Raw genomic sequence first — 57,671 nt, forward strand, 5'->3', positions numbered from 1 at the left:
GGGGGCAAAGTCAGCAGAAGTTGCCACATTTAACACACCGGCTGCTTTGATGGCTTCCAATTGGTTATCCGCCGAACCGCTGGCACTAGAACTGCCAGTACTCGATGAGCCGCCATTTCCACAAGCTCCTAAAACCAAAATCCCCGTCAATACAACAAGTGCTCCAAATAATTTTTTCATTAAAAACGCTCCTCTTCAAAACAAATATTTATGCAATATAATCTTCTTATATTCAGAATATATACATAATAGCACAGAATAATTAAATTTTAAACTAAAAACTTCGTCATTTGCACGATTTATTCAATAACACTTTTAATAAAAAAATACTAGGATACCCTCTCTCTAATCAGAGTGGATATCCTAGTTGTTAAAATCGGCGAAAACGCTGATACCTTGCCTCAAGCAATTCTTCTGTTTGCAACGTAGAAAGTTCAGCGAGTTTCGTTGAAATTGCCGCTTTCATCTGTTCCATCAATTGCTCTTTCGGTAAAAAGGCCTCTTCATGGGTTTCAGCAATCACTTTTTCAATAACGCCTAATTCAAATAGTTCTTGGGCAGTGATCTTCATTAAACCAGCAGCTTCTTTGGCCCGGCTACCATCTTTCCATAGGATCGAAGCAAAGCCTTCGGGAGATAAAATGGCATAGATCGAATGTTCCATCATCCAAACCTCATCGCCTAATGCCAGTGCTAAGGCACCGCCGCTGCCGCCTTCACCAATGATGATTGCCAAGATCGGCACCGTTAAATCGGACATTTCCATCAAGTTACGGGCAATCGCTTCACCTTCTCCCCGTTCTTCCGCGCCAATACCACAAAACGCCCCTGCTGTATTGATCAATGTGACCACAGGTCGCTGAAATTTTTCTGCTTGCTTCATTAGGCGTAACGCTTTTCGATAGCCTTCAGGATGTGGTGAGCCAAAGTTTCTGCGTAAATTTTCAGGTAGATTACGGCCTTTTTGAATACCGATCACGGTCACTGGCTTGCCATCTAAACAAGCTATCCCGCCAACAACGGCTTCATCTTCGCCAAACAGACGGTCTCCATGAAACTCTTCAAACTCAGAAAAAATGCCTTCAAAGTAATCCAGTGCCGTCAAGCGGTCTTTGCTGCGAGCGAGTTCAACGATTTCGTGGGCTGCTCTAGTCATTGCGATTCCATCCTTTCCGCGTATGCAAAGAAATCAAATGGTAGATTTTCTCCCGCAAGTTCGTCCGTGGAACGATTTGATCGACAAAGCCATGATCTAACAGGAACTCTGCCTTTTGAAAATCTTCAGGTAGTTCCTGACGAATGGTTTGTTCAATCACACGTCGTCCAGCAAAACCGATCAATGCTTGCGGTTCTGCCAGGATGATATCCCCTTCCATCGCAAAACTAGCGGTAACGCCACCGGTGGTCGGGTCCGTTAAAACCGTTAGATAAAACAAGCCAGCTTTACTGTGGCGTTTTACCGCCGCAGAGATTTTTGCCATTTGCATCAGTGACAAAATCCCTTCTTGCATCCGAGCCCCACCCGAAGCGGTAAAAAGAACAACTGGTAGCTGTTTTTCGATCGCACGTTCAAACAAACGGGTGATTTTCTCCCCCACGACCGTTCCCATACTGCCCATGATGAAATTCGCATCCATGACACCGATTGCTAACGGCAATCCTCGAACTTTGGCTTCTCCCGTTAGAACAGCCTCATGCAAACCAGTTTTTTCTTGCATTTGTGCGACTTTATCCAGGTACCCTGGGAAATCAAGGGGATCTTTTGTGGTAACATCTGTGTCCCATTCTTCAAAACTTTTTTCATCAATCGTGATAGCGATCCGTTCCCAGGCGCTGATCCGGAAATTATACCCGCAGTGGGGACAGACTTTTTCTGCCCCCATCTCCTTCGTATAAAGCGTTCGTTTGCAACTAGGACATTTCGCCCAAAGATTATCTGGGACGACTGGTTCGTTCGTTGGCAGCTGACCTCGATTAGGATTGATGCGAATGTAGTTTTTTTTCTTAAATAAAGCCACTCAACTTCCCTCCTATTGTTCAGGTGTCCAATTTGGCAAAAATTCCTCTTGTAAAAAGGCGGTTGTATAGTCTCCCGCAATCACTTTCGGGTGACTGATCAAGTCCATTTGGAATTCTGCATTCGTAATGACACCATCGGTCACTAATTCAGCTAATGCCCGCTGCATTTTCATCAATGCTTCAAAACGGTTCTCGCCGTGAACGATCACTTTAGCGATCATGGAATCATAATAAGGCGGGATCGTATAGCCGGAATACATGGCACTGTCTACCCGTACACCCAAGCCTCCACCAGGCAGAAATAAATTGTTGATCTTTCCTGGTGACGGTGCAAAATTGAAGGCTGGATTTTCTGCATTGATCCGACATTCGATTGCCGCACCTGTCATCTTGATGTCTGTTTGTGTCAAGCCTAGCGGTTCACCACTAGCAACTTCGAGTTGTTTTTTGACTAGATCAATGTTCGTCACCATTTCAGTGATGGGGTGTTCCACTTGGATTCGAGTGTTCATTTCCATGAAATAAAACGCCCCAGTGTCTGCCATTAAAAACTCGATCGTGCCGGCATTGCGATACCCTACCGCTTGTGCGGCACGTACCGCTGCTTCTCCTAGCTCTGCTCGTTTGCTTTCAGAAATCACCACAGAAGGAGATTCTTCCAACACTTTTTGGTTGTTGCGTTGCAGCGAGCAATCGCGTTCACCAAGGTGGATAATATTACCAAAAGAATCACCTAACACTTGCACTTCTATGTGTCGAGCAGGGTAAATGATTTTTTCAATGTACATTTCATCGTTGCCAAATGCCGCTTTCGCCTCTTGCTGTGCCGAAGCAAAATGATGTGGTAACGCTTCTTTATCGGCGACTTTCCGTATCCCTTTACCGCCACCGCCGGCTGCTGCTTTGAGCATGACCGGGTAACCAATCTCTTCAGCGATCGTTAAAGCTTCTTCCACATCAGAAATCGCGCCTTTGCTTCCGGGAATGACCGGTACTTCTGCTTCGATCATCAAGCGTCTTGCATTGATTTTGTTTCCCATTGCATCGATAGTCTCACTCTTTGGCCCAATAAAGACGATATTGCATTCCTCGCACATCGCAGCAAAACGGCTATTCTCTGAAAGAAAGCCAAAGCCGGGATGGATCGCCTCAGCCTTTGTGACGATCGCAGCGCTTAGGATCTGCTGTACATTCAAATAAGAGTCAGCTGCTTTGGCAGGTCCGATACAAATCGCTTCATCGGCAAGCTCTGTGTGCAACGCTTCTTTATCTGCTTCTGAATAAACGGCGACCGTTTGAATACCTAATTCGCGACAAGCGCGAATGATACGTACGGCGATTTCGCCACGGTTTGCGATCAATACTTTAGAAAACATGTCTCACCTATCCAATCATGAAAGTCAATTCTGCTTCCGCCACTTTTTTCCCATCAACATAGGCAATTCCTTTGCCGATGCCGGCTGCAGATTTTACTTTGATTATTTCTACTTCTAAGATCAAGGTATCGCCTGGTGTTACTTTTTTTCTGAATTTTGCTTTGTCTAAACCGCCAAAGTAGGCAGTTTTCCCACGAAAGTCTTCCAATGACAATAATGCCACAGCACCTGCTTGCGCCATTGCTTCCACGATCAATACTCCAGGCATCACTGGTTCATGGGGAAAATGGCCTTGGAAAAACGGCTCATTAATGGTAACGTTTTTCTTCGCAATGACCCGTTTGCCTTCTTCTAACTCCTCAACGCGATCCACTAAAAGCATCGGATAACGATGAGGGATGATTTCTTTGATTTCTTGAATCGTTAATGCGCTCATTGCTTTACCCTTCTTTCACACGGAATAATGGTTGATTGAATTCAACGATTTGTTCGCTTTCAACCAAGACTTCAACCAATTCGCCATCGACGTCGCTGACGATTTCATTCATGACTTTCATCGCTTCAACGATACAAAGAATATCGCCTTTTTTCACGTGATCGCCGATTTGCTTAAAGTTATCTTTGTCAGGACTTGGTTTCAAATAAACGACACCCACTAATGGCGAGACAACTTCTTTGCCCTCTAAGACAGGTTTTGCCGCTTCTACTGTGTCAGGTGTCGCTGAGACAGCAGGCGTTGGTACAACAGGAGTTGGCGCAGCATTCGCTGCAGGAGCAGGCGCAGGTGTAGATTGTGCATTTTGTAGCCCACTTGTCGTATTTTTATTAAAATAAAGTTCAAACGTCTCTTTTTTTAATTGAAGCTCAGTTAACGTCGATTGATCGAATTGGCTGAGCAGCTCTTTTATCTCATGTGTTTCCAATTACGCTTCCTCCCAACGTTTCAGCAAGATCACTGCATTATGACCGCCAAACCCAAGTGAATTACTCATGGCATAGGTCAATTCTGCTGGTTGGCTTTGATTGATAACAACGTTCAAGTCGATCTCAGGATCTTGTTCTGTCACGTTGATGGTTGGTGGAATAAATTGATGTTGTAATGCTAATAGTGAAGCAATGGCTTCGATTCCACCAGCCGCCCCAAGCAAATGACCAGTCATTGACTTTGTACTGCTGACATATGGTTTTTTATAGTCTTCGCCCAATCCGTATTGGATCGATGTCGCTTCTGCACTGTCATTGGCGGGCGTGCTTGTACCGTGGGCATTGATGTAACCAACTTCAGCTGGGGTAATCGCCGCTTCTTGCATCGCTAATTTCATTGCTTTTCCAGCACCTGATCCATCAGGGTTTGGCGCAGTCATATGGTAGGCATCACAGTTCGCACCGTATCCTACGACTTCACCTAAAATCGTTGCCCCACGTTTTTGTGCATGCGCCAATGATTCTAAAATGAAGACGCCAGCGCCTTCACCCATGACAAATCCACTACGATTTTTATCAAACGGAACGGAAGCTTTGTCAGGGTCTGATTCAGTGGTTAACGCCGTCAGCGAAGCAAAACCAGCAATACCGATTTCACAGATCGTCGCTTCTGAACCACCAGCGATCATGACATCTGCATAGCCATGCTTGATGTTTCGGAAAGCTTCACCGATTGAATGGGTACCAGAAGCACAGGCGGAAACAGTCGTCGTACAAATGCCTTTCGCACCTACCCGTAACGCAATGTTGCCGGCAACCATATTTACGATCGACATCGGTACGAACATTGGTGATACCCGATTTGCTCCTTTGTCATGCATTCGAATCACTTGGTCTTGAATCGTTGGCAAGCCGCCGATCCCCGAACCAACCATCACGCCAAAACGATCCACATCAATGGTTTCTGTATCTAACTTCGCCATTTCCATCGCTTCTAAGGCCGCATAAATTCCGTAAATGGAAAAAAGATCCATCCGCTTCGTATCTTTTTTAACGAAGTACTTTTCTAACGGAAAATCTTTGACTTCAGCGGCAACTGAGATCCCTGTTGCTTCTGCGTCAAATTTTGTAATCGGGCCGATGCCGTTGGTCCCGTTTTGTAAACTTGCTAAAAAAGTTTCTGGGTCATTTCCGATTGGAGAAGTGACGCCGTATCCTGTAACTACTACTCGATTCATCTTTTCTTCCTCCTACCCTTGCATTGCCATCCCGCCGTCTACACTGATCACCTGACCAGTGATGTAGGGGCTTTTTGCTAAAAAGACTGCTGTTTGCGCAACATCCTGTGTGGAACCAAAACGCTGTAATGGAATAGTTGCCAATGATTGTTCTTTGACTTTATCCGACAGCACTTCAGTCATCTCTGTTTCGATAAATCCTGGGGCGATCGCATTGCAGGTGATCCCCCGAGCGGCACCTTCACGAGCGGCAGATTTCGTAAAACCGATCACGCCAGCTTTACTTGCCGCATAGTTGGCTTGCCCGATATTTCCCGTCAAGCCGACCACACTCGTCAAATTGATGATGCGGCCTTCTCGCAACTTCATCATTTTTTTCAACGCGTGCTGGGTCATATTGAAGGTACCAGTCAAATTGATTTTGATCACTGAATCAAAATCTTCGGGTTTCATTCTCAACAATAATTTGTCATTCGTGATCCCGGCATTATTGACTAAAATGTGGATCGGTCCGACTGCCGCTTCTGCTTCCAAAAGCATGGCTGCCGCTTGATCAAAATCAGAAATGTCCCCATTGATCGCTACACATTTCACGCCGTAGCTGGTGATGCGATCGATCAGTGACTGGGGAATTTCTTTTCGTCCATTTAAAACGATATTCGCTCCTTCTTTGGCAAAGGCTTCCGCGATGGTAAAACCGATCCCTCGCGAGCTACCAGTTACAAAGACGTTTCTATTTTGCAGATCCATAAATTCCTCCTAGTTGAATCGGGCTAGTGTATCTGCCAACGTTTGGCTATCTTCTACACGCGCAGTCTGGATTTCTTTGTCTATTTTCTTCATAAAACCGCTCAATACTTTTCCTGGTCCGATCTCGATGACTTGTTGGATGCCAAGCTGCTTCAGTGTCGCAATGCTTTCGTAAAAACGCACTGGCGATTTCACTTGCAGCGTCAACAGTTCCTTGATTTGGTCTTGCTGCATTGGCTGCGCGGTCGTATTGCTGATGACAGGTACTTGCAACTCATCAAAGGTGATTTGAGCTAATTCCTGTGCTAATTGATGCGATGCGGGTTCCAACAAAGCGGTATGGAAAGGACCGCTGACATTTAAAAGAATCACCCGTTTGGTTCCAGCAGCTTGTAACAATTCCACCGCTTTATCCACTGCCGGCGCTTCACCGCCAATGACGATCTGCTGCGGCGTATTGTAATTCGCTGGTGTCACGATCCCCACTTGACTTGCTTCTTTACAGATTTCTCCAATCGTTTCAGCGGGTGTGTTCATCACAGCAACCATTTTCCCAACACCTGCTGGCGCCGCACTTGCCATATACCGACCGCGCTTTTGTACCAATGCGACTGCTGTCTGGAAATCAAGCGCACCACTAGCGACTAAGGCTGTATATTCGCCTAAACTCAAGCCAGCAACAGCATCTGCTTCGATTCCTTGCGCATCCAAAAGTCGCCAAAAAGCTGTGCTTACTGTTAAAATGGCAGGCTGTGTATATTCCGTCTGGTTTAAACGTTCGTTTTCAGTAAAGCATAACTCGGCCATATCATATCCTAGAATAGTGCTGGATTGTTCAAACGTCTCACGAACGATTGCTTCTTGGTGATAGAGCTCTTCCCCCATTTTGGGGTACTGTGCACCTTGACCGCTAAATAAAAAGGCTGTCTTCATCTTGCACTCCTTCATTACTTTGTTCGTTGTTGTTGGAGAACATGGATTCTTGCAGTTCGTCTATGAATCAGCAAAAACACGTTCTTAAAAAGGAAAGGCTAGGCTGTCTGCCTAGCCTTTGTTTTATGCTTGTTGTTTTTCTACATATTTAACTAGATCTTCAACGGTTGTGATACCATCTTCTGTTTCGATCTTCACATCGAATTCATCTTCGATCTCGTTAATGATTTGGAAAAGATCCAAGCTGTCTGCTTCTAAATCTTCTTGGATGTTCGTGTTCAATTTGATTTCTTCTTTTTCTTTTCCTAATTCTTCTGCTACGATTTCTTGAATTTTTTCGAATACCATGTGTATATTCCTCCAATGTGTTTTTCAATAGTAATTTTGTTTCGTGAACAAGTTATAAGGTGGCTAACATAGTTCCCCATGTCAATCCGCCGCCAAAACCTGAGAACACCACTTTTTGACCACTGCCAAGGGACAGTGTACCTCGTTTGATTTCTTCATCTAGCAATAACGGAATCGAGGCTGCCGAAGTATTGCCATAATCTTGCATATTTTGCAAAAATTTCTCACGGGGTTGCTTCAGCTTGCGAGCAACTTTGTCTAAAATGCGTGAATTTGCTTGGTGAAGCAAAAAATAATCAATTGCTTCATCTTGTATCAGATCATTGATCGAGGCGACCACATCACGCGTCGCAAAATCAAAGATTTCTCGTCCAATCATTTGCATACAAGCACTATACGCCGGAGCGTTTTGTGAAAAAGGATTCTCATTCGTGCGAAAACCAGATGTTAAGGACATGCCTCGCGTCCCATCTGCTTTTAAAGACTCTTTGAGCAAATGCTGCTCTGAAGATGCTTCCAACAATAGACCGCCGGCACCATCTCCGAATAAAACAGCCGTCGAACGGTCGTTCCAATCCAAGACTTTTGAAAGTACTTCTCCACCGATGACCAATCCTTTTTTAGCGCCCGTTCGAATCAGTTTTTCAGCCATAGACAATGCATACACGAAACCAGCACATGCTGCACTGATATCAAAAGCAAAGGCATTGACTGCCCCAATCGCCCCTTGGACTTGGCAAGCAACCGCCGGTGTATTGAAATCCGGTGTGATCGTCGCTACCAAGATAAAATCCAGACTTTCTGCTGAAAGCTGAGCATCTTGCAAGAGCGTTTGAGCGACGCGAATACAAAGGTCTGAAGTGTTTTCGCCGACAGCGACTCTTCTTCGTTTGATTCCCGTGCGAGAATGGATCCATTCATCTGAAGTATCCATCAAATTTGATAGATCATCATTTGTTACGATTTTTTCTGGAACATAACTTGCAGTCGCGGTAATTTTTCCAAACATATTCATCCATTATTCTCACTTATAATCTTGTAAAAAGTCATGCAGATTTTTCAGTGCTTTCAACAGTGCCTGTTCCTCTTCAGGAGACATCTGACTCAAGACACCCTTCACCATCTCACGATGAAAATGCTGATGAACACGATAAAGGAGTTTTCCTTTTTTCGTCAAACCTAGTTTGACGACTCGCCGATCATCTTCACTGCGAATCCGTTCTACATATTCTTTTTTCACCAAACGATTGATCGCGATGGTCAAAGTCCCAACAGTGATCGAAAGCTCTTTGGCAACTTCAGTCGTGGTCTTTTTTTTGTACATCCCGATGGCTTCGATGGTATGCATTTCGGTAATTGAAAGGTCTTTGAATTGAGATTTTTTCAATTCAGATTCTTCAATCACTAAGATGTCATTAAAGACGCTGACTAAGTAGTCATTAACTGTTTCTAAATTGGGTTCCATAACCTTCACCATCCGAATACTTTGATAATCAAATCATTTGATAGTCAAACTATATCGGAAGTTATTGAGAAATGCAAGAATTTTTTCGAACTTTTTTTATTTTTAAGCGCATTTTTATTTAAGAATTGATTTTCTAAGATTTTAAAAGCTGCGAGTTGACAAAATAATCCGTTTCCGTTATAGAGAAATTTCCTTTGAATGTCAAAGTTTATCATTGCGTTGCTTCCACTCTATTTCTAATTTTTTCTTGTCAATGGCCAGCAAACGTTGCTCTCTTAAGCTTCATCTGCTACTCTTTGAAGGAAGGAGAGGAAAGATCGATGAATCCGAACAAAGAGTTTCTAAAAAACAAAGCAAATGCACTGCCTGAAAGGCCTGGCGTTTATCTAATGAAAGATCAACACAACGAAGTCTTGTATGTGGGAAAAGCCAAATCATTGAAGCAGCGTGTCGTTTCCTACTTCCGAAAAAACCAGCAGCATGCCAATAAGGTACTTCGACTTGTTTATAATGTCGTTGATTTTGAAACCATCGAAACAGATACCGAATTGGATGCACTATTACTAGAATGTCGTTTGATCCAAGCTTTTCATCCTATCTACAACCGCCAAATGAACCATTCAGCGAACTATTGCTTTGTTGATTTGACGAATCATAGCTTCACGATCACTCAAACACCACAAATTGGCAGTTATGGCCCCTTTCGGCAAACAAAAAAATTGCCTGTGTTGTTTCAATTATTGTCAGACACGTTTCAATTGCCGACTGTCAACGAACTGACGCTATTAACCTTACGTAAACAACTCCCTCAAATGGAGGCGTATCCCTTGGAAGAGAAGTGGCGAGAGATCGGCTGTTTTTTTGCAGGAAAGAAGACCGACTGTTTTTCACTCCTTAAAAAACGCTTGGCATACCTGATTGATCACTTATTGTTTGAACAAGCTAGTGTACTGCAGCGAGAGATCCATTTAGCAGAAAGCTTTTACCAAGAAATCGTGAGGGTCAATCAGTTCATTCAAGAACCGGAAGTGATTTTTTCGATTCCCCTTGACTTAGAGGAGCCGGTATCACAGACGACTCAACTCAAATACTATCAAGTCAGCTTTGGTAAGTTGATCCAAACAAACATTCTTTCTCCCGAAGAAACATTCCAGCCACTTCCGCCATCAAGCGCTGCGCTGCCTTTAGCCCCGGAAGATCTCGATCCATTAGGGATCATCCTTAATCACCTGTACCGCCAAGAAAAAGCAGCAGATAAATAAAAAACAGCAAGCCCAAGTAGGCTTGCTGTATAGATATGAGTCAAAGACATCAAAACGTCCCACTCATTCTTATTGGATCAAATCATAGATTTCCATGGCTACAATATCAACATTATCAAATTGATAAGATTGACTTGATTCTGCTTCCGTTAATTCAAACGTTTCTGTCGAATTGTCATAAGTAACGGTACATTTTTCGACGCCTTCTTTTTCAAAACGACGTACTTGAACTTCATTGTCTTGCGCTTCGACCATCGCTTCTAAACGTTTGATGATAGCGACTAATTGCGAACTTTTCATTCGTAAGCCTCCTTTTTCTGTCCGTTATATTGTATCAAAACATCCTCTATCTTGCATTGATTTTTCGTATTTTTTTTGTCATTTTAAGATTTTTTTCCATCTTGCCACCAAAGTTTAATCAGCGCCTGCGTTCCGTCATTTTCATAGCCTTTTTCAGCCAACTGATCATACAATTTTTTAGCTAAAGTGGTGCTCGGCAAATCCAATCCCATCTTCTTAGCCTCATCCAAAGCGATCCCCAAATCTTTGATGAAATGTTTGACAAAAAAGCCTGGTGAATAATCCTCTTTTAGGATACGAGGACTGTAATTCGTCATGGACCAATTGGCTGCCCCACCGCCAGAAAGCGTGTCAATCACTCGTGGTAAATCAAGACCGGCTTGGTTCGCATAGACCAGCATTTCTGTCATCCCCGTCATGGTTCCGGCAATCATGATCTGATTGGCCATTTTCGTATGCTGACCCTTTCCTGCCCCTCCTTGAAGTTGAAACGTCTTTCCTAATACTTCAAAAAGTGGTTTTACTTGTTGGTAAGCTTCTTCATCGCCACCAACCATAATCGTTAGCGTGGCATTTTTGGCACCAAGGTCACCACCAGAAACTGGCGCATCGATACTCGCAGCACCTTTTTCCTTCGCTGTCTGATAGATTCGTTCTGCCAAATCAGGTGTACTGGTGGTAAAATCCACCAATGTTTTGCCCGTCACAGCCGTTTGAAAAATCCCTTGAGGCCCATAGTAAACTTCTTCAACGTCGGATGGATACCCAACCATTGTAAAGATGATTTCACTTTCTGATGCAACTTCTGTTGGGGTGTCAAACCAAATTGCTCCATTCGCAACGAGTTCATCTGTTTTTGCTTTCGTCCGATTGTAAACATTCACTGTATGTCCTGCAGCTAAGAGATGACCAACCATCGCTTGACCCATGACACCAGTACCGATAAATCCTAATTTCATGCAGATCCCTCCAAAATAAAAAAGTTCATGTCTTTAGTATACGCTAAAAACATGAACTTGCGAAAATTTTCTGTTTAATCGATCGTTCGGCGAAAGGCCTTTAATTTTACTTTGAATTTTTCTAGCGTCTGCTCGGTTTCTTTTTCGATGCGTTCTGTTTCATAATAAGCGACCATGTCATGGTAGAAAGATAGCATCGACTCACCGAAGCGCAATGCCGAGATCTCGTACATTTTTCTAGCAAGAACTTCGGGATCAGCAGGAATCTTTTGTTCATAATAATCAATAAATGCTTTTGCGAAATCCCGATCACTCTCATAGGTGACGCCTAACGATGGATCATCGATCAAGGTGTTTAAGTAATCATTGCCTTCAACGACTAATGGGGTCCCAGCAGCCATTGCTTCCGTGTATGTCAGTCCTTGTGTTTCTGAAGTGGAGGCACTGACGAAGTAATCGGCAGCGTGGTAATAGATCGCCACTTTATCATTCGCCACTTCGCCGACAAATTGAACATGGTCAGTTAGCGCCATATCCACCACTTTTTCTTCTAATTTTTCTTTATGCGGCCCTTTCCCAACGATCACTAATTGCGCATCAGGAATCTTGGTTAGAATTTCCGGCATCCCATCGATGATTGCTTGGATATTCTTTTCATAAGAAATACGACTGAGGGAAAGCAGCATGGGTTGATCCTCAGTGATGCCTAATTTCTCCCGCAATTCTTTTTTCATTTCAGATGTAATGTCCGGTCGACGAAACTTCTCGACTTCGATCCCTGTGGGGATAATCCGCATCGGTGAAACCACACCATACCCCCTCAGCGTATCGATGACTCGTTCACTTGGACAAACAACACCTGTCGAGTGGTTGGCAAATAGCCGTGAAAGATATTTCACGTGAGACGGCCGTAAGACCTTCCCATTGGCGATGTAGTGCAAGTAGTCTTCATACATCGTATGGTAGGTATGGATCACAGGAATTTGCAATTTGCGCCCCACCATTTTCCCTAACATCCCAGAGCCAAACTCGGTATGGGTATGGATCAATTCCAACTCTAACTCTTTGGCGATCAAATAGGCATACAACATGCCGCGCACTACGATTCGCCGATCTTTGAAGGACACAAACGGGACACTTGGCATGCGAATGATATCTTCTTCGTCCAGATCAGCATTGGGATCGGTCGTAGTAAAGATATACACTTTATGGCCTTTTTTCTCAAGCTCTTCTTTCAATGTCTTGATCGATGTCGCCACACCACTTACCTGGGGGAAGTAGGTGTCTGTAAAAAATCCGATTTTCAAAACGGTACCTCCAAACTTTACATTAGTTTCTTTATTCCGTATTCATCACTTTTGTATAAACTTCTTTTAGCTCATATCCGATTTCATCAATACTCTTTTGCTTGGCCGTTTCATAACCCGCTTCACTTAACTGTGGCAACGTGCCATCTACGATTCCTTTGATTTTCTCGATAAACCCTTGATTGGTTTTCTCCATGTATGCATTGTGCCCATTGCTTAGCCACCCTTTATATACTGGAATATCTCGAACAAGCACATTTTGGTGGCTGGCTAACGCCTCAAGGACCACGATCCCTTCTGTTTCTTCATAGGAAGGAAAGAAGAACAGATCAGCCGCTGAATATGCCCCTTCGATGATGTCTCCTTTGATATAGCCGGGAAACAGCACATTTTCTGGATGGTCTTCATTGACAAGGTCGCGGATCTGCTTAGGAATCGTCATCATTGGTGTATGACCAAACCAGATAAACGTATATTCAGGCAATTGTCTAGCTATCTCTACAAAATCAAGAATGCCTTTTCGTTCAAAAAACAAACCGACCGATATAATGACTTTTTGATCAGGTAAAAGCTGAAAATACTCACGAAAGGCTTTTTCTTTCTCATGATCCGGCTGATATTTGTCAAGATCGATCCCGTTTGAGATCGCTTCGATCGGCACTTGGATACCATACCCTTCCAAAAGTTCTTTCGAATAAGGGGTCGGGGTGATCAATTGATCGGCTCTGGAATAAAGATTGATCAAATATTTTTTATATAATGGCGAAAGCTGATTTGAACCGATAAATGAATTCCGAAAATCCTCTTCTGTAGAATGGGCATGGTAAATCACTTTTTTTCCTTGTCTTTTGGCTTTATTGACCATATGCATACTATTGATTCCATACGTGTTGATGTGAAGAATGTCATAATCCTCATCATTTTTATCAAGAGTAAAAGGAATCCCGACAGATGTCAGCGCTCGTTGCTGATGGGCCAATGCGCGACCGATACCTGATTTAGCTAATAATTTTTCTCCTTCAAAATAAAGAAGTACTTTCAAAGATGATTCCTCCTTGGAAATGCTTATATCTGATATTAGTATACCATAGGCGATCGCAGAGATACTCCTACCATGGTCCTAGATTTTGTTCCCCATTTAACCATGATACGGGAAAAGCTCAGGGAATCATAGCTTAATTCCAAGATATGACAAAACTGTTCGTTTTCTGAAAAAAGTAGTAAGTTGTTGCAAGTCAAATCAAACAAAATGTCTTCTTAAAACAAAAAAAGGCAACAAGCAAAAATTGCTTGTTGCCTAGAAATGATTATTTTACATACTGTTCGATTAACTCTACAACTTCTTCCATTGTATCGCAATCTTCTAAAGCACGTTTTGCTAATTCTTGCATGTCAGTGGTTGACAAACGTTTCATTAAGCTACGTGTTTTCAGAACAGATGTTGCACTCATTGAGAACTCATCTAAGCCCATACCTACAAGAAGTGGCACAGCAGTTTGATCGCCGGCCATTTCTCCACACATACCAGCCCATTTGCCTTCAGCATGCGCTGAATCGATCACGTTTTTGATCAAGCGTAAGATGGATGGGTTGTATGGTTGGTACAAGTAAGACACGCGTTCATTCATGCGGTCTGCAGCCATTGTGTATTGGATCAAGTCATTGGTACCAATACTGAAGAAGTCAACTTCCTTCGCAAACTTGTCTGCTAAGACAGCTGCTGCTGGAATTTCGATCATGATTCCGACTTGGATCTCGTTAGAAATCTCAACGCCTTCGTCAATCAATTTTTGACGCTCTTCTTCATACATTTTCTTCGCTGTACGGAACTCTTTCAATGTTGCCACCATTGGGAACATAATACGTAAGTTACCATGAGCAGAAGCACGTAACAACGCACGAAGTTGGGTACGGAACATGTCGTCCCCAAGTTCAGACAAGCTGATACGCAATGCACGATAGCCTAAGAAAGGATTCATTTCATGAGGCAATTTTAAGTAAGGAAGTTCTTTATCGCCACCGATATCCATTGTGCGGACAACCACTGGTTTTCCAGCCATTCCTTCTAGAACTGCTTTATACGCTTTATATTGGTCTTCTTCTGTTGGGAAATCAGGAGAATCCATGTACAAGAATTCAGTACGGTATAAACCGACTGCTTCTGCACCATTGTTGTGGACACCTTCTAAATCTTTTGGTGTACCAATGATCGCAGCTAATTCAAAGTGCTTACCATCAGCCGTAACTGTTTCAGCATCTTTTAATTTTTCCCACTCTGCTTTTTGATCTGCGTAGGCTTTCCCAGCTTCAACAAATTCAGCCGCTTGGTCATCTGTCGGGTTGACGATAACGTCACCGATAATGCCGTTAACAGCTAAGATGTCGCCCGCTTTCACTTTTGCAGTGATCTCCATCGTTCCAACGATTGCTGGGATTTCAAGAGAACGTGCCATGATTGCGGAATGAGAAGTACGTCCACCGATATCTGTTACAAAAGCTTTAACAAAGTTGCGGTCTAATTTTGCGGTATCACTTGGTGTCAAGTCATGCGCAACAACGACTACTTCTTCGTTGATCATTGAAGGATTAGGCAAAGTCACATTCAACAAATGCGCCAAGATACGTTTAGCAACATCTTTGATGTCAGCTGCCCGTTCTTGCATGTAAGCATTGTCATCCATTGCTTCAAACATACCAATATACATGTCAGTAACTTCTTTCAATGCAGCTTCTGCATTGACTTTGTTATCTGTCACGTTTTGTTTGATTTGACCGATCATCTCAGGATCTGAAAGAACCATTAAATGAGCATCAAATACTTGTGCTTCTGCTTCACCTAAAGTTTGCGCTGCTTTGTCGCGGATTTGTTGTAATTCCGCTGTTGACTTCGCTAACGCATCATCTAAGCGTGCTTCCTCTGCTGCAGTATCTTCAACTGATACTTTTGAAAAAGATAAATCAGGTTGTACTAACAGGTAGGCTTTCGCAACGGCTACACCATCACTAGCAGCAATTCCTTTTAGCATCTCAACCATTATTCAGACAAACCTTCTTTTTTCATTGTTTCTACGATTGCAGCGATTGCATCTGCTTCGTCAGCACCTTCAGCAGTGATAGTTACATCAGAACCTTGGCCAACACCTAATGACATTACGCCCATGATTGATTTAAGGTTTACTGATTTACCTTTGTACTCTAAGTTGATATCAGAGTTGAATTTGCTTGCTGTTTGAACCAATAATGTAGCTGGACGTGCGTGAATCCCTGTCTCAGCAACTACGTGAAAATCTTTCTTTTCCATATTGATCAATCTCCTTTATGATACGTTTTTTTGTGTGAAGGCAAAATTTCCATGCATGCAATGATACCCGAAAAAAATCGCCCTTTCAACTGTTAAGATTACCATTTTTTTCCTCGATAGACAACCGTTTTCTCTTAAATAAACGATTGAAATAAATGTCCTATTTATTTTCTTGCACGTAACGGTAGATGATCTTCCCATTTAACCCCGCTTCTCCGACAAAAGAAGACCGGTCTTCCAACTGGAGCCAGACATCTCTAAACGCCAGAAATTCCGGCTGTTGGACAATCAATTCTTGGATCTCTCCATTACGTAAACGTACTACTTCTGCAGCAAAATCTCTGTTCTCCAACGTCTATTCTCACCTCTTTCTTTCTATTATATAGGAATTACTTTTTATTTAAAAGACCGCTTCTATAAGTGAAATCGAAGGGAAAATTTTTAAAGGTAAAATTCTTGCAGTCTGACAAAAAGTTAGTATAATAGAATTATGGTCAGTAAAGGTCAATAACACATTACCTTGAAGGTGACCGTTACTTTGCCCACAGCCCCTTTTCTTTTACAAGCAATCAAATGCGCCGTAAAATAGGGTTGTTGGAACAAATATGAAAGGTCGTGAATCTATGCTTTGTCAAAATTGCGGCAAAAATGAAGCTTCAATTCATTTATATGCCAATGTCAATGGTCAAAGAAAACAACTCGATTATTGTCAAAGTTGTTACCAAAAAATAAAAGCACAATCTGGGAATGCTGCAGCTGCAATGGCGCAAGATCCTTTTGGATTTGGCAATCTTGATGATTTATTCCGTCAAATGTCTCGTCAAATGCAGCAAGGAAATCCCCCTTATGAACAAACCCCACCGACACAAACTGGCGGTAACGGTTTTGTTGGCGGGCAACCACCACGCAATAACCAAGCGCCTGCGGGTCTGCTGGGAGAATATGGCATCAATATCACTCAAATGGCTCGTGATGGTGAAGTCGATCCAGTGGTCGGTCGTGATTCAGAAATCAAACGCGTGATCGAGATCCTTAATCGCCGAACCAAGAATAATCCTGTATTGATTGGTGAACCTGGGGTTGGGAAAACTGCCGTTGTTGAAGGGTTAGCCCAAAAAATCGTTGATGGTGATGTGCCACAAAAATTGATGGAAAAAGAAGTTATTCGTTTGGACGTTGCGTCGCTTGTTCAAGGCACAGGTATTCGTGGCCAATTTGAAGAACGCATCCAAAAATTGATCGAAGAAATCAAGCAAGCGGAAAATGTGATCTTGTTTATCGATGAAGTCCATGAAATCGTTGGCGCTGGTGCAGCCGGCGACGGAAATATGGATGCTGGAAACATCTTAAAACCAGCTCTTGCCCGTGGAGAACTACAAATGGTCGGAGCAACGACGTTAAATGAATACCGCATTATCGAAAAAGACGCCGCTTTAGAACGGCGTTTGCAACCAGTACGTGTGGATGAACCTTCTGTGGAAGAAACCATTCGTATTTTAAAAGGCCTACAACCGCGTTATGAAGATTACCATCATGTGAAATATACGGATGAAGCGATCGCAGCTGCCGCTACCCTTTCTAACCGTTACATTCAAGATCGATTCTTGCCTGATAAAGCGATCGATCTGCTAGATGAAACAGGTTCGAAGAAAAACTTGACGATCCAAATCGTTGATCCAAAAACGATCGAAAAGAAATTACAAGAAGCGGAAGAACAAAAACAAGCTGCCTCTCGAGAAGAAGATTTTGAAAAAGCTGCTTACTATCGCGATCAAATCAACAAGCTTCAAAAAATGAAAGAACGTCAAATCAGCGAAGAAGAAACGCCTGTCATCACCGAAAAAGACATGGAACAAATCGTTGAAGAACGGACAAATATCCCTGTTGGGGAATTAAAAGAAAAAGAACAAACCCAGTTGAGGAATCTTGCGGATGACTTGAAAGCTAAAGTTATTGGTCAAGACGAAGCAATCGACAAAGTTGCAAAAGCGATCCGCAGAAATCGGGTCGGTTTAGGCAAACAAAACCGTCCGATCGGCTCTTTCCTATTCGTCGGTCCAACCGGTGTCGGGAAAACCGAATTAGCAAAACAATTAGCTTATGAAATGTTTGGTTCTGAAGAATCAATGATTCGTTTCGACATGTCAGAATACATGGAGAAACACAGTGTATCCAAATTGATTGGTTCTCCTCCAGGCTATGTTGGCTATGAAGAAGCAGGTCAATTGACTGAAAAAGTTCGTCGGAATCCTTACAGCTTGATTCTATTAGATGAAGTAGAAAAAGCCCATCCTGATGTATTGCATATGTTCTTGCAAATTCTCGATGATGGTCGCTTGACCGATGCTCAAGGACGTACCGTCAGCTTTAAGGACACCTTGATCATCATGACAAGTAATGCCGGAACCGGCAAAGTTGAAGCTAACGTTGGCTTCGGTGCGGCGCGTGAAGGTATCACTCGTTCCGTTTTGAATCAATTGAATAATTACTTTACACCAGAGTTTCTCAACCGCTTTGACGGCATCATCGAATTTAAAGCTTTAAGCAAGGAAAACTTGTTATCGATCGTGTCTCTCATGCTGCATGAAGTCAATCAAACCCTTAGCCAACAAAAACTGCATATCGACGTTCCACAAGACGTGCAAGAAAAATTGGTGGATCTTGGTTACAGTGCAACGATGGGGGCTCGCCCATTGCGTAGAACCATCCAAGATCAAATCGAAGACGGCATTGCAGAATTTTATCTTGAGCATCCTCAAGTCTGTCAATTAAAAGCACAATTGGAGGATTCCGATAAAATCGTTGTAACTTCAGCCGAATCCTCTGCACTTCCTCAAGAAACACCTTCTGCTGAAGAGGAAAAACCATCGGAAACAGATGAGCAATAACGTGTCAAAACGGTGACCAATCCGTTCGTTTTGCCAGACAACCATGTTTTGCCAAAAAATTGGGTAATTCCGAGTTGTCTGGCTTTTCTTTTAAAAAAAAACGACCTATAATGTTATTAATAAATACATAGAATGTGAGGTGAGTCTGGTGAAATTAATCAACGTTACAAACAGCCATTCTCGACTAGTATTGAATCAACTTGAAAATACCGACGCAGAACTTGTAAAGGTTTACACTGCCGGAGACACGACCGTGATCTTTACCTCAGCGCCGAACCACAATGAAATTTTGCTGATCAATAAAAAACGGAATATTCGCCCGACGGAAGTAGAAGAAATCAAAAATTACTTCTTGAAAAAATTACCTGATGGCTCCTATGATCCTGCTACGATCTCTGTGATCCAAATGCCCGAAGTGGTAGAAATCTCCATCAAAAAAACGTTGTCTTCCTCACGTTAGCTTTGCCTAATCACGTGTTTAAAAAATATCTATAAAAGGTGACTGTCGCAGCCCTCTTTTATAGATATCTTTTTTTGTCTTCTCTCCTCCTTCTTTCGCCTAGTACTTCGACCAACGCTACCTGATAGTCAAGCAAAAAAAGAGAGCGTTACGCTCTCTTTTTTAAGTATATTTATTAGAAATCATCGACTGGATCATCACATGTAGATTGTGCCAATCCTTGGTACTATGAACATTGCCAAAAAATGTAAATTTCTGTGACTCATTATGGATCAGCACGCCATCAGAAACCAGTATGTCTGAGTCTCCTAAGTTCGAACTAAAGTGAATCACATTTTCATTGTAAATTTTCAATAGTTTGTTCTTAATGACCGGAATATATTCTGGGTGGTTCAAAAGAGAAATACCAATGCGAATCGGTTCCTCTTTTTGGATAGGTAAATAAGATGCTGTAATCTGAGCGATTTTCCTTAAGAAAAGGGCTTCTTTTTCTATTACAAACGAATGGCGCTGCAAGACGGTCGCAAGCAGCTCCTCCACCTCTAATACGCGTTCGTTCGTAGAGGACAAATCTTCAGTAGACACAAAACTATCCAAAAAGAGATGAAGACAGCCCCATGTATTCATCACTAATTCATAGGTAAGAAACGCTTCGATCGCTTTGGAAAGATCATACTTTTGCGACAAGACAGACACAACATCGGCAGAAAATTCGACCAATGGATTCCCCGAGAGGTTTCGCAGCTGTTTTCCTAAAAGAAGTTTCTCTTGATCCGAGATCGTTTCAGGTATGAAGAGAAAAACCCAGAAATGATAAAAAATCTGTTCTTTCTCGATATCTTGCTGACTTCTGATCGGCAGCAGCTTGATCACTTGTTTTTCCCCATTGAGTTGCTTGATTTGCTCATAAATAGCGATGGAAGCTTCGTCTAATTCATTGACGATATAGCCCCTCAACACCGCATTTTCAATTATTGAAAACATAATGTCGTGCTTCACTTTTGTAGTTTTCAACGGCTCATATTCTTTCGCAGCTAATTCAACGCTTGCACGGGTGCGCTGATTGATGTAAACATTACAAGCCATGATCTCAACTAAATAGTGGTACATCCGCACACAAGGCTCTGCCCCTGTCAGATCAATGGAATCTGTATTGTTATTGATAGTAATCGGGACATTTTGGATAACCAGCATTTTTTTCAGATAGCTGATCAATTTATAACAATAAGAAATACTAAAAATCAATTCTTCCGAGATGTCCACCATACGGGTCTTTCTTTTTCTTAACAAATAGGATAATAGACGATAATAAGGAGATTCTAAGAAATATTTTTTCTTTAGATTCACAAAAATATGCAGGCTTTGTTCTTCATTTAATTCTCGTGACAAATAAACAGTTCTCTTTTTCAGCAAAAAAATTGACTCGTCAAAAGTCGTAAACTCTCTCATATCTTCGGCGATTTCATTGATCAATATTTTCACCTGATACAAAGATTTGTTTGTCGTTTCACATATTTTATCGAGAGACAGCTGCTTCTCCAAAATGATATTTCTAACAACAGTTAATTTATCTACCTGTTTTTTGGTTAAATAAAACCTATACAATTTTTCTATATACTCCAAAATTTTTTACCCGCCTTATTTAAAAAGTATCCCAGTATCCAATTATAGTAAAATAAACTTAAATTTAAGCTCTTTTTTCATTAAACGGACAATTTTAATAAAAACTTCAGAAAAATCCCCTCTTCTTTAAAACAGTACGGGTGAGAAAAACTTGTGAAACGATTCTTATTTTTTGTAACAAAAAGTGTTGGAAACCCTGAAAAAGAACCTGTGAATTAGCTGTTTCCATAAACTTAGAAAAAATTCGTATTCTTTCATTGATTGGTAAGTGACTTGGAGAGTAAAATCATTTTCTAGCTGGACAAACTTCTTTGAGGAATCAAGTTCATTTCAAAGAGCTTGTAATAAAATATCTTCTCTTTTTAGCCAGCAATCTTTGTATTCATAAATGTTGATGATCGACAATTCATCACTCATTTGATTGATTGACCGCATGATTTCTTCATCATCCGAATCAACATTGCCAATGACATGCAAATCATAATGAACACCAGATTTATCCACGCACTCAACGATATAGCTGATCACATCTCCCCAAAAATGTTCCAATCGATGAGTGCCGCCTGCTTTTTCTAACCTTGAACGTTCAGCGATACACAAAACGTTTTTCGAAGAGTATTGCAAGATGTTGATTTCCCCTAGTGATTGTGCTAAGTAGTCAAGAACCGATTGGCGATCATCTTCTTGATCCACAATTAAATTTCTCTCTAAAATCGTATTCGTCTTGTTGCTGAAAAAGCGCACAGTCAACATAGTAGCATTCTTTTGTCGACTGAAATTTATTCTGGTTTGCAGCATTTTGATTCACTCCTTAAAAGAACTTTGATCCTCTGCTATTAAGGATATAGTAAGAACCAGCCGATTTTTATCGTCTTTTTTTCAAAAAAACTACAAATAAAATAATCATTGTTCCGCATTTTTCTTTCTATTGACTAAAAGACCTGTTAATTAGAAACGAGTAGCAACTTCATAAAAATAAAAGAGACAAAAAAACTCTAAGGTTTCTTCAAAGAGTCGTATTGTATATTCTCCTAATATTATGAATCCTACTAAAATCTAGTATTAATGAGATAGTAATTCTAAACAGCTAATTTTTTTGAGATATTTTTAAAATGAAACAAGTACGGATTTATAATTTTAAGCTTGAAGCAACCTTTAATATCTCTGTCCCGTTAAGGTAGAAGATTTATAGGTACAGATTACAAATTGAATAAAAACATTAATTGATAATTTTCAAATCTATGACTTTGATTGCCCATTCAATAGAAATGCATAAATAGAACAATACGTTCAATCCCCACCTATGCAATAGTTCATACTCGTAAAACTACTTCTATAAATAGTATCTTAAAAATGATAGAAGATTGTATTCTACTGAATTGCAGATGTTCACGAAAGAAATAACAGATATGAATCTTCAGAACTGATTCCCCTTACAGCGACTGATTCAGAGCAAATTCTCAGAGACTACGAATAACAATATAATTACTTTGCTAGGTCGAATCCTAGTTGGAACGACAATTCTTTCAACTCTGAGAAGATCTTGACTTAAAATATTAGCCAAATTGTAACATTGCAACAAAATTATTTTCATATAAATCATTACCGCACGGACAATTGCTACAGAGAAAAATATGTGGACTTGATAATCAACATCACTTGACTACTAGAAAATTTGATTAAATTATTTTATAAAAAATCAGATTAATAAAATACTTTCTACTTTTTCATTAAAAATAGCGCAAAAACGGATAATAACTTAATACATCATCATTGTATACTTTATTTAAGCAGTAAATCATCTGCAAAAATTAAAGTGAGGTTTTATTATGAAAAAAGTTATTTTGGGTACTACATTGGCAACATCTTTACTACTAGTAGGAGGAATCACTGCGTCAGCAGATGTTGCTATGCCAGAGGTTCCCTCTGTTCCATTTGCTGTTACTATAACAGAAGGAACATCTAGTTTTGCATTTAATGATATGAATTTAAACGAAACGTTCGAAATAAGTCCAGCATTATTTGTCAACGGAACAATGACAGGAACTATTGAAAACGTTGGCGGAACATTAACAAACTTAACTCGTTCAGTTAATAAAGTTACAATTACAGTTTCTTCTGATTCTGAAGGAATCGTTATCACCGAAAATGGTGATGTTGCCGTTGAAGCAGAAGCTATTTCCCAATCAGTAGCTACCAGCGTAGATACAACTTTCACATTCAATCGTCAAACTGCTTTGCTAGATGGCACACCCACTATCACAGTTACTGCATCAGATACTACTGACTTAGACAATGGCCAAGACCTTTAATTCTTAAAAAGGATAACATATGGATAAAATATCAAAACACAGAGACTCCTTTCTAAGAGTTTCTGTGTTCTTCCTCATATTGACAATAATCGCAAATATAAATATAAGTATTGCAACAGCGAATGAGACAACGAATACTTTAAAACTATCGCTTAGCGATACCGAATATGAGACATCAAGAAATACTATTACTCTTCCTTCTGATGTTGATAAAAAGTATACATTTGACATTAAATTGGAAAACATCGGAGCTGGTGATTCATCAATAGTGGTCACTCCCTTTGCTTCAACTGCTATTTCAAGAGAATCCTCTATTTTGTACACTTCGAATACAGAGAACCTTCTCGATGATAAATACGACTTTTCAAATTATGTTACTATCGCTTCAGAAGCTATAGACGAAGAGAATCAAATAGAAATTGCTCCTAATGAATCTGTTGGTGTCAGCATTACCATAAATGTTCCAGACGACATAGAGCTTGAAGGTACTGTAATGGGTGGAATTAATTTTAAGCAAATATTAGGTGTTCAAACAGCTGAAGATTCTATTAGTATTGCGTCTGCCTACGAGTCTATCATTTTTATCAACTTAATTTTTAGCAAATATGAGGATATTCAAGATATTATTTATCAAGATTTCTCATTTGTTGCTCTTCAGGACACGATAAACCTACAATTTTATGCCCTCAACTATAATCCTATTTTAGGCAACTTAAACAATGCGCTCTACGAACTAATAAGCCCAAATGGAGAAACAATTGCCTCTGGAGAGTTAGCAGATTCCGTTCTTTTAACGCCGTTAACCAAATCAAGAATGCAGATTCCTTTAATAGACGATAGTGAGCTTATTGAAGGCGAATACCGTTTAACAATAGAAACAACTAGAAAAGCGATCACCACTACTTTTTCTTATGAGAAAGAGGACTTGGATAACTTCAAAAAAGAGAACCGTCCAACGAACGCTGCCAACGTTCAGACAAATAATCAAATCCTTATCTGGATCATCTTTGTTCTCATTGCAGCGCTAGCAACTGCAGTCATCTACATTTTAAAATCAAAAAGAAAAAGAGAGGGCTAGTTCCTCTCTTTTGTTCTGCTTCTACTTATTCCATTGGTCATCAATTATTGAGAGATTCCTTTTTAAAGAAATGTTGCGTATCTTCTCTCCATGGTTTCCTCTTTAGGAAGAAATAGAAGAAGTGAGACAAGAAAAACTGCTCATATCAAATAAGCGGTTTTTCCTAATATAAATCTAAACATATTTTTTTCAATGATCATTTCTTTTGAAAAAAATGTTGCTGTCTCACATTGGCTTTTCTTCCCTAAAAAAAACTCAGTACCAGCCTCATCCTCAACATCACTGATTGAATCTTCTAGTTTGGTAGAATCCTTATCAAGCGAGTCTTCTTCCAAGTTTGCTTGCTCGTCGTAAATAGATTCTGCTTCTTCCTTTTGGCTCTCAGAATCATCTTCGATGCCATTGTCTTCTTGCTTTTCATCGTCTTGGTCTTCAGTCATTAAATTCTCATCCGATATCTCTTCTTTTTCCTCATCCGTCTGATTCATTTTTATATCTTTCGTAAAGGTCTCTGAATCATCAATTGCTGTAAAAGTGACTGATAGGTAGTACTCAGAGTTGGAATCAAGATATTCCTTTATGTTCAATGTTGCAGCTACGTTAAGAATCATTGATGCTTCATCAGTATCCTCAATCTGAATGATTTTCTCTTCCGAACCGTTCACGCTGTTTAGTTCTGCTGAAAATGCCTTCCCGACAGCTGTGATCTCTACGCCAAAAGCACCTTCACTGCCGTTGCTATCGACGGTCAGCTGAAGATCTTGTGTGGTTTTCAACAAATAATAGTGTTCGTCCTTAAAGTCAATCGTGTTCAAATCAAAAATCAACGTTTCGGAAACCTCATCAGCCGCAGCCTCTACTGTTGGAAAGAAAAATATCGCCGAAAATATAAATAACAAACTTTTTAGCACTACATGGTCCCCTTTCTTCTTTCAGAAATCACTTTTATTTAACAAATAATCATTCGCTTTAGCAAAATCGATCTATAGATAACTAGTAGACTAGCAATGAGACTAATTCATTTTGGAGTTATGAAGCCATGGTTCACCAACTGAAAACTTAAGCCATCTGTTAGAAGTGCTTCAAATGAAGTTTTAAGGGCTATAACCGAATCATGCTCAGATAAAGAAAGTTTAGTCTTCACTAGTAGCATCTGACAAAAAGAACTTGTCCCTCGATCAAATGATTAAATGACCTCTATCACTGGCAATCTATTCTCTGCTTTCCCTCTACTTTCAAACAAGTGAAAATTTCCTGAATCACCAAATGTGCCTATGATATTTTTCTATTCATTTCAAGTGCACTTCCTTGCGGTCATCTTTAATACTACGCTCTTTTTCCAACTCTTTTTATCTTCTTTTAAAAGAATGCTTATAAATTAGGATAATTGTCTGATCATTGGACCATTGCCCAAATCACACAGCCTTCCTTCTGTATCAAAAGCACGTTTTCAGCAAAAAAAAGCCCCTTCTTATCCATTTTGATAAGAAAGGACTTTCTACGATCGTTCAATTCAAAAAGATCAGCCTTACGTACAGAGTTGCGCATACCTAGACAGGCTCGCGGGAAACGGCTCTTACATCAAACTCTTCAATTCGACATCTGGGTACTTATCTGCGAACCAACGCATCGCAAATTGATTCTCAAACAAGAACAATGGCTGGTCGAAACGGTCTTTCGCTAAAATGTTACGACTGGAGCTCATACGCTCATCCAAGTCTTTCGGATCGATCCAACGGGCGATCTTGTGGCCCATTGGGGTCATGATGACTTCCGCATTGTACTCATTCATCATGCGATATTGGAAAACTTCAAATTGCAGTTGCCCGACAGCACCGATGATATACTCATCACTAAGATACGTCTTGTACAACTGGATAGCCCCTTCTTGGACCAACTGATAGATTCCTTTATGGAAAGATTTTTGCTTCATCACATTTTTCGCAGTAACTTTCATAAAGAGTTCCGGAGTAAACGATGGCAGCTCTTCGTAAGCAACTTTTAGTTTTCCTTCATAGATCGTGTCACCGATTTGATAATTCCCCGTGTCATAGACACCAATGATATCTCCGGCGACAGCTTCTTCAATATTTTCACGGGTATCAGCCATAAATTGAGTCACATTGCTGAGTTTCATTTTTTTGCCAGTACGTTCTAAAGTAACGTCCATGCCTCGTTCAAAGGTTCCTGAACAAATGCGGACAAAGGCGATCCGGTCACGATGGGCAGGATTCATGTTTGCTTGGATCTTGAATACAAACCCAGACATTTCTGGTTCATAAGGACTGACTTCCTCACCAGCTAGTGTTTTATGTCCGTAAGGTGCTGGTGCAAAAGTCAAGAAGGTTTCTAAAAAGGTCTGTACGCCAAAATTTGTGAGAGCAGAACCAAAGAATACAGGGGTTTGATCGCCCCGAGCGATTTTTTCTGTATCAAAGGCGTCGCCAGCTTCTTGCAGCAATTCCACTTCTTCTAAAACTTGTTGGAACAGTCCATCTTCGGCAAATGGATGATCTGCTGGGAATTGACCATTTTCATCTAGGGCAACTAAACGTTCCCCACCGTGATTGTCAGGACGGTAAAATTCGACCCGTTGGTTGTGGATATCATACAGTCCTTCCAAGCCTTTCCCCATGCCGATCGGCCAATTCATTGGAAATGATTCGATCTCTAAAAGATCTTCTAGTTCTTCTAATAATTCTAATGGTTCGCGGCCATCACGGTCGAGTTTATTGATAAAAGTAAAAATCGGAATACCACGTTTTTTAACGACCTGGAAGAGTTTTTTCGTTTGTGCTTCGATCCCTTTTGCGCTATCGATCACCATGACAGCACTATCCACCGCCATCAAGGTACGGTAGGTATCTTCAGAAAAGTCCTCATGCCCAGGGGTATCTAAAATATTGACCCGTTTGCCTTGGTAATCAAACTGCATAACGGAACTGGTAACGGAGATCCCCCGTTGTTTTTCGATTTCCATCCAGTCGGACTTTGCGAAATTACCAGTCTTTTTCCCTTTGACCGTACCAGCTTGGCGAATCGCGCCACCGAATAATAATAATTGTTCTGTAATGGTTGTTTTCCCCGCATCCGGATGGGAAATAATCGCAAAGGTACGGCGACTATCGACTTGTTGTTTTAATTTTGGATTATCCATTGATTCTATTGCTCCATTTCTTGTATTTACAATGCGAACAGTGTCTATTTTAGACTGTCGCTAGTTTTCTGACCAAATCAGTATATCATGGATAAGGGTGATAAAAAAGCAAAAAAAGACAAGAAACCCCTTTGACTACTCTCTTTTAGAGAGTTAGGCAAAGGGCGCTCCTTCCATTTTGATAGAAATAAATTAAAATGCTGGCAATAAGGTATCGCTATGCTCGTTTTCTAAAAACTCACGAACTTTATCGCTAGTCATGGCACGGCGCAATACAGCGATTTTTTCAGAATCTTGATTGTCTTCTCGAGCAACCAATGAGATAGCAAAGCGATCATCGATGGTCTTTTCTAAGAAAAGGGCATCTGCTGGTTTCAAACCGATTTTCGCGATATAGGTTGGGTAATTGTATACCAAAGATACGTTTGGTTCATCATAGGCTTCCGCAAGATTCAGTAAATCGACAGATAACCACTCAAAATTTTTCGGATTTTCGGTAACGTCTTTAAGTGTTCCATTGACACCAACGCCTTCTTTAAGGGTGATCAATCCTTCTTCTGCTAAAATCGCTAACGCTCGACCTTCATTGGACACATCATTTGGCAATGCGACTTTCGTTCCTTCTGGAATATCATTGATATTCGTATACTCTTTGGAATAAAAACCGACTTTTGCGTTGTAGATTTTATCTAGTGCCACTAGGTTTGCATCTTTTTCTTCATTATACATTTGCATATATGGTTCATGTTGCGCAAAGTTAGCATCGACCTCGTCATTATTCAGCAACTCATTGTACTGGATATTGTCATTGACTTGGACCAATTGGATTTCCCAGCCATCTTCCACTGCTTCAGCTGCAACCTTTACGACATCGGTCATTGGCGTCGTTTGCGAAGCGACCTTGATGATTTTCTCTTCGCTCGCTTCATCAGAACCTGTACCGCAAGCCCCCAATACACCTAATGCCAATACACTCAATCCTAAAACAAATCCTTTTTTCACTTTCATTCCTCCTATTTTCGTTTATCAAGTTTTCTTGCTGCTTGATTGCCAATCCCTTGCAGGATAAAGACCAAAAGAATCATGATGATAATTGCAAAATACATCACGCCATACTCATAACGCTGGTACCCATAACGGATCGCAAAATCGCCGATACCGCCGCCACCAACGATCCCCATCACCGTCGAATAAGAAACCATGCTGACTGCTGTCGTCGTTAAAGATAAAATCAAGCCGCTTCTAGCTTCCACTAGTAAAAACGACCAAACATACTGCCATTGACTGACACCAAGAGATTTCGCCAAATAAGAAACTTCTTCTGGAACATCCAACAGCACTTGCTCCGTCAAACGAGCAAAAATACTCATAGCAACGATGCTCAAAGGAAAACTGGCGGGAATCGGTCCAAATGAGCTGCCTAAAAGCATCCGCGTCAACGGGATCAACGCTACAACAAATAATAAAAAAGGAAACGAGCGGATGATCGTCACAACGAGATTCAAACACTCATAAAGAAATGAGATTTTTTTCCCTCGGCTGCGACTGAGAAAAAGCCAGACACCTAACGGTAGACCTAAGACAATGGCTGCGAGCATCGAAATGCCCATCATGATCGCTGTTTCTTTCAAAGATTGCAGCAATTCAGGCAGATAATACAACATACTTTCACTGATCGTCATGCAGCAGACTCCTCTCCACTTTGTTCACATAAGAGCTTTCAATGCGGACGATTGGTTGTGGCTGATTGGCAAACTCCGCCTCAAAGACGGCATCCTCCAATACAAACACACGTTGACAAATTTGTCGGACGGCCGATAGCTCATGACTGACAAAGACGACAGCTGGTTGAAACGTCTGTTGAACTTTTTGCAGCAAAGCAAGAACATCGGCTTTCGTATCTTCGTCCAGCGCACTAGTGGGCTCGTCACACAGCAAGATTTTTGGCTCACGGATCAAAGCCCGTGCAATAGCCACTCGTTGTTTCTCTCCGCCGCTTAACTTGGCCGGATAGATGTGGGCCTTATCTTCCATGCCAACAAACGAAAGCATCTCAAGTACCATATCTGCTGACTTTCCCATTAACTTCAAGGGCAAATAGACATTTTCGAAAACGGTTCGATTGTGTAACAGATTGTAATTTTGAAAAATCATGCCGATTTCTTGTTGTGCACGTAGCAGATGCTTTTTATTCGATGTATCGATTTTTTTGCCATCAAAAAGTAATTCCCCGCTGTCTGGGGTTTCAATCAAGTTTAAAAGCCGCAACAACGTCGATTTTCCTGAGCCGCTTTTGCCGACGACCCCAACGATTTCTCCTGTCTGAACAGAAAAAGACAAACCACCGAGAACCTTTCGATCGTAACGCTTTGTGAGATTGATCGCTTCTAACATCTTTTTCCTCCTAATCAAACAGCAATGCTAAAAATTCAGAAGCGGTCATCTGATGGATAAACTGATCGATGGCGATTCCCTCTAGCAAGCGTCTAATGGTGCTTTTTTCAAAATCAATACCTTGCAACATCGCTTCAAGTTCACTGATCTCTTTTTGTCCAAAAAAATCACCGGTAATTTGAATCGCTGCAATCTTGCCTTTGTTGACAGTAAAATCGACTTCAACAATCCCAACCTGCTCAAACCGCTTTCTTTTTTGCCATTCGAAAGCAGGCGCTTCATTAAAAATCCACTCATTATTGGCATATCGTTCTTCAAACAGTGTTTGGATCGCTTGTCGATCGGTTTCCGTTAAGACGATCTCTTGCTCACTGATTTCATCAATCGATTCTACTTCATAGATTCGGCAAAGGAGTGTATCTCGAAATTCCTTGGTATCCATTGATTGGTATTGCTCTGCCAAAAAGGGCTTGATATTCGTCACACTTTTCCGAACTGATTTCGTTGCTTTAGAAGCAATTTTTTCTTGGGCAACATGTAGAACTTTCGTCAATTCTTCTAGATCCACATCATACATCAATGTGCCATGGGAATACGTCCGGCCTTTTTTTGTATACATCGCATTGCCAGAAAACTTTTTCCCATCAATGAACAGATCATTACGGCCATGTACTTCAACATCCTTGGCTCCCATTGCCGCTAAGCCTTTCATGATAGGTTGTGTTGCACTTTGATAGTCACCAAAGCTCGTGGCATCTTTTTTGGTGACAAAACTAAAACTCATATTGCCTAGATCGTCATAAACCGCTCCACCACCAGACGTTCTGCGAGTCAAAACGATCTTACGGCTTCTTAGATAGTCAAAATCAATCTCTTGATACGCATTTTGATTTCTGCCGATTATAACACATGGTTTTTGTATGTATAACAGAAGACAAGGCTCCGAAACATCTACGTTATTCATCAAATACTCTTCAGTCGCCAAATTGTAACGGATATCTTCACTAAGCATACGGTAAAATTTCATTTCAAGCCCCTCATTCTCATTATATTTCTATGGATATTCTCGCTTTTCTTACGGAAAATTGCAATCAAACTGCTTAACGATAAGATACACGTGTTTTTTTATCTGTTTTTAAACTGTATTATTCAATAAATTTATCGTAACCGTTTCTTCCATACAAATCAAGGGGAATACGTAAAAAAACGGACAAAAAAGACCAAAGCAACTGCCTTGGTCTTTCTCATTTCATTTATACGGAACTTTAACGGCGAGGCTCATCTTCCTCAAAATCTTTACGGAAATAGCGCCGCTCTTCCTCTGGTTCCACTTCCCCTTCTTCTGGGTCGTGGAAAATCACCCGGATCTTCAAGACGCGTGATCCTTCCATTTCTTCAGAGATCAGCTTCACATTGTCCACTTCGAAGGATAGTTTTTCTCCTTCATCAGGGATTAATCCTAAAGCAGTGATCAAATATCCTGCCATCGTATCCACATCACTCATATGCAAGCTCATGTTGAAGGCTTCATTAAAATCATCGATCAACATGCGTCCTTGGATGACATATTCTTTATCAGAGATTTTTTCATAAAGCTCTTCGACTTCATCTGATTCATCATCGATCTCGCCGACGATTTCTTCTAGCAAGTCTTCTAGTGTAACCAATCCAACGACGCCGCCATATTCATCAAGCAAAATCGCCATTTGGTTTTGGGTTTTCTTTAATTCATAAAGCAAATCATCGATAAAGACCGTTTCTGGCACAAACAATGGTTCCTGCAGGATTTGTTTGATGTCCATCGTATCAAAGCCGTATTTGTACGCACATTTCAAAAGATTTTTGGTATGTAGAATCCCTACGACTTTGTCTTTATCTTCATTATATACAGGAATACGAGAATAATTTTCTGCTAAAATTTCAGTCAAAATTTCTTCTACTGAGTCATTGATGTCCACCATAAAGGCTGAGGTTCTAGGAACCATGACTTCCCGGGCGACTTTCGTGTCTAATGAAAAGATCCCTTGCAGCATCTCTAATTCATCTTCTTCAAAGACCCCTTCTGTTTCCAACATATACCGCATTTCATCACGGGTCATCTTCGTGTCTTCATCGTCAAATTCCATTGGAGTGATGCGCGCCAATAAACTTGTCGAAGCAGATAAGAACCAGACGAAAGGTTTTGCAATAATCCCGATCGTTCGAATGACACCAGAAGTGAACTGGGCAACTTCTTCTGATTTGTTCATGGCGATCCGTTTTGGATACAACTCACCGAAAACGATCGACACATACGTCAAGATCGCTAAAACAATAATGTTCGCTAAGCTTTTAGCCGCCGTCCCTCCACCTAATAAAGGTGCCAAACGGGTCGACAAGGTATCTGCCAGAGATGCCCCAGATAAAATATTCACCAAGGTAATCCCAACTTGGATCGTTGACAAGAAATTTGTTGGATTATCAATGATTTTCAATAATTTTTGTGATTTGACATTTCCTTCTTCCGCTTTTTGCTCCACACGGTTTTTGTTAACTGAGACAACTGCGATCTCAGAGGCCGCTAGAAAAGCGTTAATCAATGTCAAAACGATCAATAATAAAATTTGCGCTAGAAGCGACTGACTCTCGGGGTCAGCATTCATAATAGCATTCTCTCCTTATTTTTTCATTTTCTAAAAAAAATCGTGGGCTTAGCCCACGATAAAATCCTATCACAAAGTTTTTTTCTTTGCAATAAAAAACACCAGTCATTGATTATTCGATCAACCGTTCCTGATTTTTCTTAATTTTGTCGTCTTTGATCAGGCGAACAATAAAGACGACGATCGTTCGGCAAATCGCATAAAATGGCACACCTAGGAAAATCCCCAGCAAGCCAGCTAGATTTCCAGCAACTAATAAGACCAAAATGATCGTTAACGGATGGATCGCCAATGATTTTCCGATTACATTCGGGTAAATAACATTTCCGTCTAATTGTTGGACGACCAGAACCACGATACAGCATAATAATGCGCGAAATGGTTCATCAAAGACCGTCACTAACACCGCCGGAATCAAACCAAGATATGGGCCTAAATAAGGGATCAAGTTTGTGACGCCTGCAATTACCCCAAAAAGAAAGGCATAGTTAACGCCGATCATCCAGTAACCAATAAACGTGAAGGTAGCGACAAAAATACATTCGATCGCTTGCCCACTAATGTAATTGGATAATGTCTTGTTTAAGTCACCTAGCAACCCAACAATCTGATCTCGTCTTCTTTCTGGAAAGACAGTTTTCAGATTAGGAACTAGCTTTTCTCCATCCTTCAACATGTAAAAAAGGATGAATGGTACTGTAACGATGATCATCGTCGCGGAAGCAATCGTACTGACGATCGATCCTAAGCTAGTGGATAACCCACTAAGAAACTGCTGCAGCAAAGAACCATAAGAAAGATTTAGATTTTCTAACTGCTGCGCGATATCGATTTGTTTGAAAAATGGATCATCTGCGATTCTTGAGATCCAACTTTCCATATTTTTGGCAAATGTTGGAATATTTTCCGCCAATGAAGTAATCTGACTCACTAGATTAGGAATAACGCTGACGAAAATCAAGATGATTGCTGCTACTAATAACAACAGAACCAATATGACAGCAAACAGTCGTTTTATTTTTGTGGTTTTCATCAAAAATAAGACGATTGGATTTAGCAGGTAATACAGAAAGCCAGCAATCAATACTGGTGCAAATAAAGTAGAAAAAAACGTGCCGATCGGTGCAAATAGAAAATTGACTTTACTTAACACAAACACGAGTGTCACTAAAACCAATGCTTCCAATGACCAAAAGAACAGTTTTGATTGTTTGAATTTGTCGAACAAAAGATTCCCTCCCTTTTTTATAACATTATAGATGATTTTGAAAAAAAAAGCTTGCGACTTTAGCCGCAAACAAAAAAAATTTGTAAAAAAAGTGGTATACTATTAAAAATAACGGAGAAATCTTAGCTGAGGTGAATTTTTTATGCATATTGCACAAACAAAAGATACGCTGAGTGACATTTATTTGGCGTCATTGAAAATACGAAATCAAGTATTCGTGAAAGAGCAAGGTGTTCCATTAGCATTGGAAGTAGATGAAAATGAAGCATTGGCAGTCCACTTTGTCTTATATGACGACGATAATGAAGCAGTCGCAACCTTGCGTTTCTTACCTATCTCTGATCATGAAGTGAAGTTGCAGCGAATGGCGGTCCCCGCTGCTCATCGAGGTTCAGGTTATGGCAGACAACTGATCGAAGGTGCGGAAGCCTTCATTCAAAAACAAGGAATCAAAAAAGTCACTTTAGGGGCACAAATAACCGCAAAAGAGTTTTACTTGAAGTTAGGCTATCAGCCTGAAGGCGATGTCTTTTTAGACGCAGATATGCCCCATATCAAAATGAGCAAAATCTTTAACGAGAAGTGATTCCTTAAAACAGCGACCACAAAACAGATCCTTCCTCTGTTTTGTAGTCGCCGTTTTTTATTCCTCTGCTTCAACGATCTCTTCAATCGCTGTCAGCAACGCTTGCGCCACCCTTTGATCATACCCTTCCCTTGTAATCATTGCCAAATCATTGTCACTGTTCAAATAGCCTAACTCCAATAATACTGCTGGAAGATATTGTTCTCGCAACACATAATAGTTACCAAAACGAGTGCCGTTGGAACTCAATGCCACCGAAGAACTCAAATTGGCAGTGATCGTTTCTGCCATCTCTTTTGCCCCAGTATAGTAATAGTAAGTTGTCAGACCTTGATTACTGTTTGGTATTTCTGAATTATCGTAATGAATACTGATAAATAAATCTGGTTCTTCTGAAAGCGAAGCAGCGGTGATATCAGACAGCGAGAGATAACGATCTTCAGTGCGAGTATAACTGACTTGAATACCTACTTCTGTCAACACTTCGCCGATCGTTTGGACCGTTGCTAGCGTCAAGTCTTTTTCCATGATCGTTTGATCCGTTGACAGTGCCCCAGAATCTTCGCCGCCGTGACCTGCATCAAGGACGACTTTGAAGTTCGATAGATCTTTTGGGATTGCCGAAAGCGCGACTTCTTGAATCGATGATGATTGCTTTTCAATATAACCAGTTACCCCATCGTCTGTTTGAATTTCAACCATGTCTTCTGTTTGACTGATGAAGGTTGCCCAACTTCCCCGATGGATTTTTCCAATGACTGTCTCTTGACTTGTTGACTGATAAATCGGTACATAATCGTTCTCACTTTCAATCGCTGCATCGTATTCTGAGGGATCTACATAAATTTGAACCATACTGGCAGTCTGAGCGGTCTCTTCTGTTTGAGCGTTAAGCTCAGTTTGAGAAGTACTTTCTTGACTCTCCTCACGAGCGGATTGGTCGTTTCTCAACACAGCAAACCCCGCTGCAAAAAGCAGAATCATGGTGGTCCCGATAACAAGCTTCCCTTTTTTCTTCATGTGCTTCCCCCACTAATTTTCTTGATCTCTCTATCATGGGACTGTCAGCTTAAACAGAACTTAAAACCTGCTGATTGAAGCATTCCATTAGAAACAAAAAAAAACTTCAACCAACTTGGTTGAAGTTTCTTAGGGAAAATGAGCGATTCGACCCATTTTACTTATTTTTGAGACAACTGCTTGTAGCGATCATACCAAATGTCCACATACCCTTGCGAAAAGGGTCCTTTGCCATTATTGATCCAATCTACTAAAATTTTGACATTTTCTTTCAAGATAAAATCAATGTCTTGCGGATATTGCATAATCTTACTGTGCAATTCATACTCATCCACATCTAGTAAACGTTTCTCGCCATCAGGAAATACTTTGATATCAAGGTCATAATCGATATATTTCAATGCCTCTTCATCAAGTAAATACGGTGAAGCAAGATTACAATAATAGGAAACCCCCTTTTCTCGAATCATTGCAATAACATTAAACCAGTATTTTTTATGAAAATATACAATTGCTGGTTCACGGGTAACCCAGCGTCTTCCATCTGATTCGGTCACTAATGTATGATCGTTGACCCCTATCACTGAGAATTCACTGGTCTTTAAGACCATCGTATCCCGCCACGTTCGATGCAAATTGCCGTCATGTTTGTAGCTTTGAATGCTGACAAACTCTCCTTCTTTTGGAACTCGCATAGCAACCCTTCCCTCAGCAAGAAAACTTGCGTTTTGTTTGGGTGTTCATTACACCGACATCGTTAATATTATAGCAATAAAAGAAAGCTTTGCCTAGAAATCTTTATCGAGTTTCTGATATTTCTTTAATTGCTCGACTAATTTCTGCTGAGGTTTTGGAAAAACATAGTTTTCAAAGGATTCTTTGGCAGCCCATTCGCTGTCTTGTAATGGGATTTCTCCCCGTTTTCTACCGTAAAATAAAAGGACATGCCATTTCAAATGGCTAAAAATATGAGTGATCTCGCCGAAATGTCGTTTTTGCCAAACGACAGGAAGACCAGGAAAAATCTCGAGTGTATCCTCTTCGGCAATCAAATCCAACTGCAGCTGTTCCTCTTTTACCCATGTTCGCTGCAAAGCATCATATTGTTCTTTCGTTACTTCAACCAACGGAAAATGCCACATAGAGGCCAATAAGCCTGTTTCAGGTCGCTGCACGAGTAGAAACGAACCTTGATCTTCGATGGCGCCAGCGATGTAATAGACATCTTTCGGCTTTGCTTTTTTCGATTTCACTGGAAAATCTGTTTGTCGATTCTCCGCATATGCAAGACAGTACTGACCGATGGGACACTCTTCACATTTCGGTGTAGTGGGTGTACAGATTCGTGAGCCAAGATCCATCAAGGCTTGATTAAACTCACCAGGTTCATCGGGGGAAATGATTGTTCTCATCGCCTCGTCAAATGGTCTTCGGCTGCTGGCTTTCGCAATATCTGCTTCGATACAAAATAACCGACTGACGACCCGCATCACATTTCCATCGATTGCCGGTTCTGGCAAGCCAAAAGCAATACTGCCAATGGCTCCAGCTGTGTAGGGACCAATTCCTTTTAATGAGCGAATCTCTTCAATTGATTGGGGCATTTCTCCGTCGAATTCGGCAACGATTTGCTGTGCAGCAGCCTTAAGGTTACGGGCACGAGAGTAATAACCTAAACCTTCCCAAACCTTTAAAAGCTTTTGTTCTTCGGCTGCCGCCAAGTCTTGGATCGTCGGGAATTGTTCCATAAAACGATAGAAATAGCCAATCACTGTTTCCACTCGTGTTTGTTGAAGCATGATCTCTGAGATCCAGATTGCATACGGATCGTTGGTCGCCCGCCAAGGCAGATTGCGTTTTTCTTTATGATACCAAGTTAAAAATGTTTCTTGGAACGTCTTGATTTTTTCTTCATCCCAAGTTTCCCATTGCTTACTCATCCATTACTTCCTCATCTAAGAATCGTTGTATATCATCGATGGCAAACCCTTTTTGATAAAGGCCTTGCTTGATTTTCATTTTTCGTTTCATCAATGGTAACCGCTGATGCCGCCGCATAAGTCGGGCCCCTTCTCTTTGGAGCGCTTCATTTTCTTGGTCCTCATCTTTTTCCATCGGTAATTCATCCAAAATCATCTGAATGACTCCTTGATGAAAACCTTTTTGCATCAAATGCATTTTTATCTTTTGGATCATTTCTTTATGGCTTTTGTTGTGAAAACGACGCATCGCTTTTTCAGCCGTATGATACCCGACTTCAAACTGCATTTCCTCGGTATACAAAGGCAATACTTCCTGAATCACAGGATCTTTCAAGCCTTTTTTTCTCAATTGCTGACTGATGACCACGGGTCCTTTATCGCTCATGCGGACTTGGGTGCGAATGTAGCTCTCTCCGTAGTTTTTGTCATCGATCAGATTCAGCTCTTTCAGCCGTTCAACGACTAAGTCTCGGTCTTGTTTTTCGATTTCTTTGTCTTTCAAATAGGTACGGACTTCCATTTCAGAACGCAGCTGATAGCTGATATAGTTCATGGCTTGCTGCAAGCCTAAATCAAACCCCGCACTTTTTTTGATTTCTTTTAATTCTTCTTCACTCAGTTCCTTGCCTTTTAATAGCCGAAAACGGACCAAAAGATCTTCTGAGACCCGCAGCGTTTCACCTTCTGATGTTGCCACTTCATAAAATGGTCCTTTCCCTTTGTTGATACGAATAATTGTATTCATCTTCTTCACCTCGCGAACGTACATTCTATTTTACCACAACTACGATAAAATTCCTTCTAATCAAGCTGAAAAAATGTGGTAAAATGAACTGACTATTTTATTTAAGGAGTTCACATGGCAAATACACAAGTCCAGCTTGGACAAAAACTACAACTAACGATCAAACGCTTGGGGATCAACGGAGAAGGCATCGGGTATTACAAAAAGCTGATCATCTTTGTTCCCCGTGTTCTGCCGGGGGAACAGGTCATTGCCGAAGTCACCAAAGCCTCTCCCCGCTTTGCTGAAGCCAAGATGACCAAAATCATCAAGCCAAGCAGCGATCGCATCCAACCACCGTGCAAGTTTTATGACCGGTGCGGCGGCTGCCAATTGCAGCACTTAGTCTACGACAAGCAATTAGACTTCAAAAAAGACCTATTGAAACAAGCACTTGAAAAATTTAAGCCAAAAGGCTACCAACAGTTTGAACTAAGGGATACTTTAGGCATGGATGTTCCTTGGCATTACCGCAACAAAGCGCAATTTCAATTGCGTTACAACAGTCAGACCAAACGTATCGAAGCGGGTTTATACGAAATGGAGTCCCATCGCTTAGTCGCCATTGATGATTGCCTCGTACAAGAACAAGATACACAAAAAGTGATCAACGGCATCGTCCAGTTATTGAACAAATACCAGATCCCGATTTACGATGAACGAAAAAATAGCGGGATTTTACGAACATTGATGGTTCGCATCGGGATCGCCACTGGCGAAGTCCAAGTTGTTTTCATTACCAATTCTGTCAAACTGCCGCAAAAAAATGCTCTGATACGCGAGATCAATCAGCGCTTGCCGCAAGTCGTTTCCATCATGCAAAATGTGCAAAACAAAAAAACGTCCGTCGTCATGGGAGAGGAAACGATTCATCTTTGGGGCAAAGAAGCAATCGAAGAACGGTTGAATGAACTGACCTTCGATTTGTCCGCCCGCGCATTCTTCCAGCTGAATCCGCAGCAAACCAGCGTCTTGTATCAAGAAGGGTTAAAAGCCCTTGACTTAAGCAAAAATGAAACAGTTGTTGATGCTTACTGTGGAGTGGGGACGATTGGGTTGAGTGTGGCACCTTATGCCAAAGAAGTCCGCGGCATGGACATTATTCCTCAAGCGATCGAAAATGCCCAAGAAAATGCCCACCGTATTGGTGCCCAAAATACCCATTATGAAACGGGAACTGCTGAGGAGCTCTTACCAAAATGGTTCAATGAAGGCTTCAAACCTGATAGCATCATTGTTGATCCGCCAAGGACAGGCTTGGATGAACGATTATTGCAAGCTTTGCTGAAACAACCACCGAAGAAGATGGTCTATATATCTTGTAATGTTTCTACTTTAGCAAGAGACTTAGTCCAATTAGCCAAAGTGTTTCACGTAGAATATCTGCAATCAGTAGATATGTTTCCACAAACCGCACGCTGCGAAGTGGTGGTAAAATTGACCCGCAAATAAACATTCGCCTGACAAATCATTTTGTGATCTGTCAGGCTATTTTATTGCACCTATCGTTTCAGCGTATTTTCAATGGAAAAATGAATCGGTCTGTATGATGAGAATCTTTGTATCATTATAAGCATCATCAAATCCCCAATCATTAAAGCCGAAGAATCGTTCGATCCCTTGAAAAGTAATGGGTCAAAATGTTTTTTATTATATAATATTTAACACTGCAAGAAAGCAATTCTAAGTACAAAAAAAATCGAGAAACATAGAAAAAAAGCCAGAACTGATTCTTTCAGTTCCAGCTTTTTTTTCAGAAATGTGCAACTGCAAGCTGCTTTTTATTTTGTAATCAAAGCATCTAAACTAGCCACTGCCAGACTCATCTTCGCGATTTTATCCAACAAGGCAAAACGGTTGCGGCGAATCTGTTCATCTTCCACCATGACCATTGTTTGATCAAAATAAGCTTCAATCAATGGGCGCAGTGCCACTAAGCTTTGGTAGTTTTCTTCCATCGTTTGATGTGGGAACTTGTTCTCTACTGTTAAGACCGCTTCATACAAGGCAGTTTCAGAGTCGTTTTCAAACAAGGCAGGATCAATTGCTGCTTGTTCCAATTCGGCTTTTTTCGCTAAATTGATTACTCGGGTCAAGGCTTCCATCGATGGTTTGAAGTCGGTGTCTTGCAGATGTTCTCTTAACATCTGAGCCGTTTCAAATAGCGTACTGATATCTGCTTGGCGTGCGCCTAAAACAGCTTCAATGACATCATGACGCGTATTTTTGCTGAGTAAGAATTGACGCAGACGGCTTTTCACAAAATCGGTCACTTGTTCTTGACCTGCGGCAAGTTGAATACCAAAAATTTCCGGTTGGGCATTAATAGCTTCACGAATCTCTTCTTGTAACTGAGCAAATGGGAAATACCAGCGTTTTTCAGCTAGGATGCGGATAATTCCGTACGTTTGCCGGCGGAGTGCGTAAGGATCGTTTGAACCACTTGGAACCATATCGACAGCGAAGAACGCAAGCAAGCTGTCCAATTTATCCGCAATGGCTAAAACAGCCCCGATTTTCGATTGCGGCAGTTCACCTTCTGCTGAGATCGGCATGTAGTGTTCACGAATCGCTTGGGCAACTGTTGGTTTTTCTCCTTGGATCAAGGCATACTTTTCCCCCATGATTCCTTGCAATTCAGGGAATTCTCCCACCATATTTGTCACTAAATCAAATTTATAGATTTGAGCTGCCCGTTGGAGATCAGTCAGTTCTTCTTGTGTTAAACCAACAGTATTCCCGATGATTTGTGCAGCTAATCCAACACGCTGCATTTTTTCATACAAACTGCCAATTTTTTCGTGGAAGGTGACTTGCTTAAGCTTTTCCACGCAATGGTCGATGGTCAATTTTTTGTCCTCATTATAGAAAAACTCAGCATCTTCTAGACGGGCGGTCAGTACTTTTTGGTTTCCTTTGATGACATTATCAATTTTCACGGCATCCCCGTTGCGGGCAGAGATGAAATGCGGCAGCAATTCTCCATCAAGGGTGCGGACATCGAAGTAGCGTTGATGTTCTTTCATAGAAGTAACTAACACTTCTTCAGGTACAGAAAGATATTTTTCTTCAAAGTCCCCTACAAAAGCTGTTGGGTATTCAACCAGATTTGTCACTTCTTCGAGTAGGTCTTCATCTAAATCGATCCGCCAGTTGTTTTCTTGAGCGATCGCATTGATTTGTGAGGTGATCATTTGTTGACGTTCGCTTGGATCAGCAATGACAAACTGATGCTTCATTTTCTCCAAATAGTCGTCCGCATGATCAAACGTGACTGCCTCACCTAAGAAACGATGACCTTTTGACTCGCGTCCGGTAACAATATCAAGGATTTGGAAAGGAATGACTTGCTCACCAAAGAGTGCGACGATCCAATGAATTGGTCGGATATATTCAAAATCGTAGTCTGCCCAGTGCATCGTTACTGGGAAAGTCAAACTCGTGATTACTTCCTGCAATCCTTTCAATACCTCAACGGTTGGTTGACCTTGGGTATGTTTCGTTACATAGACATACTCAACACCTTTTAATTCACGGAAGGTGATGTCATCGGTTGTCAATCCTTGCCCCCGAACAAATCCTTGAGCTGCTTTCGACCAATTGCCTGCTTCGTCTAAGGCGATTTTTTTCGCTGGCCCTTTGACGTCTTCTTGTGTATCGGCTTGTTTTTCAGGAAGACCGGTGACATAGACTGCCAAACGACGAGGTGTCGAATAAGCTTCAATCGCTGTATAAGGTAATGCATGAGCATCTAAGAAAGCTGCCGTTTTTTCTTGTAATTGTTTCATACTTGGGGTTACGACATGCGCAGGTAATTCCTCTAAGCCGATTTCTAATAATAGGTTTTGTGCCATCTTATTTTCCCTCCTCAATCAGTTTTTGCGCCACTTCTGGATCAAGCAATGGATAACCGAGGTTTTCCCGTTCTGCTACAAATAGTTTTGCTACTTGACGGGCCATATTACGGATACGTGCGAGGTACCCAGCACGTTCAGTGACGGAGACTGCGCCACGAGCATCCAACAGGTTGAAGGTATGGCTGCATTTTAAGATATAGTCGTAAGCTGGATGAACTAAGCGTTCATCGATACAGCGTTTTGCTTCTTTTTCAAAACGATCGAAGTTCCCTAAAAGCAAGTCTTGGTCACTGACTTCAAAGGAGTATTTTGAATGTTCATACTCAGGTTGGCGGAAAATCTCACCATATTTGACACCTGCAGACCATTCAAGATCGTAGACACTTTCAACTTCTTGAATATAAGATGCTAGACGTTCTAAGCCGTAAGTGATCTCTGATGTCACTGGCTTACACGCTAAGCCACCAACTTGTTGGAAGTAAGTAAACTGGGTGATCTCCATCCCATCTAACCAAACTTCCCAACCAAGACCTGCACAACCCATTGAGGGGTTTTCCCAGTTATCTTCGACGAAACGAATATCATGTTCTAATGGATCGATCCCTAAAAGACGCAAGCTTTCTAAATAAAGCTCTTGGATATTTTCAGGAGAGGGCTTCATCACGACTTGGAACTGGTGGTGCTGATACAAACGATTTGGGTTTTCCCCGTAGCGGCCATCAGCTGGACGGCGAGAAGGTTCTACGTAAGCGGCGTTCCATGGTTCTGGACCGATTGCACGTAAAAATGTGTATGGGCTCATGGTTCCAGCCCCTTTTTCTGTATCATAGGCCTGCATCAGCATACAGCCGTTTTCAGACCAGAATTTTTGCAAAGTCAAAATCATCTCTTGCACAGTTAGTTTACTCATCTTTTTCTTCCTTTCTTATAACGCATTGACGACAGGATAAAACTCGACAACTGATCCGGGGATCAATTTTACTTCGACCACGGCATCTGCTTCTAAAATATCAGATAAGTCGTAAAGCATTTGGTCTGGACTCGTTGTAAATTCATGTAAAAGCTGTTCATCCTTTAAAAGGCGAACCTGCAGTGGAATACTTGCTAATACTTTGAGCTTTTTTTCGGTAAACGCACTTGCTGGAATCGTCATATCAAATAACATAAAAAAACCTCCTTTGTTTTTGGCTATTCTTGGTGTGAAACATAAAAAAGTCCCTATATCTATACAAAGTGTATAGATATAGGGACGATACATTCGCGGTTCCACCCTACTTCCGACAAGTCGGCAGCTTCATTGATCATGCTCACGGACGCCTGCGAAATAAGGTTCCAACTTGGCTTTCACTCTCCCAAGTTCGCTTCATGGAATGGTCTTCTTTCTTTCTTCCGGTCATAGCACGGATTCGATTACCCTTATGATAGTAGTTGAAGCTAGGGTTTGTCAATGATTAATTTGAACTTTTATCCTTCTGGACCTAAATCCGCCTGATCATGAAAGACGATCTCATCAGCGATTTTCCCATCACTTTCAAAAACAATGATCTCATTCATTCCAGTTTTTAAAAACGGCGCCGGGACGTACAAGCGCTGCTGCGGTCCTTTTTCCCAGAAACGGCCGATCATATGACCATTGACTTGGACAAACCCTTTGCCCCAGCCCGGCAATTCGATAAAGGTATCTGCACATTCATCAAAAGCACATTCAAAGCGTGAGAAACTTGGTTGGCCTTTTTGCCATTTTCCTTGGAAATCAATGGCATGCAAATTATCCATCGGTAAGGGATAGATTTCCCAGTTGCTTTGGAAGGCGCCATTGATGATCACACCGTCTTTGATGCCTTTGTGCTGATGGTTCATTTTTACGGAATAATTGACCCGCCCCATATTCTCCACCAAGATCCCCAGCTCGTTTTCTGATTCTGATAAATCGAAACTGTAGGTTTGACCGATTTCTTGATCGTAATCGATGCGCAAAAGTTCCTGGTTGATAAACGTATGGGCACGATCCATCGTATTGATCAGACGGTAGTCGGCAATCTTCCGAGCAGGCCCAATCAGTGAGCGATAATAGATATAACCTGTCGCTTGATTGCAGGCTTCCATCGATAACGGGTAATTACTTATAATCGGTTGACTGATCGTGTCGATCGTCGAAAACAAGGAGACTCGTTCTTTCACTGAGAATGTTCCATAAGCTTTTCGCTCAATTTCCATACTCAATGGAAACTCAGGAATTTCCGCATAGTCAGCGATCACCCTTTTGAAGGCTTGGTATTTGGCAGTAGGTTCTCCCCATTCTGTCAACAAGGCATCGTAATCATAGCTAGTGACATCCGGCGCTAAGCGTTCATAATAGTTTGACCCGTTCATAAAGCCAAAGTTGGTCCCGCCATGAAACATATAGATATTGACAGAACCTTCTGCCAAGCAATCCTGAAGTTCCTTTACTGCATCAGCCGTTGATGTTGTATGATGATGGTCATCACCCCAAGCATCAAACCAGCCGATCCAAAATTCCATGACCATCAGTGGCCGTTTTTCTCCGTGAAATCTTCGAAGTTTTTCAAAGTTTTCCTTGATGTTGGAGCCGCAGTTGATCGTAGGCAATGCCAAGTCTTTGATAGTGCCGTTTTCTAACATATCGTGCCAAGGTCCGTCAGAGGTCACTAACGGCGTTTCTACACCCTGTTGCCGCATCGCAGCCACCATTTTCCGCAAATACTCTTTATCATTGGCGTAGCTGCCGTATTCATTTTCTACTTGCATCATTAAAATCGGACCGCCTTGGGTGATCTGCAGATCCCGCACTTGTGGAAACAAATGGGCGAAATAACGAGTGATTTTTTCCATAAATGGTGGATAATCAAACCGAAGCTTCATCATGGGATCTTGCAAAAGCCAATAAGGCAGTCCCCCAAATTCCCATTCTGCACAAATATAAGGTGCTGGTCGCAAAATGACATAAAGCCCTACTTCTTGTGCCGTTTGGATAAATCGCCGCAAATCAAGGATCCCCTCAAATTGATAGACGCCTTCCTGTGCTTCATGGAGATTCCACGGAACATAGGTTTCCACAGTATTACAACCCATCAAGCGTAGTTTCTCTAATCGATCTTGCCAATATTCAGGAACGACCCGAAAATAATGGATCGCTCCAGAGATCACTTTGAACGGCTTTTTGTCTAGATAAAAGTCATCTTCGATAGCAAAAGTTCGCATCAGTTACGCTCCTCTTTGACGATATAGGTGGTGTATTGTGTCAGCATCATTTCTGAAGAAAGAACCTCACCCGTCAGAAGATCCGTCTTTCCAACAAACATTGCTGGCAACGGTTGTGCTTCTTCGTGGAAATTGATGATGACGAAAAATTTCGCCTCTTCATTTTCACGACAGGCAATTTCTAGTTTTGTTGCCTCCTCGATCACTGGGGTAATATCGGTCTCTTTGACAATCGTTTTGAAAAGCTGATCTTGCAGCTGATCTTCCAACTGTCCACCAAAGTAATAGACGGTGCCATCGCCAAATATATTTTTGGTCACTGCCGGCATTCCTGCATAGAAATTGCTCGTGTAATGCGCTAGCGCTTCGGCGTTTTCTAAATGGATCAAATCGCTGACTAAATTACTTGTTCCTGTAAGTTCTTCATTGACTAAGGAAACGCCGTTTGATTGTTCTGGGGCTAATGCATCGATTTCTTCCACCCAGATGCCAGCTAACTCCCGCAATGGCCCAGGATAGCCCCCTAAGTGAACGTTGTCAGATTGATCAACGATACCGCTCATATACGTGGTAAGTAAAGAACCACCTTGTTTGACGAAATCAGTGAGCCGCTCTTGCATTCCTTCTTTGATCATGTAGAGAACAGGTGCTGCGACTAATTTGTATTTTGACAAGTCAGCATCCACGGGAACCAAGTCGACGGCAATATTTTGTTCATGAAAATAACGATAGTAGCGATGGATCTGTTCTACATACTTCAGATCAACGGTCGGACCACTCGTATATTCTAATGCCCAATAATTGTCCCAATCGAAAATCACGGCAACCTGTGATTGAGTTTGCGTCCCAATAATGTCTGAAAGCTGCGCTAATTCAGCACCAAGAGCTGCCGTTTCTCGGAAAACTCGCGTGTCTTCATGACCGACATGTTCGATAACAGCTCCATGGAATTTCTCACAAGCACCGATGGAACGTCGCAATTGGAAATATTGGATCGTGTCCGCCCCATGAGCGATCGTTTGGTAGCTTTGCGCCCGCATTTGTCCCGGTTTTTTTAATGAGTTATAGGGTTGCCAGTTTTGTTGAGAGGGTGTTTGTTCCATCAGCATAAAGGGCTGTTGTTTCAAGCCGCGCATTAGATCATGTGTCATGGCTACTAAACTCCATGGCGTATTATACGCTGGATAATTATCCCACGAAATAAGGTCCATTTCCTTCGCCCACTTGAAATAATCCAGTCCTTTAAAGGTTCCCATCAAATTCGTTGTAATCGGTGTCGTGGGATCGATTTTCCGAATAGCGTCCCGCTCCATCATATAGTTTTTTAAAAGGCTATCCGAGTTGAAGCGTCGGTAGTCAATAGAAATTCCTGCAAATGCCGTCTTGTCATAGCCGATTCCTTCTGACAGCGCATTTGGCAGAACGATTTCATCCCATTCATATACAGTATGACCCCAAAATTCCATATTCCAGGCTTTATTCAGTGCTTCGATCGTTTGATATTTATCCTTTAGCCAAACACGAAACGCTTTTTCACAGTTGTCGCAATAACATTCGCCGCCGTATTCATTATTGATGTGCCAACAAGTCACTTGTGGATTTTCGCCGTAACGTTCGGCTAATTTCGTTGCCAGACGTTCTGCGTATTTTTGATAAACCAAACTATTGGGACAGGCATTATGCCGTTGCCCAAACTTATGATGGCGTCCATCATAATCGGTGCGAGCGACTTCCGGATATTTCTTGAACATCCAAGCTGGCAGCGCCGCCGTCGATGTCGCTAAGACGATATCGAACCCTTCCTTGCTTAATCTTTCAATGATTTGATCCAATTCCTCAAAATCATAACAATTTTCAGAGGGTTGGATCTTTGCCCATGAAAAAACATTGACGGTCGCGCTATTGATACTTGCTTTTTTAAAGATCCGAATGTCTTCTTCCCAAATCTCTTTCGGCCACTGATTTGGATTATAATCGCCGCCGAATAGAATTCGATCAAAAAATTTTGTCATATAAGTGAACGCTCCTTTAAAATAAAATGATTTCTACTCTCTTATTGTAAGGCTTTTCATTTTGTTGTAGTATAATACATGAAACACTATTTTATAACTTTTCGAAACATGGAGGTTGAACATGCCTATTTATTTTTATCAAACAAACCAGCAGTTGCCTTTGTCGCTTGAAAGTATCGGAAACGATTGGCCACAAGATGACGTTGTTCGTCTCGATGGCTACCCTTACTTTCATTGGCTGCAGACAGAACAAGGAGAAGGTCGCGTCACCTTTGGTCAAGAATCCTTTATTTTACGTCCCAGTGAAGGCATCTTGATTTTCCCTTTCACTCCTCATCGCTACTATCCCTTATCAGATTGGAAAACCTCCTTCGCTACCTTTCAAGGACCTTTGGCAGCTGAGATATTAAAACAATTTACAAGTCAACCTTATCTTTTAGTTGAAGAGTCTAAAACTTTTTCCTATATGACTTGGATCAAACAACGCATTAAAGAAGACCCAAAAATCAGCTGGGATCCGTTACGGGCTTCTAGTGAGTGTTATCGTTTTTTGCTGGCGATCATGCAAGAGCGCTCTGGGAATCCAACCGAAAAACACCCCTTGTTTCAACAATATCTGGTCCCTGTTATACAAGAAATCGAAACCAATTATGATCAGGCGATCACGATCAAAAACTTGGCTGGTTTAGTCTATGTTTCGCCTCAATATCTCTCTCGGTTGTTCCAGCGTTTTTTAGGACAATCCACCGCCCAATACTTATTAAACTATCGCATGACCCGTGCCAAAGAGCTTTTGGTGGCACAGCCGGATCTGCCCATTCAGCAAGCCGCTTTTGCTGTAGGGTTTCAGGATGCGAGTCACTTTACCGCATTATTCAAAAAAAGAGTCGGCTTAACTCCATTGAAGTTTCGCCAACTCTATCATTGATTTTTCGGTTTTAAGACGTCTTGCCATTGCCCCATCTGATCGATAAACTTCTTACTTTTTAAATGAATGCCCACATATTCATCATACAATAGATCGATCACTTGTCGAATCGCTGCTTTCGTTTCTGGCTTTAATTTGATCGAAGCAATCTGCTCGTAGGATATTTGCGAAAATAAGCGAATAAAATGGATCGCACGAGAATCCGCATGATAGCGACGTTCGTCCATCCCCCAGTGTTGTTCGCATAAAATACCGCTATACTTTGAGGAATAGTCAAACCGACCGTCGGTTTTTCCGCAGATGGCACAATGGGTCCAATTCGGAGTGATCCCGAAACGGTGCAAAATCTGGATCTCAAAGATATTGGTGATGATCTCTGCGTCGTTCCCTTGATCCATTAAGTGCAATGCCTCATGTAAAAATTGGTATAGATGTGGGTCATAGACCCGATCATCGATAGCAGAATCAGCCAAATTCAACAAGTAGGTCGCATAACCAGCAATAAAAATATCACTTTGGATCGTACGAAAAGGATGGATGTCTTTGGCATTGTTTAAAAAGGACAAGCCTTCCGTTTTGATGGTTCCCATGTAGGTGGCTTCAGTATAGGAGAGCAACGCTGGTGCCAAGGGGTTATTTTTCCGATGAGCACCCTTGACATAAAACATTTGCTTCCCGGCAGATTCCGTAAAGATTTTGACTAGCTTGTCTTTTTCTTTATGGTCCTTTGAAAAAAGCAAAATTCCTTTTGTTTCAACAAGATTCATCGTCGCACCTCATTTCTTGAAAAAAACTGATCCAGTTCGCTAACTGCATCAGTTTTTCCTCTTTAAAGCAGACCGTGATGGATCTGCCTTTCCTTAATACTCATCTTTACGATAGCCGTAATCCGTTAAGAAGGTTTGCTTGTCGCGCCAATCTTTTTGAACTTTCACCCATAATTCCAAGAAGACTTTGTCATCTAGTAAGTGTTCAATATCTAGACGGGCTTTCGTCCCGATCTGCTTCAGCATTTTACCGCCTTTACCGATGATAATGCCTTTTTGGCTGTCACGTTCGACAATGATCGTCGCTTGAATATGCACCTTATCATTATGATCTCGTTTCATGGAGTCAACGACGACCGCTACCGAGTGAGGCACTTCATCTCTGGTCAGCAGCAAGACTTTTTCCCGTACCAGCTCGGAAACGATAAAGTATTCCGGATGGTCAGTGATTTGATCTTCTGGGAAATACTGAGGACCTTCAGGCATTTCATCGACCAATAGTTTCATTAGCGTTTCGAAATTATTGCCTTCCGTTGCAGAAATCGGTACGATCTCGGCAAAGTCCATTTGTGAGGAGTAATCTTCAATGATTGCCAATAAAGCATCCGGATGGACTTTATCAATTTTATTGATCACTAGGAAAACCGGCGTCTGGCTTTGACGCAACCGTTCGATGATAAAATCATCACCCTTGCCGCGCTTTTGATCGGCACTGATCATAAATAGTGTCACGTCAACTTCACGAAGTGCGCTATAGGCGGTTTCCACCATAAAATCGCCCAGACGGTGTTTGGGTTTATGGATCCCTGGTGTATCGATAAAGATGAGCTGTGCGTCATCTGTCGTATAGACCCCTTGGATTTTATTACGAGTCGTTTGCGCCTTGTCACTCATGATCGCGATTTTTTGTCCTACAACTCGATTTAGTAGTGTGGATTTCCCAACATTTGGCCGTCCGACGATCGCAACGAAGCCTGATTTGTGTGTTGTCATTGTTGTTCCCCTTTATCTTGTGGTTTTAGTGCGTATCAGAAGAGCTGCAGTAATTTTGGCAAGAAGATGATCGCTGCGACCACTAATGCAAAAACTGCGGTCATCAGCACAGCACCAGCTGCCATATCTTTGATTTTTTTCCCGATTGGATGGAAATGAAAGTCCGTAAACATGTCAACGACATTCTCAAAGACTGTATTGATGATCTCCACGATCCAGACCAAGAAAACGGCTAACAGCAGCCAAAGCCATTCCATTTGATTCAAACGGAAAATAAAGCCTGCAACGATCGCAACGATGCCTAACCCAACATGTTTACGCATATTACGTTCCTCTTTAAAGACGGTTTTTATACCGGTGAAAGCAAATTCGATTGACGAGATAAACTGTTTATTTTTCCCAATATTCTTATCTTTTGAGTCCATAGGCATCCAGTATTTCCTTTTGCAATCCAAACATTTCCTTTTCATCTTCTGGTGTCATATGATCATAGCCGTTGATATGCAAGAAACCATGCAGCGCCAAGAAACCAAGTTCCCGATCATAGGTATGCCCATATTCAGCAGCTTGTTCCTTTGCCCGTTCAATGGAGATCATAATGTCTCCTAGATCACGAGGCATCTCTTCAAGGGCTTCGTCAAAAATAATCGGCATCTCCTCCGCCGTTTCTTCTTCGAAGGCAAAACTGATGACATCTGTCGGCATATCTTTGCCGCGATACTCCCGATTGATTTCTTGGATGGCTGCATTGTCCATAAACGTGACGGACATTTCCGTATCCGCTGGAAGGTCTAAATGTCCTGCAGCAAATTGCAGAAGTCCTTCGATCTCTTTGATCTTCGTTTCCCCCACTGAATTTGTCTCATCTAAAAAGGTAATCTCCATTAGCGCTCTCTTCTTTCTTGTTCTTCTTTCATTTTCTCTGCTTCCGATTTCATTTTTGGGTATTTGATCCGTGAATGGAAGGTACTGCATAGTCCGTTGACCAGTGATTTTTCAATCATCCGGATTTCTTTCAACGTTAGTCCCGTTTCATCTAATTGACCGTCTAAGATCCGATCATTGATGAGATTCGCAACAAATTCTTGAATTTTTTGATTGGTCGGATTTTCCATCGCTCGAACAGCTGCTTCACAACTGTCAGCGATACTCACGACACCCGCTTCTCGTGTCTGCGGTTTTGGTCCAGGATAACGGAAATCTTCTTCCGTCACCTCGGGATTACGCTCTTGAGCTTTTACATAGAAATAACGCATCAGAGTTGTGCCATGGTGTTGACGGCAAATATCGATCACCATCCGCGGCATTTTGGCTTCTTCGAGAATTTCCGCTCCGTCGATCACGTGTCCGAAGATGATTTGTTTGCTGTCTTCCGGCAGCAAAAAATTATGCGGGTTTTCGGCACCAGCAGGTAAATTTTCTACGAAGAAATTGGCATGTTTGACTTTGCCAATATCATGGTAATAACAAGCCACGCGGGTCAGTAAGCTTTGCCCACCGATCTCGGCGACAGCATTGGCGCTAAGATTAGCAACCATCATACTGTGATGATAGGTCCCTGGTGCTTCTTCCAGCAACTGCTTCAATAACGGGTGGTTCGGGTTACTCAATTCATTCAACACGATCATACTTTCATCCGTTACCAATAATTCGATATATGGATGCAGCCCCATCGTCAGCAAATAGCTAAGAAGCGAGCCGGCCAATCCGCAGACGAGCGTTGTCCATGTGTTGCCGCGGGCCAAATCCATTCCTTGGAAAATGACCAGCATGATGCTTAAGAGTAATGGGAAAACGATCACCCACATGACTGCGATTTTCCCTTGACTGGCAATACGTGCTCGTTTGATCATCGTCCCCATTAAACCAGAGAAAAGGTAGGTCACTAAAACAGTCGTCAACAAGTTGGTCCCACTGGAATCAAAGTAAATGAAGAGTGCACTGACCACTTGGAAAATCGCGGCTAATATCCCTAAACGTCTGCTGGAGAAAATGCTTAGAATCAGCGGTGTAAAGGCTGCTGGGAAAAAGAGCGGAATAAAGGTCACTAATTCTGATTGGAACAGTTGGAAAAATTTCATGATCAAGATACTGAATGCCATCGCCAAAATATAAAAAGTGACGGCGTTCATTCGCTTTTCAACATCTTTTGTCTGTCTTGTATAATAAAACAGCATAAGCATTTGTAAGCAGGTCGCTAAAACTAAGGCGATTAATGGAAAAACTGAGAAGGTCTGATTGGTCATTCCTAAAAGCTGCAGCTTTTCCAATGCGTTGGCATCGATCTGTGATCCTTCACGAACAATGATCTCCCCTTGATAGATCATTACCGGTGGAACAGCATCCATGGCGGTTTGTCTCGCTTCTTCCGTCCGCTTTTCATTGGGAATATCATTGACGACGATTCCTTGATTGACAATGAAGCGTAAAACGGACGCCATATCCGAAGTAACATCTAGAAATTGGATCTTGTCTTCCGCCTCTGAGCGGAAAGTACTGAGTTCTGTTTGACGGATCTGTTTGGCCATTTGCTCGTCTACTAGCTGCAACGCATAGGTTCGTACCGTATTCAATTCATCGGTACTTAATGAAAACAATGTCGACAAAAAATTATTCGTCAATGACTGATAGAAATCGAGTTCATCATCACTCATTTTTTCAAACTCTTTTTTTAAGGCTGCAATGTATTCATCCGTACTCGGTTTAGGGATATTTTCATCCTCATCCGCCTCAGCAACTTCTTTTGCATGTGTCTCATCCGTTGATTTTTTGACTGAATCAACTAAGTCAAAAAGGTGGTCGATGCGATCGTGCTGTGTCTGCGCTAGAGTATCCTGATAGGTGTACTCTGGCGGAACCGCTTCTGCTGCCAATTTGCGTTTTTGTTCCGTTGCAGTAGTGTTTTCGATCGTTTTATTGGCACGAATGTTTTCTTCCGCCACCTGGCCTTCACTATAATCGACATTATTCTGTTTGACACTGGTGTACATGATACCAATCGAAAAAAGAAAGAAGAGAAACATCAAAACTGGTAAATAAAACTTCCCGAGTCTTTCTCTAAGTTTCCGTAGTGGTTGAATGATCATAGTTCTCCTCCTGAAAGACGATCAGCGCTTGTCTTTAAGATCTGCTTCTTCATAAGCTCGAATGATATCGGCCACAACTGGGTGCCGCACCACATCTCCTGCTTCAAAATTAGCAAAAGCAATTTTAGGGATCTCCTGCAACGTTCGCTCCGCATGGATCAAACCGCTTAAAGTCCCTTTTGGCAAGTCGATCTGACTCGTATCGCCATTGACGATCATTTTGGAGTTGAATCCTAAACGCGTCAGAAACATTTTCATTTGAGCGATCGTCGTATTTTGCGCTTCATCTAAAATGACAAAGGCATCTTCTAGCGTACGTCCACGCATATATGCCAATGGTGCGATCTCAATGACGCCTCGTTCCATCAGACGGTTCGTATGATCCATCCCAAAAATTTGATACAACGCATCATAAACGGGGCGTAAGTAAGGATCGACTTTTTCTTTCAAATCGCCTGGCAGAAAGCCAAGGTTCTCTCCTGCTTCAACCGCGGGCCGTGTCAAAATAATCTTTTGCACTTGACCTTTCTTTAAAGCAGCGATCGCCATTACGACGGCCAGAAAGGTTTTTCCGGTTCCGGCTGGTCCGACCCCAAAGACCACATCATGTTTACGGACAGCTTCGATATATTTCTTTTGACCGGCATTTTTTGCCCGAATCGGTTTCCCATTACGGTCCTTGATGATTTCTTCTTCATACATATCTTTGAAATAATCAAGACTGCCTTTGTTTACCATGTTCAAAGCTGTGATCACATCAGGAGTACTGATATTGATGCCTCGTTTGATCAACTCTTGCAACGCTCGGATCACGGATTGTGCTTTTTCTGTAGCTTCCGCTTCGCCGACGATTTGGATCAGCTCCCCACGAGTGTGAATGACCGTCCCCGTCGAGTCTTCAATGATTTTAATGTTCTTATCGTGAGCACCTAAGAGTAAACGAACGTCATCGTTCTCACTAAGTGTTATCTCGATCGTCATAGTTTTGTCTGTCAAATATGTTACAGCTCCTTTTTTGGCGTTCTTATTAATAATAACATAAGATGCAAAAAAGAAAAATTACTTATAAAGTCCAAGGGTAGTTTCCTTTTTGTCCTTATGCTTTTTTTAAGTTTTTGAAATCAGAAAAAAAGCCGCGAGCATGTCATCCATACTCGCGGCGTGAGCTTACATTTGATCCAATAATTCTTTAACGATCGCATTGACTTGATTGCCGTCTGCTTTGCCTTTGACTTGCGGCATTACAGCACCCATCACTTTTCCAAATTCTTTGGAAGAAGAAGCACCAGTCTTTTCAATCGCTCCAGCAACGATTTGGCGGATTTCCGCTTCATCAAGTTGTGCTGGCAAATATTTTTCAACAACTGCAATTTCAACTTTGACTTTCTCAGCTAGATCATTTCGGTCAGCTTTCTCAAACTCATGTAAAGAGTCCCGACGTTGCTTCATCTCACGAGATAAAACGGTCAACTCTTCTTCTTCATTCAAGTCAGAACCTTTTTTGATCTGCTCATTTTGAATTGATGCTTTCAACATGCGGATCACCTGCAAGGTTTCCTTGTCTTTGGCTTTCATCGCTGTCTTCATGTCATCATTCAGTGTACTTAGTAGTGTCACACTACCAGCTCCAATTCTCAAAACAGTAGAAAATTAGAATTTTTTGCGTTTTCTAGCTGCTTCAGATTTTTTCTTACGCTTTACGCTAGGTTTTTCGTAAAATTCACGTTTACGAGATTCCTGTAAAGTACCCGCTTTTGACACGGAACGTTTGAAGCGACGAAGAGCATCGTCAAGTGATTCGTTTTTGCGAACGACTGTTTTTGACATGTAAATTCCCTCCCTCCGAGCTTAAAAAGTAACCGTAGTTGTTATTGAAATAAAATCCCAAAAAACACGACTGTCCTTTAAAAATTATAGCTAACCCCTGAAAAAGTGTCAAGGCATTCTGTTAAAAAAGTCTTCGATACTGTCAAGTTTGTTTGGGTTTTCATTGACATTCTTCACAACGACCCAAAATCTCGAAGCGATGACCCTCGATCAAACAACCGGGAAGCTGTTCTTGAAAGAAGTCCATTGGGCAAATATGCAGTTCTTTTGTTTTGCCACAAACCGTGCAAATAAAGTGATGGTGATGATGGTCTTCTAATTCTGCACAACAGTTATAGCGAAACTTCATCTCACCGTTCAGTTCTGTTTCTTCTAAAATACCGATCTCAGAAAAATCGTGCAAATTCCGGTAGATCGTATCATAACTCAAGCCAGGGTACTTTTCCGACATGTATTCGTGAATTTCTTTTGCCGGTAAATAGCGATTGCGTTTCACTAAATAGGTAATGATCGCTTCTCTTTTTTTCGTATTTTTAAAGCCATTTTCTTTCAACGTTGTCATGGCATGCTCTATGAGCGTTTGATTTTTCATCGTAGACCCTCCTGATAAATCAAAATCATTCCGATTCTATCAATCTTAAGTATGGTATAATGAAATCAATAAAAAAGCAAGAGAGGATTTTTCTTATGAAGCCAAATGAACCAGAACAACTAGACTTGCAAGAAAAATTGCAAACCAGTGCTGCAGTGACGATGTTCGTTTTGTCGGACTCTGCCGGTGAAACAGCATCGAAGCTTGCCCAAGCGACAATGGCACAGTACCCCAGCGTCGAATTTAACCTTTTTAGACGCACGTTTATCCACACGAAAGAGCACTTGATCAAAGCATTATCAGATGCTAAGAAACACAATGCCATTATTCTTCACACTTTGATCAAAGAAGAACTCGTGGATTTGACGAATCATTTTTGTGAAGAAGCGGATCTCTATCATTTCGACGTATTAACACCGCCTGTCAGTGAAGTGGCACGCCGCACTGGAGTAGCACCTTCGCGAGAGCCAGGGGCTTTGCACCACCTGAACGAAAATTATTTCAAACGCATCAAAGCCATGGAATTTGCGGTCATGTACGATGACGGAAAAGACCCTCGTGGCTTCTTGGAAGCAGATGTCGTGTTACTAGGGGTTTCTCGAACCTCAAAAACACCGTTGAGTCTATTTTTAGCGAACAAAAACTTAAAAGTCGCTAATTTGCCTTTGGTTCCACAAGCCCACATCCCGAAACAGCTCTGGGAAATCGATCCGAAAAAAATCGTCGGGTTAACAAATGATCCGAATGTGTTAAACAGTATCCGCAAAGAACGGATGCGTTCTTATGGCCTGAACCCTGACTCTGCATATTCCGATATTGAAAAAATCAAAGCAGAGCTGACGTTTGCTAATGATCTTTATGAGAAATTAGGTTGTGTCGTGATCAATGTCGCTTCCCTTTCCATCGAAGAAACCGCCTCAATGATTTTAAATGCATTAAACTTAGAAGACCATAGCTATTACACTTCAGAGACAAAAGACTGACAACGATAAAGCAATAAAAAAAGATGAACAGACTGCCGTCTGCTCATCTTTTTTAGGATATCTATCATTTCAAAGTGTTTTAAAAAACTTGCAGCCCTTCACGATCGATTTGTAATTGTTCGATATACGCATTGCTCTCCAAGGCATGTAGAAGTTTTGAGATTCGTTCTGCCCGTTCCTCTGGGACGATCGCTAAGACCGTTGGTCCAGCGCCGCTTAAGAAACAGCCATAGCCGCCTTCTTCTTCGCAAATCTGGCGAATGGTCGACAAGTGTGGCACAAGCTTTTCCCGATAGGCTTCATGAAAGCGATCCTGCTGCATCAATTTCCCTGCAAGAGGCAGATTGCCATTGATGACCGCTGCGATCATCACGTTGGCGATCGCACTGGCCTCAACTGCTTGCTCGTGAGAAAGTGTTTGCGGCAAGACTTGACGACTTTCTTCAGTCAAAAGTTCTTCATGAGGAATATAGGCAATGATCTCGCACTCTGGAAAATGATGCTTTACTAAATACGTATGCTTGTGCTGATGGTCATAAGCAGCAACTGCAAAATCTCCATAGATCGCTGGTCCAACATTGTCAGGATGCCCTTCAATGGCAGTTGCGATCTCAAGCTTTTGTGCTGCACTCAGATTCATGTGTGCCATTCGGTTGGCTAGTTCAATACCAGCGACGATCACCGAGGAACTACTGCCTAAGCCTCGTGCCAAAGGAATATCCGAACTCATACGGATCTTCAGGGGTTTCATGTCTGGTGCTAATTTTAGTGCCACACGCAAAAGTAAGTTAGTTTCATCGTTTGGGATCTCTGAGCCTAGCTCATGGATGATCTCCCATGTATCGTTTTCTTTTAAAACTTCGATGAACAAATACTTTGACAGGGCAATCCCGCAGGAATCAAAACCAGGCCCTAAATTCGCACTGGTTGCAGGAACGCGGATCTTCATAACTTGGCAACTCCTTCACGAAGATGCTGGCGCATTTCTTCTAAATCACTCATCTTATTGATGGTTACTTCTGTCGCTTTGATAGCTGTATCAGGATCCTTCAGACCATTTCCAGTAAA

At 41.6% G+C, this 57,671-nt stretch carries 58 protein-coding genes (2 of these 58 only partly in view); 9 read left to right on the forward strand and 49 right to left on the reverse strand.

The features are described from left to right. The 12 genes from IGJ74_RS10555 to fabT form a co-directional block, all read right to left on the reverse strand. Positions 1 to 180: the 5' portion of a transporter substrate-binding domain-containing protein gene (locus IGJ74_RS10555; RefSeq protein ID WP_005235588.1), read on the reverse strand. It extends 666 nt beyond the left edge of the window; the window shows 180 of its 846 coding nt (coding positions 1-180); it begins with the start codon at positions 178 to 180; its stop codon lies off the left edge, out of view. Positions 181 to 370: 190 nt separating this feature from the next. After that, positions 371 to 1,156: an acetyl-CoA carboxylase carboxyl transferase subunit alpha gene (locus IGJ74_RS10560; RefSeq protein ID WP_005235587.1), complete on the reverse strand. Its 786-nt coding sequence runs from the start codon at positions 1,154 to 1,156 to the stop codon at positions 371 to 373. After that, a complete protein-coding gene (gene accD, locus IGJ74_RS10565; RefSeq protein WP_005235586.1) occupies positions 1,149 to 2,018 on the reverse strand; it encodes an acetyl-CoA carboxylase, carboxyltransferase subunit beta in 870 nt (289 codons plus the stop codon). Before accD ends, IGJ74_RS10560 begins: the two co-directional genes overlap by 8 nt. Before the next feature lie 12 nt (positions 2,019 to 2,030). Continuing rightward, entirely contained in the window at positions 2,031 to 3,395 is a 1,365-nt protein-coding gene (locus IGJ74_RS10570; RefSeq protein WP_016620360.1) for an acetyl-CoA carboxylase biotin carboxylase subunit, read from the reverse strand. Between the two features lie 7 nt (positions 3,396 to 3,402). Continuing rightward, positions 3,403 to 3,831: a 3-hydroxyacyl-ACP dehydratase FabZ gene (fabZ, locus tag IGJ74_RS10575; protein WP_061054244.1), complete on the reverse strand. Its 429-nt coding sequence runs from the start codon at positions 3,829 to 3,831 to the stop codon at positions 3,403 to 3,405. A gap of 4 nt (positions 3,832 to 3,835) precedes the next feature. After that, positions 3,836 to 4,318 carry an acetyl-CoA carboxylase biotin carboxyl carrier protein gene (gene accB, locus IGJ74_RS10580; RefSeq protein ID WP_016612188.1) on the reverse strand — a complete coding sequence of 161 codons (483 nt, stop codon included), beginning with the start codon at positions 4,316 to 4,318 and terminating at the stop codon, positions 3,836 to 3,838. After that, a complete protein-coding gene (fabF, locus tag IGJ74_RS10585) occupies positions 4,319 to 5,557 on the reverse strand; it encodes a beta-ketoacyl-ACP synthase II (protein ID WP_016610185.1) in 1,239 nt (412 codons plus the stop codon). Between the two features lie 12 nt (positions 5,558 to 5,569). Beyond that, positions 5,570 to 6,307, reverse strand: a complete 738-nt coding sequence (fabG, locus tag IGJ74_RS10590; RefSeq protein ID WP_016612189.1) for a 3-oxoacyl-[acyl-carrier-protein] reductase — start codon at positions 6,305 to 6,307, stop codon at positions 5,570 to 5,572. Between the two features lie 9 nt (positions 6,308 to 6,316). Continuing rightward, positions 6,317 to 7,240 carry an ACP S-malonyltransferase gene (gene fabD / locus IGJ74_RS10595; RefSeq protein WP_218192976.1) on the reverse strand — a complete coding sequence of 308 codons (924 nt, stop codon included), beginning with the start codon at positions 7,238 to 7,240 and terminating at the stop codon, positions 6,317 to 6,319. A gap of 123 nt (positions 7,241 to 7,363) precedes the next feature. Further along, positions 7,364 to 7,588: an acyl carrier protein gene (locus IGJ74_RS10600; RefSeq protein WP_005225890.1), complete on the reverse strand. Its 225-nt coding sequence runs from the start codon at positions 7,586 to 7,588 to the stop codon at positions 7,364 to 7,366. A 52-nt stretch (positions 7,589 to 7,640) separates the two neighbouring features. Next, a complete protein-coding gene (locus IGJ74_RS10605) occupies positions 7,641 to 8,603 on the reverse strand; it encodes a beta-ketoacyl-ACP synthase III (RefSeq protein ID WP_005235580.1) in 963 nt (320 codons plus the stop codon). A 9-nt stretch (positions 8,604 to 8,612) separates the two neighbouring features. Further along, positions 8,613 to 9,053: a fatty acid biosynthesis transcriptional regulator FabT gene (gene fabT, locus IGJ74_RS10610; protein ID WP_008378199.1), complete on the reverse strand. Its 441-nt coding sequence runs from the start codon at positions 9,051 to 9,053 to the stop codon at positions 8,613 to 8,615. A gap of 320 nt (positions 9,054 to 9,373) precedes the next feature. Between fabT and IGJ74_RS10615 the strand changes: the two genes are divergently transcribed. Continuing rightward, entirely contained in the window at positions 9,374 to 10,315 is a 942-nt protein-coding gene (locus IGJ74_RS10615) for an excinuclease ABC subunit UvrC (RefSeq protein WP_218192975.1), read from the forward strand. A 69-nt stretch (positions 10,316 to 10,384) separates the two neighbouring features. On the opposite strand, the gene IGJ74_RS10620 is transcribed toward IGJ74_RS10615, so the two are convergent. The 7 genes from IGJ74_RS10620 to IGJ74_RS10650 form a co-directional block, all read right to left on the reverse strand. Next, positions 10,385 to 10,615, reverse strand: a complete 231-nt coding sequence (locus IGJ74_RS10620; protein WP_005225886.1) for a YkuJ family protein — start codon at positions 10,613 to 10,615, stop codon at positions 10,385 to 10,387. A gap of 83 nt (positions 10,616 to 10,698) precedes the next feature. Then, entirely contained in the window at positions 10,699 to 11,574 is an 876-nt protein-coding gene (locus IGJ74_RS10625) for an NAD(P)-dependent oxidoreductase (protein ID WP_218192974.1), read from the reverse strand. A 74-nt stretch (positions 11,575 to 11,648) separates the two neighbouring features. Beyond that, positions 11,649 to 12,881 (reverse strand): glycosyltransferase family 4 protein, encoded by a 1,233-nt coding sequence (locus IGJ74_RS10630; protein WP_218192973.1) that lies wholly within the window; start codon positions 12,879 to 12,881, stop codon positions 11,649 to 11,651. A 31-nt stretch (positions 12,882 to 12,912) separates the two neighbouring features. Beyond that, the gene (locus IGJ74_RS10635; protein WP_005235568.1) at positions 12,913 to 13,923 is read right to left on the reverse strand and encodes a glycosyltransferase; all 1,011 of its coding nucleotides are present in this window, start codon (positions 13,921 to 13,923) and stop codon (positions 12,913 to 12,915) included. A gap of 265 nt (positions 13,924 to 14,188) precedes the next feature. Continuing rightward, positions 14,189 to 15,916 (reverse strand): phosphoenolpyruvate--protein phosphotransferase, encoded by a 1,728-nt coding sequence (gene ptsP / locus IGJ74_RS10640; protein WP_430608407.1) that lies wholly within the window; start codon positions 15,914 to 15,916, stop codon positions 14,189 to 14,191. Beyond that, complete coding sequence (locus IGJ74_RS10645; protein ID WP_003126335.1) at positions 15,916 to 16,182, reverse strand: phosphocarrier protein HPr; 267 nt, start codon at positions 16,180 to 16,182, stop codon at positions 15,916 to 15,918. Before IGJ74_RS10645 ends, ptsP begins: the two co-directional genes overlap by 1 nt. 160 nt (positions 16,183 to 16,342) lie before the next feature. Next, positions 16,343 to 16,534, reverse strand: coding sequence for a hypothetical protein (locus IGJ74_RS10650; RefSeq protein WP_005235564.1), 192 nt, complete (start codon positions 16,532 to 16,534; stop codon positions 16,343 to 16,345). Between the two features lie 271 nt (positions 16,535 to 16,805). On the opposite strand from IGJ74_RS10650, the gene IGJ74_RS10655 reads away from it, so the two are divergent. Beyond that, positions 16,806 to 19,070 carry an ATP-dependent Clp protease ATP-binding subunit gene (locus IGJ74_RS10655; RefSeq protein WP_205684908.1) on the forward strand — a complete coding sequence of 755 codons (2,265 nt, stop codon included), beginning with the start codon at positions 16,806 to 16,808 and terminating at the stop codon, positions 19,068 to 19,070. Between the two features lie 148 nt (positions 19,071 to 19,218). After that, positions 19,219 to 19,530, forward strand: a complete 312-nt coding sequence (locus tag IGJ74_RS10660) for a DUF1827 family protein (RefSeq protein ID WP_005225878.1) — start codon at positions 19,219 to 19,221, stop codon at positions 19,528 to 19,530. 162 nt (positions 19,531 to 19,692) lie between these two features. On the opposite strand, the gene IGJ74_RS10665 is transcribed toward IGJ74_RS10660, so the two are convergent. Next, positions 19,693 to 21,012 (reverse strand): helix-turn-helix domain-containing protein, encoded by a 1,320-nt coding sequence (locus tag IGJ74_RS10665; protein WP_225869360.1) that lies wholly within the window; start codon positions 21,010 to 21,012, stop codon positions 19,693 to 19,695. A gap of 471 nt (positions 21,013 to 21,483) precedes the next feature. Further along, the gene (locus IGJ74_RS10670; protein ID WP_005235556.1) at positions 21,484 to 21,951 is read right to left on the reverse strand and encodes a hypothetical protein; all 468 of its coding nucleotides are present in this window, start codon (positions 21,949 to 21,951) and stop codon (positions 21,484 to 21,486) included. A 1,031-nt stretch (positions 21,952 to 22,982) separates the two neighbouring features. On the opposite strand from IGJ74_RS10670, the gene IGJ74_RS10675 reads away from it, so the two are divergent. Further along, positions 22,983 to 23,465 (forward strand): hypothetical protein, encoded by a 483-nt coding sequence (locus IGJ74_RS10675; RefSeq protein ID WP_005235554.1) that lies wholly within the window; start codon positions 22,983 to 22,985, stop codon positions 23,463 to 23,465. A gap of 19 nt (positions 23,466 to 23,484) precedes the next feature. Continuing rightward, on the forward strand, positions 23,485 to 24,543 hold the full coding sequence (locus IGJ74_RS10680) for a WxL protein peptidoglycan domain-containing protein (protein ID WP_061054248.1): 1,059 nt from the start codon (positions 23,485 to 23,487) through the stop codon (positions 24,541 to 24,543). A 140-nt stretch (positions 24,544 to 24,683) separates the two neighbouring features. Here the strand turns inward: IGJ74_RS10680 and IGJ74_RS10685 are convergent, their stop codons facing one another. The 8 genes from IGJ74_RS10685 to IGJ74_RS10720 form a co-directional block, all read right to left on the reverse strand. Beyond that, positions 24,684 to 25,454 (reverse strand): hypothetical protein, encoded by a 771-nt coding sequence (locus tag IGJ74_RS10685; RefSeq protein WP_061054249.1) that lies wholly within the window; start codon positions 25,452 to 25,454, stop codon positions 24,684 to 24,686. Positions 25,455 to 26,119: 665 nt separating this feature from the next. Continuing rightward, entirely contained in the window at positions 26,120 to 27,700 is a 1,581-nt protein-coding gene (locus tag IGJ74_RS10690; protein WP_008378231.1) for a peptide chain release factor 3, read from the reverse strand. A 192-nt stretch (positions 27,701 to 27,892) separates the two neighbouring features. Then, complete coding sequence (locus tag IGJ74_RS10695) at positions 27,893 to 28,708, reverse strand: MetQ/NlpA family ABC transporter substrate-binding protein (protein ID WP_016620418.1); 816 nt, start codon at positions 28,706 to 28,708, stop codon at positions 27,893 to 27,895. A gap of 5 nt (positions 28,709 to 28,713) precedes the next feature. Further along, the gene (locus IGJ74_RS10700) at positions 28,714 to 29,382 is read right to left on the reverse strand and encodes a methionine ABC transporter permease (RefSeq protein ID WP_218192972.1); all 669 of its coding nucleotides are present in this window, start codon (positions 29,380 to 29,382) and stop codon (positions 28,714 to 28,716) included. Then, the gene (locus IGJ74_RS10705; RefSeq protein ID WP_218192971.1) at positions 29,369 to 30,094 is read right to left on the reverse strand and encodes an ATP-binding cassette domain-containing protein; all 726 of its coding nucleotides are present in this window, start codon (positions 30,092 to 30,094) and stop codon (positions 29,369 to 29,371) included. The genes IGJ74_RS10700 and IGJ74_RS10705 overlap by 14 nt, the downstream gene beginning before the upstream one ends. Positions 30,095 to 30,104: 10 nt before the next feature. Next, positions 30,105 to 31,121: a lipoate--protein ligase gene (locus IGJ74_RS10710; protein WP_218192970.1), complete on the reverse strand. Its 1,017-nt coding sequence runs from the start codon at positions 31,119 to 31,121 to the stop codon at positions 30,105 to 30,107. Between the two features lie 238 nt (positions 31,122 to 31,359). After that, on the reverse strand, positions 31,360 to 32,736 hold the full coding sequence (locus IGJ74_RS10715) for a hemolysin family protein (protein WP_005235523.1): 1,377 nt from the start codon (positions 32,734 to 32,736) through the stop codon (positions 31,360 to 31,362). Between the two features lie 112 nt (positions 32,737 to 32,848). After that, positions 32,849 to 33,964 (reverse strand): AI-2E family transporter, encoded by a 1,116-nt coding sequence (locus IGJ74_RS10720; protein WP_008378242.1) that lies wholly within the window; start codon positions 33,962 to 33,964, stop codon positions 32,849 to 32,851. Between the two features lie 142 nt (positions 33,965 to 34,106). Here IGJ74_RS10720 and IGJ74_RS10725 point away from each other — a divergent pair, with 142 nt between their 5' ends. After that, positions 34,107 to 34,550, forward strand: a complete 444-nt coding sequence (locus IGJ74_RS10725) for a GNAT family N-acetyltransferase (RefSeq protein WP_016612205.1) — start codon at positions 34,107 to 34,109, stop codon at positions 34,548 to 34,550. A 57-nt stretch (positions 34,551 to 34,607) separates the two neighbouring features. Here IGJ74_RS10725 and IGJ74_RS10730 read toward each other — a convergent pair whose 3' ends face one another. The 4 genes from IGJ74_RS10730 to recX form a co-directional block, all read right to left on the reverse strand. Further along, positions 34,608 to 35,570, reverse strand: a complete 963-nt coding sequence (locus tag IGJ74_RS10730) for an N-acetylmuramoyl-L-alanine amidase (RefSeq protein ID WP_218192969.1) — start codon at positions 35,568 to 35,570, stop codon at positions 34,608 to 34,610. Positions 35,571 to 35,731: 161 nt separating this feature from the next. Further along, positions 35,732 to 36,265 (reverse strand): nucleoside tri-diphosphate phosphatase, encoded by a 534-nt coding sequence (gene ntdP / locus IGJ74_RS10735; protein WP_005225863.1) that lies wholly within the window; start codon positions 36,263 to 36,265, stop codon positions 35,732 to 35,734. A gap of 93 nt (positions 36,266 to 36,358) precedes the next feature. Beyond that, positions 36,359 to 37,510: an A/G-specific adenine glycosylase gene (gene mutY, locus IGJ74_RS10740; protein ID WP_218192968.1), complete on the reverse strand. Its 1,152-nt coding sequence runs from the start codon at positions 37,508 to 37,510 to the stop codon at positions 36,359 to 36,361. Then, the gene (recX, locus tag IGJ74_RS10745) at positions 37,503 to 38,297 is read right to left on the reverse strand and encodes a recombination regulator RecX (protein ID WP_008378247.1); all 795 of its coding nucleotides are present in this window, start codon (positions 38,295 to 38,297) and stop codon (positions 37,503 to 37,505) included. The genes mutY and recX overlap by 8 nt, the downstream gene beginning before the upstream one ends. A gap of 114 nt (positions 38,298 to 38,411) precedes the next feature. Between recX and rlmD the strand changes: the two genes are divergently transcribed. Next, entirely contained in the window at positions 38,412 to 39,788 is a 1,377-nt protein-coding gene (gene rlmD, locus IGJ74_RS10750) for a 23S rRNA (uracil(1939)-C(5))-methyltransferase RlmD (protein WP_008378249.1), read from the forward strand. 329 nt (positions 39,789 to 40,117) lie between these two features. Here the strand turns inward: rlmD and glyS are convergent, their stop codons facing one another. The 5 genes from glyS to IGJ74_RS10775 all read right to left on the reverse strand — a co-directional run bounded on the left by glyS (position 40,118) and on the right by IGJ74_RS10775 (position 47,427). Next, on the reverse strand, positions 40,118 to 42,190 hold the full coding sequence (glyS, locus tag IGJ74_RS10755) for a glycine--tRNA ligase subunit beta (protein WP_005235502.1): 2,073 nt from the start codon (positions 42,188 to 42,190) through the stop codon (positions 40,118 to 40,120). A gap of 1 nt (position 42,191) precedes the next feature. Continuing rightward, complete coding sequence (gene glyQ, locus IGJ74_RS10760; protein WP_005225852.1) at positions 42,192 to 43,103, reverse strand: glycine--tRNA ligase subunit alpha; 912 nt, start codon at positions 43,101 to 43,103, stop codon at positions 42,192 to 42,194. A 15-nt stretch (positions 43,104 to 43,118) separates the two neighbouring features. Continuing rightward, positions 43,119 to 43,358, reverse strand: coding sequence for a hypothetical protein (locus IGJ74_RS10765; RefSeq protein WP_008378255.1), 240 nt, complete (start codon positions 43,356 to 43,358; stop codon positions 43,119 to 43,121). A 299-nt stretch (positions 43,359 to 43,657) separates the two neighbouring features. After that, positions 43,658 to 45,415 (reverse strand): glycoside hydrolase family 35 protein, encoded by a 1,758-nt coding sequence (locus IGJ74_RS10770; protein ID WP_218192967.1) that lies wholly within the window; start codon positions 45,413 to 45,415, stop codon positions 43,658 to 43,660. Then, on the reverse strand, positions 45,415 to 47,427 hold the full coding sequence (locus IGJ74_RS10775) for a beta-galactosidase (RefSeq protein WP_218192966.1): 2,013 nt from the start codon (positions 47,425 to 47,427) through the stop codon (positions 45,415 to 45,417). Before IGJ74_RS10775 ends, IGJ74_RS10770 begins: the two co-directional genes overlap by 1 nt. A 121-nt stretch (positions 47,428 to 47,548) precedes the next feature. On the opposite strand from IGJ74_RS10775, the gene IGJ74_RS10780 reads away from it, so the two are divergent. After that, complete coding sequence (locus IGJ74_RS10780; RefSeq protein ID WP_005235493.1) at positions 47,549 to 48,355, forward strand: AraC family transcriptional regulator; 807 nt, start codon at positions 47,549 to 47,551, stop codon at positions 48,353 to 48,355. On the opposite strand, the gene recO is transcribed toward IGJ74_RS10780, so the two are convergent. The 9 genes from recO to IGJ74_RS10825 all read right to left on the reverse strand — a co-directional run bounded on the left by recO (position 48,349) and on the right by IGJ74_RS10825 (position 55,620). Continuing rightward, positions 48,349 to 49,122: a DNA repair protein RecO gene (gene recO / locus IGJ74_RS10785; RefSeq protein WP_005235491.1), complete on the reverse strand. Its 774-nt coding sequence runs from the start codon at positions 49,120 to 49,122 to the stop codon at positions 48,349 to 48,351. The two genes, IGJ74_RS10780 and recO, sit on opposite strands and share 7 nt — an antisense overlap. A 93-nt stretch (positions 49,123 to 49,215) precedes the next feature. Beyond that, a complete protein-coding gene (era, locus tag IGJ74_RS10790; RefSeq protein ID WP_008378264.1) occupies positions 49,216 to 50,115 on the reverse strand; it encodes a GTPase Era in 900 nt (299 codons plus the stop codon). Between the two features lie 35 nt (positions 50,116 to 50,150). After that, positions 50,151 to 50,540, reverse strand: a complete 390-nt coding sequence (locus tag IGJ74_RS10795; RefSeq protein ID WP_005235490.1) for a diacylglycerol kinase family protein — start codon at positions 50,538 to 50,540, stop codon at positions 50,151 to 50,153. Beyond that, a complete protein-coding gene (gene ybeY, locus IGJ74_RS10800) occupies positions 50,524 to 51,000 on the reverse strand; it encodes an rRNA maturation RNase YbeY (protein ID WP_005235488.1) in 477 nt (158 codons plus the stop codon). The genes IGJ74_RS10795 and ybeY overlap by 17 nt, the downstream gene beginning before the upstream one ends. Continuing rightward, positions 51,000 to 53,201 (reverse strand): HD family phosphohydrolase, encoded by a 2,202-nt coding sequence (locus IGJ74_RS10805; RefSeq protein WP_016612212.1) that lies wholly within the window; start codon positions 53,199 to 53,201, stop codon positions 51,000 to 51,002. The genes ybeY and IGJ74_RS10805 overlap by 1 nt, the downstream gene beginning before the upstream one ends. 21 nt (positions 53,202 to 53,222) lie before the next feature. Beyond that, a complete protein-coding gene (locus IGJ74_RS10810; protein ID WP_016612213.1) occupies positions 53,223 to 54,182 on the reverse strand; it encodes a PhoH family protein in 960 nt (319 codons plus the stop codon). Between the two features lie 186 nt (positions 54,183 to 54,368). Continuing rightward, positions 54,369 to 54,818 carry a GatB/YqeY domain-containing protein gene (locus tag IGJ74_RS10815; protein WP_005235483.1) on the reverse strand — a complete coding sequence of 150 codons (450 nt, stop codon included), beginning with the start codon at positions 54,816 to 54,818 and terminating at the stop codon, positions 54,369 to 54,371. 33 nt (positions 54,819 to 54,851) lie between these two features. Next, on the reverse strand, positions 54,852 to 55,028 hold the full coding sequence (gene rpsU / locus IGJ74_RS10820) for a 30S ribosomal protein S21 (RefSeq protein WP_002356740.1): 177 nt from the start codon (positions 55,026 to 55,028) through the stop codon (positions 54,852 to 54,854). A gap of 160 nt (positions 55,029 to 55,188) precedes the next feature. Beyond that, positions 55,189 to 55,620, reverse strand: a complete 432-nt coding sequence (locus IGJ74_RS10825) for a Fur family transcriptional regulator (RefSeq protein WP_008378408.1) — start codon at positions 55,618 to 55,620, stop codon at positions 55,189 to 55,191. Between the two features lie 95 nt (positions 55,621 to 55,715). On the opposite strand from IGJ74_RS10825, the gene IGJ74_RS10830 reads away from it, so the two are divergent. Further along, positions 55,716 to 56,603 (forward strand): pyruvate, water dikinase regulatory protein, encoded by an 888-nt coding sequence (locus IGJ74_RS10830; RefSeq protein ID WP_008378409.1) that lies wholly within the window; start codon positions 55,716 to 55,718, stop codon positions 56,601 to 56,603. Positions 56,604 to 56,682: 79 nt separating this feature from the next. Here the strand turns inward: IGJ74_RS10830 and thrB are convergent, their stop codons facing one another. Together thrB and thrC are read right to left on the reverse strand one after the other, a co-directional pair. After that, on the reverse strand, positions 56,683 to 57,552 hold the full coding sequence (gene thrB / locus IGJ74_RS10835; protein ID WP_005235477.1) for a homoserine kinase: 870 nt from the start codon (positions 57,550 to 57,552) through the stop codon (positions 56,683 to 56,685). Beyond that, positions 57,549 to 57,671 carry the final stretch of a threonine synthase gene (gene thrC, locus IGJ74_RS10840; protein ID WP_005235476.1) on the reverse strand. It continues 936 nt past the right edge of the window, so the window shows 123 of its 1,059 coding nt (coding positions 937-1,059); its start codon lies off the right edge, out of view — the gene reads right to left on this strand; it ends in the stop codon at positions 57,549 to 57,551. The genes thrB and thrC overlap by 4 nt, the downstream gene beginning before the upstream one ends.

The sequence above is a fragment of the Enterococcus sp. AZ009 genome (assembly GCF_050548785.1).
Lineage (GTDB): Bacteria > Bacillota > Bacilli > Lactobacillales > Enterococcaceae > Enterococcus_D > Enterococcus_D entomosocium.

Bases quoted from the DNA above. Each gene is read 5' to 3' on its own strand.
- fabZ (WP_061054244.1), bottom strand. From the start codon at position 3,831: ATGAGCGCATTAACGATTCAAGAAATCAAAGAAATCATCCCTCATCGT.
- IGJ74_RS10705 (WP_218192971.1), bottom strand. From the start codon at position 30,094: ATGTTAGAAGCGATCAATCTCACAAAGCGTTACGATCGAAAGGTTCTC.
- mutY (WP_218192968.1), bottom strand. From the start codon at position 37,510: ATGAGTAAGCAATGGGAAACTTGGGATGAAGAAAAAATCAAGACGTTC.
- IGJ74_RS10625 (WP_218192974.1), bottom strand. From the start codon at position 11,574: ATGAAATTAGGATTTATCGGTACTGGTGTCATGGGTCAAGCGATGGTT.
- IGJ74_RS10810 (WP_016612213.1), bottom strand. From the start codon at position 54,182: ATGACGATCGAGATAACACTTAGTGAGAACGATGACGTTCGTTTACTC.
- IGJ74_RS10560 (WP_005235587.1), bottom strand. From the start codon at position 1,156: ATGACTAGAGCAGCCCACGAAATCGTTGAACTCGCTCGCAGCAAAGAC.
- IGJ74_RS10710 (WP_218192970.1), bottom strand. From the start codon at position 31,121: ATGAAATTTTACCGTATGCTTAGTGAAGATATCCGTTACAATTTGGCG.
- IGJ74_RS10675 (WP_005235554.1), top strand. From the start codon at position 22,983: ATGAAAAAAGTTATTTTGGGTACTACATTGGCAACATCTTTACTACTA.
- IGJ74_RS10570 (WP_016620360.1), bottom strand. From the start codon at position 3,395: ATGTTTTCTAAAGTATTGATCGCAAACCGTGGCGAAATCGCCGTACGT.
- IGJ74_RS10600 (WP_005225890.1), bottom strand. From the start codon at position 7,588: ATGGTATTCGAAAAAATTCAAGAAATCGTAGCAGAAGAATTAGGAAAA.
- ybeY (WP_005235488.1), bottom strand. From the start codon at position 51,000: ATGGAGATTACCTTTTTAGATGAGACAAATTCAGTGGGGGAAACGAAG.
- recO (WP_005235491.1), bottom strand. From the start codon at position 49,122: ATGAATCTTGTTGAAACAAAAGGAATTTTGCTTTTTTCAAAGGACCAT.
- ntdP (WP_005225863.1), bottom strand. From the start codon at position 36,265: ATGCGAGTTCCAAAAGAAGGAGAGTTTGTCAGCATTCAAAGCTACAAA.
- thrB (WP_005235477.1), bottom strand. From the start codon at position 57,552: ATGAAGATCCGCGTTCCTGCAACCAGTGCGAATTTAGGGCCTGGTTTT.
- fabF (WP_016610185.1), bottom strand. From the start codon at position 5,557: ATGAATCGAGTAGTAGTTACAGGATACGGCGTCACTTCTCCAATCGGA.
- IGJ74_RS10795 (WP_005235490.1), bottom strand. From the start codon at position 50,540: ATGGACTCAAAAGATAAGAATATTGGGAAAAATAAACAGTTTATCTCG.
- IGJ74_RS10825 (WP_008378408.1), bottom strand. From the start codon at position 55,620: ATGAAAAATCAAACGCTCATAGAGCATGCCATGACAACGTTGAAAGAA.
- rlmD (WP_008378249.1), top strand. From the start codon at position 38,412: ATGGCAAATACACAAGTCCAGCTTGGACAAAAACTACAACTAACGATC.
- IGJ74_RS10620 (WP_005225886.1), bottom strand. From the start codon at position 10,615: ATGAAAAGTTCGCAATTAGTCGCTATCATCAAACGTTTAGAAGCGATG.
- IGJ74_RS10780 (WP_005235493.1), top strand. From the start codon at position 47,549: ATGCCTATTTATTTTTATCAAACAAACCAGCAGTTGCCTTTGTCGCTT.
- IGJ74_RS10775 (WP_218192966.1), bottom strand. From the start codon at position 47,427: ATGACAAAATTTTTTGATCGAATTCTATTCGGCGGCGATTATAATCCA.
- IGJ74_RS10725 (WP_016612205.1), top strand. From the start codon at position 34,107: ATGCATATTGCACAAACAAAAGATACGCTGAGTGACATTTATTTGGCG.
- ptsP (WP_430608407.1), bottom strand. From the start codon at position 15,916: ATGGTTGAGATGCTAAAAGGAATTGCTGCTAGTGATGGTGTAGCCGTT.
- fabT (WP_008378199.1), bottom strand. From the start codon at position 9,053: ATGGAACCCAATTTAGAAACAGTTAATGACTACTTAGTCAGCGTCTTT.
- IGJ74_RS10645 (WP_003126335.1), bottom strand. From the start codon at position 16,182: ATGGAAAAGAAAGATTTTCACGTAGTTGCTGAGACAGGGATTCACGCA.
- IGJ74_RS10805 (WP_016612212.1), bottom strand. From the start codon at position 53,201: ATGATCATTCAACCACTACGGAAACTTAGAGAAAGACTCGGGAAGTTT.
- IGJ74_RS10670 (WP_005235556.1), bottom strand. From the start codon at position 21,951: ATGCTGCAAACCAGAATAAATTTCAGTCGACAAAAGAATGCTACTATG.
- IGJ74_RS10655 (WP_205684908.1), top strand. From the start codon at position 16,806: ATGCTTTGTCAAAATTGCGGCAAAAATGAAGCTTCAATTCATTTATAT.
- glyQ (WP_005225852.1), bottom strand. From the start codon at position 43,103: ATGAGTAAACTAACTGTGCAAGAGATGATTTTGACTTTGCAAAAATTC.
- IGJ74_RS10615 (WP_218192975.1), top strand. From the start codon at position 9,374: ATGAATCCGAACAAAGAGTTTCTAAAAAACAAAGCAAATGCACTGCCT.
- IGJ74_RS10605 (WP_005235580.1), bottom strand. From the start codon at position 8,603: ATGAATATGTTTGGAAAAATTACCGCGACTGCAAGTTATGTTCCAGAA.
- IGJ74_RS10730 (WP_218192969.1), bottom strand. From the start codon at position 35,570: ATGAAGAAAAAAGGGAAGCTTGTTATCGGGACCACCATGATTCTGCTT.
- IGJ74_RS10680 (WP_061054248.1), top strand. From the start codon at position 23,485: ATGGATAAAATATCAAAACACAGAGACTCCTTTCTAAGAGTTTCTGTG.
- rpsU (WP_002356740.1), bottom strand. From the start codon at position 55,028: ATGTCAAAAACAGTCGTTCGCAAAAACGAATCACTTGACGATGCTCTT.
- IGJ74_RS10770 (WP_218192967.1), bottom strand. From the start codon at position 45,415: ATGCGAACTTTTGCTATCGAAGATGACTTTTATCTAGACAAAAAGCCG.
- IGJ74_RS10690 (WP_008378231.1), bottom strand. From the start codon at position 27,700: ATGGATAATCCAAAATTAAAACAACAAGTCGATAGTCGCCGTACCTTT.
- era (WP_008378264.1), bottom strand. From the start codon at position 50,115: ATGACAACACACAAATCAGGCTTCGTTGCGATCGTCGGACGGCCAAAT.
- IGJ74_RS10700 (WP_218192972.1), bottom strand. From the start codon at position 29,382: ATGACGATCAGTGAAAGTATGTTGTATTATCTGCCTGAATTGCTGCAA.
- IGJ74_RS10830 (WP_008378409.1), top strand. From the start codon at position 55,716: ATGAAGCCAAATGAACCAGAACAACTAGACTTGCAAGAAAAATTGCAA.
- glyS (WP_005235502.1), bottom strand. From the start codon at position 42,190: ATGGCACAAAACCTATTATTAGAAATCGGCTTAGAGGAATTACCTGCG.
- recX (WP_008378247.1), bottom strand. From the start codon at position 38,297: ATGAATACAATTATTCGTATCAACAAAGGGAAAGGACCATTTTATGAA.
- IGJ74_RS10765 (WP_008378255.1), bottom strand. From the start codon at position 43,358: ATGTTATTTGATATGACGATTCCAGCAAGTGCGTTTACCGAAAAAAAG.
- IGJ74_RS10715 (WP_005235523.1), bottom strand. From the start codon at position 32,736: ATGAATGCTGACCCCGAGAGTCAGTCGCTTCTAGCGCAAATTTTATTA.
- fabD (WP_218192976.1), bottom strand. From the start codon at position 7,240: ATGAAGACAGCCTTTTTATTTAGCGGTCAAGGTGCACAGTACCCCAAA.
- fabG (WP_016612189.1), bottom strand. From the start codon at position 6,307: ATGGATCTGCAAAATAGAAACGTCTTTGTAACTGGTAGCTCGCGAGGG.
- IGJ74_RS10695 (WP_016620418.1), bottom strand. From the start codon at position 28,708: ATGAAAGTGAAAAAAGGATTTGTTTTAGGATTGAGTGTATTGGCATTA.